The organism is Sphingomonas sp. A2-49 (genome assembly GCF_025548555.1).
Taxonomy (GTDB): domain Bacteria; phylum Pseudomonadota; class Alphaproteobacteria; order Sphingomonadales; family Sphingomonadaceae; genus Sphingomonas.
Genome location: NZ_JAJLPA010000011.1, coordinates 1 through 57,671, shown reverse-complemented (window position 1 = coordinate 57,671; position 57,671 = coordinate 1). Strand labels below are relative to the sequence as shown.

Here is a 57,671-nt window from a genome sequence, read left to right as displayed (position 1 = left end):
GGCGGTGCCCGGCGTGGTCGAAACGCTGATCCGGGACCGGGTCGGCTGATCCGCGACGGGCGCCCGCGCGACGGCTGACGCGATACTGTCGCCGTTCCGTCGCGCCGGTGTCACGCGGCTGGTGTCTACCCCGGCTGGTTAACGGGGAGATACCATCATGCGTCCAATCGCCATCATCGCCGGCCTGTTGCTCGCCACGCCCGCAGGGGCGGCCACGTTCGTTTCGCAATATGCCGTCGCGGGCGGCGCCGTCGACCTGTCGGGCCTGTCGGGTACGGGCAACAGCCGGCTGGGCGGCTTCGGTTCGGACCTGATCTACGACGCGGGAAGCGGGCTGTTCACCGGCATGAGCGATCGCGGACCCGGTGGCGGCGTCCTGCCCTACGCACCGCGGACGCAGACCTTCTCGCTCGGCATCGATCGCGCCACCGGCGCCATCGACGGCTTCCAGGTTCAGGCGACGACGCTGTTCCGCCAGTCGAACGGTGCGACGTTCAACGGGCTGAACCCGCTGCTGCTGACCGGCAACGCCGCGACGCTCGGCGGGTCGCTGGATCCCGAAGGGCTCGCGCGCCTGCCCAACGGCAACCTGCTCGTTTCCGACGAATACGGTCCCTCCGTGCTCGAATTCACCCCCGCCGGCGTGTTCGTGCGCAGCTTCGCCACGCCCGACAACCTCGTGCCGCGAACCGCCGCCGGGGGGACAAACTATGTCGATGGTCGCCCGACGATCACCACCGGCCGTCAGGACAATCGCGGGTTCGAAGGGCTTACGGTATCGCCCGACGGCAAGACCGCCTACGCCATCCTCCAGGATCCGCTGGTCAACGAAGGGCGCAACGGCGCCAACGCCGACGGACGGTACAGCCGGAACGTGCGGATCGTGTCGTTCGACGTGGCGAGCGGGCAATCGACGGGCCAGTATATCTACCAGCTCGAAAGCCTCGCCGACGTCAACGGCCGCATCGACGGCACCGCGAACGATTTCGCCGCGAGCGCGCAGGGGCGCTCGATCGGCGTGTCCGCGATCCAGGCGCTGTCGAACGGCACGCTGCTGGTGCTGGAACGCGACAATCGCGGGCTGGGCGTCGACGACCCCACCGCGGCAAGTCCCGTGGGATCGAAGCGGTTGTACCGGATCGACCTCACCGGCGCGACCAACGTCGCCGGCCTCAGCCTCGCCGGGACGAACGATCTGCCCGCCGGCGTGGTTCCGGTCGGGAAGAGCGCCACGCCCTATCTCGACATCGCCGCCGCGCTGCGTGCCGCCGGCCTGACCGTGCCCGAGAAGATCGAGGGGTTCGCGTTCGGCCCGCGGCTGGCCGACGGCAGCTACACGCTGATCCTGGCGACCGACAACGATTTCTCGGTGACGCAGAACGGCGCCGGAACGCAGTTCGACGTCTGCACGAGCGGCGGCGCCGGCATCACGGCGCAGGTCGCGCTCGGCGCGCCCTGCCCGACCGGCACGGCGCTTATCCAGAACTACCTCTACAGCTTCCGGATCTCGGAAGCCGAATATGCGCAACTCACCGGCAGCGTGCCCGAGCCGGCGAGCTGGGCGATGACGATCGCGGGCATCGCGCTGGTCGGCTTCGCCGCCCGCCGGCGGCGACGCGGCACGGCCGTGGGGGCCGCCGCCTGACCGCGCCGCGGCCGGCGCAGCGGCGCCGCCGGCCAGTCGGTCAGCTCGGGTGGGCGACGGTTTCCGCCTCGTCCTCCCCGACCCGGTCGTCGGCTGGCGGTGCCTCGTCGTCGTTCGCGAGCTGCATCTGTTCGTAGGCGATCTCGAGATCCGCGACCCCCGATCCGGTCGGCTGGATCGGCAGGTCGGCGAAGGTTTCCGGCGGCGTCGCATGGTCGGGGTGGTCGGTCATCGCGGCTCTCCTGTTAGCCGGGACAAACGCACGGGGCCGGCGATGGTCGCACGCCGATCGATCGCCGGCGGTCGTGGTCAGAGGCCGAGCCGGTCGAGCCGCGCCTCGATCTCCGCGGTCACCGGCGTGTTGCGCGTCATGCGCGCCAGCCGCGTGCGCAACCGGGATGCGGCGTTGCGATACGCCTGCCACCGGGTGCGCCGGGCGGTCCGCGTCGCATAGGGCGCGGGCTGGTCGAGCTTGGCCTCCTCCAGCGCGATCATCGCCTCGACGATGGCCAGTGCGTCCCTGACACCCTCCGCACGCCCCGCGCGAAAATCGCCGCTGTCCATGATCGGTATCCCCGCCGCTGCGCCGTCGCCTTGCCCGCTCGCCGCGGCTTAGTCCACCACCCGCGATGCGGCGGGCCGGGCGCGAAACGACATGAGCCACGGCGGCTATCCGCACGACCAGCCACCGCGGACACGCACGAAGAACCAGCATAGCGCCGGACAACACGAAAGGAACGTCCGTAATCGCCGCAGTGTCGCAATGGTTAATGCCTGAATTTGCTCGGCAATTTTCACGCAGTGCCGGAATGATACACGCTAACCTTAACGTCGTCCTAACGAACGTTCGCATGATGCGGCATTCCCGCTATGGGCTGGCGCACAACGGCCGTGCGTCGTCGGGGAACATGGGGACAATTGATGGCGAGCGCAGCACCGCTGATCGTTGACGGCAATCTCAACGACTGGACCCAGGCGGACCGCATCGATCGTGGGCTGGGCGCCGGCTACGCCATCTACGCCCGCGCCGACGGCGCCGACTTCGTGTTCGCGATGACGTCGCCGACCGCGATCGGCGCTAACACCACGGCCTGGCTCAACACGGATCGCAACGCGGCCACCGGATACCAGGTGTTCGGCTTCGCCGGCGGCGCCGAATACAACGTCAACTTCGCCGCCGACGGCACCGTGTCACTGTACAGCGGCGCGGCGGGCCAGACGCTGGTCGCGAGCGGGTTGCAGGTGGCGTGGAACGCCGACCGCACGACCGTGGAGTTCCGCGTGCCCAAGGCGGCGATCGGCAACCCCCAGGCGATCGACACGATCTACGACGTCAACGACAATGCGTTCCTGCCGGGCAATTACTCGTCGACCCCGTTCACCGTGTTCAACAACACCGGGATCGTCGCCGCCGCCGATCATCGCATCGCGATCGTCTGGTCGGACACGACCGCAAACAACTATTTCAGCAAGACCGCCTATTCGCAGCTGTTCATGGCGGCGCAGAGCCAGGCGATGCAGGCCGGCGTGCCGTTCGACATCCTGACCGAGGGCGATCTCACCAGCCTCGCGACGCTGGCCAAATACGACACGATCGTCTTCCCCTCGTTCCGCAACGTCGAAGCGACCAAGGCCGACGCGATCGCGCAGACGCTGGAACAGGCCACGAAGCAGTTCGGCATCGGGCTGGTCGCGGCGGGCGAGTTCATGACCAACGGCGCCGACAATACGGCGCTTGCGGGGGATTCCTACGCGCGCATGAAGCTGTTGTTCGACGCGACGCGCGTCACCGGCGGCTTCCCCGCCGACGTGACGATCAAGGCGGCCGATCCCGCGCATCTCGTCCTCGACGGCTATACGGACGGACAATTGGTGCGCCAGTACACCGGGGTCGGCTGGAACGCCTTCACCAGCGTCAGCGGCACCGGCACGACGATCGCGACCGAGACGGTCAACGGCCAGACCTACAACGCCGCGATCGCGACGCAGACCGGCGGCCGCAACGTTTTGTTCTCCAGCGAAGCGGTGATGGCGGACGACAACCTGCTGCAAAAGGCGATCGACTATTCGGTGCACGGCAGCGGCCTGTCGGTCGGCGTGCAGATGACGCGCGAGGCGGGCATGATGGCCGCCCGCATCGACATGGACCAGAGCCAGGAGCGCGAGGAGGTCAACCCCGCCAACAATGCGGCCGGCATCTACGACAAGCTGATCCCGATCCTGACCGAATGGAAGAGCACCTATAACTTCGTCGGCAGCTATTACGTCAACGTCGGCAACAGCCCGGCAACGGGGCAGTCGACCGACTGGGCGGTGTCGCTGCCCTATTACAAGGCGCTGCTCGACATGGGCAACGAGCTGGGCTCGCACAGCTATACGCACCCGGAAAACACCAACCTGCTCACCGACGCACAGATCGCGTTCGAATTCGGCACGTCGCGCGCAGAGCTTGAGAAGCAACTCAGCGCGTTCCTCGGCAAGAGCGTGACGGTCGGCGGCGCGGCCGTTCCCGGCGCGCCCGAGCAGATCGCGACCAGCCAGGAAATCCTGAAATACGTCACCTATCTCAGCGGCGGCTATTCGGGGGTCGGCGCGGGCTATCCCAACGCCTTCGGCTACATGACGCCGCAGAACGCCGCCGACGACAAGGTCTATATCGCGCCCAACACCTCGTTCGACTTCACGCTGATCGAATTCCAGAAGAAGACGGTGGCGGAGGCGAGCGCGGTCTGGGCCAAGGAGCTGGCCGCGCTGACCAAGAACGGCGACGCGCCGGTCGTCGTCTGGCCGTGGCACGATTACGGCCCCACGGCCTGGAACGCCGACGGCCTCGCCAGCCCCTACACCAAGCAGATGTTCACCGACTTCATCGCGCAGGCGGCGAAGGCCGACCTCGAATTCATCACGCTGGCCGATCTGGCGACGCGGATCAGCGCGTTCCAGAACACGACGATCACGTCGAGCGTCGTCGGCAACACGATCACCGCGACGGTCGGCGCGACGACGGGCACGTTCAGCCTCGACGTCGACGGCCAGGCGAGCGGACAGGTCATCAAGAGCGTCGCGGGCTGGTACGCCTATGATGCGGACAAGGTGTTCCTGCCCAAGACCGGCGGCACCTACACGATCACGATGGGCGCGCTGGCAGACGACGTGACGCACATCACCGCGCTGCCGATGCGGGCCGAGCTGACCGCGCTCAGCGGCGACGGCCGCGACCTGTCGTTCACGGTCGTCGGCGAAGGCAAGGTGACGGTCGACGTCAAGGCGCCGGGCACCGACTGGGTCACGGTGACGGGCGGCAAGATCGCCAGCCAGATCGGCGAGATCCTGACCATCGACATCGGCACGATCGGCACGCACGCGGTCGCCGTCGGGCACGAGGCGAATGTCGGCCCGGTGCTGACCTCGTTCGGCGGCGGCACGACGGGCGCGCTCTCGATCGCCGAGAACGGCACCGCGGTGACGACGATCACCGCGACCGACGCCAACATGGTGTGGGGCGATTCGATCAAATATTCGATCGCCGCGGGCGGTGACGGCGGCGCGTTCACGATCGACGCCACCACCGGCGTGCTGAAGTTCCTCGCGGCGCCCGATTTCGAGGCGCCGACCGACGCCAACCGCGACAATATCTACGCGGTGACCGTCGTCGCGACCGATGCGCGCGGCGCGATCGACACGCAGACGCTGTCGATCGGCGTGACCGACGTCGTCGGCATCACGAAGACGGGCACGATCTTCGCCGACACGATCAACGGCACCAACGAACAGGACGTGCTGGACGGCAGCTGGGGCAACGACGTGCTCAACGGCCTGGGCGGCAACGACCGGCTGATCGGCGGGCTCGGCAACGACACGCTCAACGGCGGTGCGGGCAACGACACGCTGATCGGCGGCAGCGGCACCGACACGCTGACCGGGGGTGCAGGCAACGACATCTTCCGCTTCGAAAGCAAGTCGGACAGCGCCGCCTCGTCGCTGCGCGACGTCATCACCGATTTCGTCAGCGGCCAGGACAAGATCGATCTGAGCGCGATCGACGCCAACGAATCGCTGCTGGCGCGCGGCGACCAGGCGTTCTCGTTCGTCGGCACCGGACGCTTCACCGGCGCCGCGCAGCTGCGCTACAGCTACCAGATGATCGGGGGCAAGGAATATACCGTCGTCGAGGGGAACACCGGTGCGCTGCTGACGGCGGACTTTTCGGTCGCGCTGCTCGGGCATCATAACCTCACCGCAAACGACTTCTTCATGTGACCTGACATAGGGCCCGCTGGGTCATGGCCGGAATCGGATTTCAATTGGCGAGGACCGCGCGGGACGGCGGCGTCGGCGGGATCGCCGGCGCCGCCGCCTTCGGTGCGGTCATCAGCGCGGGGCCGTGGATGATAACCGCGGTGGCGATGGGCCTGCTCAACCGATGGACGGCGCTGCACCTGCACGCCGGGGGCGGGGGCACGGTCCAGACGGTGCTGATCTATGCCTTCAGCCTGTCCGCGCTGGCCGCGGGCCCGATATCGATCCTTGCGACGCGCATGGCCGCGGACCGGATCTTCGCCCGCGATGCCGCCGGCGTGACGGGCATCGTGCTGGTGGCGCTCGCCGCCGGCGGCGCGCTCGCGCTCGCGCTAGGGGCCCTGGTGTTCGGCTGGCTGGCGGCGCTGCCCGCGGTCGAGGCGACGCTGGCGACGCTGACGCTCGCGTGGCTGACGCAGATCTGGATCGCCGCGCCGCTACTGACGGCGCTGCGCCGCTACCGGGCGGTACCGGTCGCCTATCTGGCGGGGGTCGCGGCGGCATCCGTCGTGCTGGCGTTGCTGCCCGCCCCCGGCGTCGCGGGCGTGCTCGCGGTGATCGCGGGCGGCGTTGGGTTGACGCTGGCGGCGATCCTGCGCGTGATCGTCCGGCAGTTCGCGGCCGCGCCCGTGCTGCCGGCGCGCGACGCCATCGCCGCGCGCATGGCGACGATCGTCGCCTGCGCCGGTATCGCCGCGGTCGCGGCGGTCTGGGTCGACAAATGGCTGCTGTGGTGGGGGCCCGAGAGCGTCCCCGCGATCGGCCTGCTGCGGCTCAACCCGATCAACGACCAGGGCAGCTTCCTCGGCCTGCTGACCATGGTCCCGGGGCTGACGCTGATCCTGATCGTCGCGGAAACGCGATTCGACCGCGCCTTCGGCGACCTGATCGCGCGGTGTACCGGAACGTCGACGCTCGACCGGATCGAGGAGGCACGGCGCGAGGTGTTGCGGACCGTGCTCGACGCGCTGCGTCTGCTCGTGCTCGTCCAGGCGCTGGTCGCCGCGCTCGCCTGGGTGCTGGCGGTGCCGATGTTCGACCTGATCGGCGCCGATGCGCGCGCGATCTTCGCATTCCGCCAGACCTCTCTCGGCGCGGTCTTCCACATCGTGGCGATCGCGACGACCGTGGTGCTTGCCTATTACGACCTGTTCGGGCGCATCCTGCTGACCTGGACCTTCTTCGCGATCGGCAGCGCGGTCGCGACAGTGTTGCAATGGGACGCCGGATTCGCCGCCTTCGGCTGGGGCTATATGGCGGGCGCGGTGGTCGGCGCGTCGGTCGGGCTCGCGCTTGCCGGCGAGGCGACGGTCAACCTGACCTATCTGCTGTTCGTCGGGAACAATCCGTCGGTCGTCGGGCACGGCGGGCGGCTGCTGTGACGGACCGGGCGAACCCCGAACGGCGACGGGTGCTGGCACTCGGCGCGCTCGGCCTCGCGCTCGGCGTCCGCGCGCCGCTGGCGGCGGAGACGCGGCCGAGCGACGCCGACTGGCGCTGGGCGGTCGACTACGGCCCCTCGACCGACCCGGCCCTGGCGCGTGCCTGTCGCCTGCTCGTGCTCGAACCACACCATCCGCGTCCGATCGCGCCGTTGCGCGGACCCGGCGCGACGTTGCTCGGCTATGTCAGCCTTGGCGAGGTGGAGCGCAGCCGCCCCTATGTCGCGACGCTCGACCAGGCGGGCGCGCTCGGCCCCGCCAATCCCGATTGGCCGGACGCGCGCATGCTCGACCTGCGCCATCCGGTCGCGCGCCGGCTGGTCGTCGAGCGGATCGTGCCCGACGTGCTCGCGCTCGGCTATGACGGGATCTTCATCGACACGATCGACAGCGTGGAGGCGATGGAGCGCCGCGATCCGGTCGCCAACCGCGGCATGATCGCCGCGGCCGCCACTTTGATCGCAGAGCTGCGGTCGCGCTTCCCGCGGATGCGCATCATGCTCAACCGCGGCTATGCGCTGCTGCCCGACGCCGCCCCCAACATCGACATCCTGCTTGGCGAGGCGATGGCGTCGCGCTGGAACTTCGTCGCGAAGCGCTACGACCTGCTCGGCGATGCCGACTGGCAGTGGCAGGCGGACCGGCTGCGCGCGGCACAGGCGCGCAACCCCGCGCTGGTGCTGACGACGCTCGACTATTGGGACCCTGCGGCGACCGCGCAGGTCATGCGCCTGTACGCGAAAGAGCGCGCCGCCGGCTTTCGTCCCTATGTCGCGACGCTCGCGCTCGACCGGCTGATCCCGGAGCCCGTGGCATGAGCGTCGGCCGTCGTCAGGGCTGGATGGCGCTCGGCATGCCGGTGCTCGCCGGGCTGGGGCTGCTCGGCGCGGGCCTGCTGCTGCTGCCCGGCCGCCGCGAGGTCCTGCATGCGGAGCGGCGCGCGTTCCCCGCTCCGGCGCAGTCCGTCCCGCCCGCCGCCGAACCGCCGGTGACCCAGCGGCCGATCGCGCTGCCGGCCGCGCCACCGTCGATCGCGGCGGAGATCGCGGACGCCGACGCCGCGCGTCTCGCCGCGCTGACCGCGGCATCGATCCGCGACGGCGGGCGGGTGACGACGGTGCAGGTGGCGTACGACCTGATCGCCGCGCGACGGCCGGCGGTCGCGCTCGCCTATCTGGCCGCCCGGCCCGACGGGGCGACGCCCGCGACCTGGCGGCTGCGCCTCGCCCTGCTGCGCGACACCGGCCGCAAGGCCGATTCGGTGACGCTGGTCGAAGCCGCCGCAAGCCGCCGCGGCACGGCCACCCCGGCCGATCTGGTCGCGGGGGCCTATGAGGCCGGACGGCCGGACCTGCTGATCGACGCCGCGGCGCATGGCGCGATCCCGCCCCCCGACGCCGCGCTGGCCCTCGACCTCGCGCGCCGCGCCGATGCGGGCGGACGCGGCGACCGGATCGTGGCGCTCGACCGCGTGACGCATGCCGACTGGCGCAGCGCCGATCCGTGGCTCGCGATGCGCATCGCCACCCGCGCCGGCGACAGCGCCGCCGCGCTGCGCGCCGCCGACCGCCTGCCCGCCGACCAGCGCGATGCGGGGCGCGAGGCGATCCTGCGGGCCGCCGGCGATCGCGCGGGGCTGCGCCGGCTGTGGCTCGCACAGGCGGCCGTCCCCGGCGCGGCGCTGGCGCCGATCGCCGAGCGGCTGCTCGCGGCGGGCTTTCGCGACGATGCGACCGCGCTGCTCCGCCAGGCCGCGACCGGGCGACCGGTCGCCGATCCCGCGGCGCAGCGGCTGCTGTACCTCATCGGCCCGCGCCCCGGCGCCGCCGACATCGCCTGGCTGCGGCGGCAATCGAGCCTCGGCGATCCGGGCGCGCAGGGGGACTGGATCGCGGCCTATGCGCAGCGCGACCGGCCGGCTGCGGCGCTCGCCGTCCTGTCGCAGCATCCGCTGGCGACGCGCAGCGACGTCATGCTCGTCCGGCTCGGCCTCGCCCGCGCTGCGCACGACGACGGAGCGGCCCGCGTCCTCGCCGCCGCGCTGCTCGACGGTCGCCCGCTCGACACGGCGCAATTGCGCCTGCTCGGCGCCACGGCGCCCCCGGACGCCGCGCTGGCCCGGACGCTGGGCCGTCGCCGCGTCGCGGCAGGAATAGCCGAGCCGCGCGACACGCTCGACCTTGCCTGGGCGGCGTGGAACGGCGGGGACGCCGCGACCACCGTCCGCTGGCTCCGCACGCGGCTCGCGACCGATCCCGACGACCTCCCGGCGCTGCGCCTGATGGCGGATGCGCAGGCAAAGGCCGGCGGCGCCGCAGCGGCCCGGCCTTGGCTGGAGCGCGCGCTCGCGCTGGCCCCCGCGAACGGGCGCGATCGCGTGGAACTGCTCGACCGGCTCGGCCGACGCGGCGATGCGATCGCCGCGGTCCGCGCGTTGCGCGCGGCGGCACCCGACGACCGCGCGCTGGCGGCGCTGCACGCGCGGCTGCTCATCGCGGGCGGCCAGCCCGGCCGCGCCATGGCGGTGCTGGCGCCATGATCGCGCTGCTGATCGCCCTTCTGTCCCCCGGCGCCTGCCCGCCCCCGTCGGCCGCCGGGCAGGCCGTGCCGACCGCCATCCGCGCCGATGCGTCCGTCACCGCCCAGCTCGACTGGCCGCAGGGGACCGACATCCGTGCCGAGGCGAACGAGGGCGAGATCGTCGTACGCTTCGACCGGCCGCTGCGCGATGCGGCGATCGACGCCTTCCGGGTCGCCGCCGGCGCGGCGATCGGCGACCTGCGGTGGAACGACGACAGCCTCGTCCTGCGCGCGGCGCCGGGATGGACGATGACGTGGCAGCGATCCGGATCGCGGCTCGCCGTCGCCTTCGCGCCGCTGCCGGCGACGGCGGTGCCCGTGGCCGACGACGCCGCAATCGTGGCGGTCGAGGCGGATGCGGCGGCGGGCTATCCGGGCCGCGCGCGCCGCGCCGCGACCCGGCTCGCCGCCGGGGCGCCGACGGACCCGCGAATCATGCGCCTACTCGCCGATGCGCAGGCGGCCGACGGCGACGGCCGCGCCGCCGCGGATGGCTATCGCGCGCTCGCCGCGGACGACCGCGCCGCGCGCCGCATCCGTGCCGCGGCGCCCGGCACCGCAAGCGCCGGCGTCACCCTGCGCGACGGCAGCGACCTGTCGCAGGCCGAGGCGTCCGCCCGCGTCGATGTCGCGATCGACGACCGGCTGGCGGTCGGCGGCGGGGTGCGCCGGCTGCAAACCCGCGTCGACGGACGCGGACGCCATGGCGCGACCGTCGCCGACGCGAGCGTGGCGGCGCGACTCGACGCCGGCGTGCGGCTGCAGCTGATCGCCTCCGCCGCGCTCGACACGGCGGTGACGGGCGGCGGCGCGCGGCTCGTCGCAGGCCCCGCCGAGGCGCAACTCCGCGTCACGCTGCTGCGCCATATGCCGGATTATTCCACCGCGGCGCAGGTGCTGGCGGGCGGCTATCTGTCGCGGGCGCTCGTCGGCGTCACCTATCGCCTGACCCCCGGCGTCGTCGTGCAGGCGGACGCCGGCGGCCAGCGCTACGGCATCGCCGGCCAGCCCGGCGCGACCGACACGATCGTCGCGAGCGCAGGGGTCGACTATCTGATCCGGCGGCAGTTTCCCGCGCTGGGCCTGACCTATCGGTACGAGGCGGAATATGTTCAGCGGATGCGCAGCGGCGGCGACGCGCTGCCGATCGTGCCGCTGGCCACGCGCGAAAATCACACGTTGCAGGGTCTCGTCAGCGGCGCGGCGGGCGAGGTGCAGCTGACCGCGCTCGCCGGCTGGACGGTCGATCGCTTCGGCGGCGACGGCCCGACCGCGAGCGTCGGGATCGCCGCGCCGATCGGCATCGGCTGGCGGGTGGAGGGCAGCGGCGGCGTCACCTCGATCGCCCGTGCCGGTTTTTCCGGGCGCCAGCTGTTCGCGCGCGCGCAGCTGACGCGCAACCTGGGCGACGGGCGATGAGTCCGATCGGCCCGCCACGCTGGCGGCGCCCGATCCGGATCGCGCTGGAACTCGCGATCGGCTTCGCGCTGCTCGCCGGGGCGGATCGCTGGCTGACCGGCGGCAGCGGCTTCGCCGGCGTGCAGCCCAACCCCTATTGGATCCCGGTGCTGGTCATGGCGCTGGCCTATGGCACCGGGCCGGGCGTCATCGCCGCGGGGATCGCCGCTGCGCTGTGGCTGGCGCATGTCCACGACGGCAGCGGCGAGCGCGATTATCTGGATCATCTGTTCCACCTGTCGCTGCCGCCGCTGCTGTGGTTCGTCGCCGCCGTCGCGGTGGGCGAGGTGACGACGATCCGCCTCGCGCGCCACGCCCGTCTCGACCGCCGCGGGCGCATCGCCATGCGCAACGTCGCGCGGATGACGGAGGCGTTCGACAGCCTGTCCCGGACTAATCGCCGGCTCCAGGTCCGCATCGCCACCGACGGCGCCACCATCGGCCATGTCGTCGACGTCGCCGCGCGCCTCGCCGCCCCCGACGCGGCGGTCCGGCGCACGGCGATGATCGCGCTCGTCGCCATAGCGGCGCGCACCGACGATTTCACCTGCTACCGGATCGCCGGGAGCGAGGCGCGGGCGTGGCTGCGCAGCGATCAGGCGACCGCCCGGCGCGACGCGCTGCCGGTGGCGCTGATCGACCGGCTGGTCCGCCGACGCGGGCTCGTCCATGTCGCGCGGCGCGCCGACCGCCCGGCGCTGGAGGGGATCGGCGTCGTCGCCGTACCGCTCGCCGACGCGGCGACGGGCGCCCTCGCCGGCTGCCTCGTCCTTCATTCGATGCCGTTCGCGGCGCTCGACGCCGGTCGCGTCGCCGATCTGGGCGAGATCGCCGGGTGGCTGACGCCCCTGCTCGCCGACCCCGGCATCGCCGCGCCGCGTGCGGTCGGCCCGGCGGGGATGGTCGCATGACCGCGTGGCTGGTCGTGCTGGCGATGCTCGACGTCCTGCTGTTCGGGGTGTGCGGCATCGCGGCATCGCCGGCCGGCTGGCCCCTGGCCGGGCATGCGCTGCTGACCGCGGTGGCGCTGGCGATCCGGCTGCGCGCGCGGCCGACGCCGGGCCTCGCCGTCCCGATGCTCGGCATGCTCGGCCCCGTCGCCGTCCTCGCGAGCCTGTTCCCCTGGCTGCGGCAGCCACAGGCCGCCCGCCCGTCCGATGACGCGCGCATCTTCGGCCCGCGCCGCGTCCGGACCGCGCGGGCCGGCCATGGCGTGGCCGCCGCGCGCCTGCTCGACGGACGGGTGCACCATGCCGCGCCGGAAACGCTGGGATCGCTCGTCGCGATCCTGCGCCACGGCGACGTCGCGGCGCGCCGCCGCGCGCTCGAAACCGTGGTTCGCTCGTTCGAGCCCGGCCTGTCGCCGCTGATCGCGCAGGCACTGACCGACCGGGACCAGACGATCCGCGCGCTGGCCGCCGCGGCATCGGCGCGCGTCGCCCAGAACCTGCTGATCGCGCGATCGGCGCCCGGCGACGACGACGCGGCGCCGCCGGGGACGCTCGCCGCGCTGCTCGCCGATCACGCGCGAGCCGACGTATTGCTATCCGATTCGCAGCGGCGCAAGCTGCGCGACGACGCGGTCGCGATGCTGCCCGCAAACGATCCGGCGCGTCCCGGGCTGGTGCTGGAGGCGCTGTGGGCGGCGGGCGACTATGCCGCGATCGATGCCCTTGCCGACACGGTCGCCGCGGCGCCGGATGCCGCCGGCGGCGATGCCGCCCGCATGGCGCGCTGGTGGCAGGACGCGTCCGCGGCATGAGGACCGGCGGCCCGGAAGCCGACGTCTGCCTGATCGTCGAGGGTGCCTATCCCTATGTCATCGGCGGCGTATCGGGCTGGTTGCAGGACCTGATCGCGCACCTCCCCGACGTCACCTTCGCGATCGCCGCGATCAAGCCGGGTGCCGAGGACGCCCCCTTCCGCCTGACGCCGCCGCCCAACGTGATCGCCGTGACCGAGATCGGGCTGGCGCCCGAACCGTGCATGCCGCGGCCGATCGCCGATGCCGTAGCGATCCCGATCGCCGATGCGCTGGTCGCCTTCGTCGCGACTGGCGACGCCGACCGGCTGGGGCGGCTGATCGACCTGATCGGCGGGATGACGCATCCGCCGGCGACGGGCGATATCCTGTCGCACCCCGCCGTCTTCGCGCGGTTGCGGCGGCATTATCAGGCGATGCTGCCCAAGGCGTCGTTCCACCATTATTTCTGGGCGATGCGCGTCCTGCTCGGCGGGCTGCTCGCGGTGCTCACCGCACCGCTGCCGCGGGCGCGGGCCTATCATACGATCTCGACCGGGTTCGCCGGGCTGCTCGCCGCGCGCGCCGCGCGCCAGACCGGGCGGCCCGCCTTCGTCACCGAACACGGCATCTACCTGCTCGAACGCCAGATCGAGGTGATGATGGCCGACTGGATCGGCGACCAGGTCGACACCGGCCTGGAACTGGAGCGCAGCGTCCGCGACCTGCGCGACCTGTGGGTGCGCGCCTTCTCCAGCTACGCCACCGCCTGTTACGAGGCATGCGATCCGATCATCGCGCTCTATGGCGAGAACACGCAGGTGCAACGCCGGCTCGGCGCCGCGCCGGGGCGCGTGCGGGTGATCCCGAACGGCATCGATTCGTCGCGCTTCGCGGCGATGGCGGACGCGCGCGACCCGGCGCATCCGCTCGTCGTGCTGCTCGGCCGCGTGGTGCCGATCAAGGACATCAAGACCTTCATTCGCGCCGCGGCGATCGTCCATGCCGACCGTCCCGACATCCGCTTCGCCGTGCTGGGCCCGGCGGACGAGGACCCGGAATATGCCGGCGAATGCATCCGGCTGGTCGACGACCTGGGGCTGGGCGCGGTGTTCGACTTCGCCGGCCGCGTCCGGATCGAGGACTGGATGGCGCGGATCGACCTGCTGGTGCTGACCAGCCTGTCCGAGGCGCAGCCGCTCGTCATCCTCGAAGGCGGCGCCTGCGGCATCCCGGTGGTCGCGCCCGACGTCGGCAGCTGCCGCGAGATGATCGAGGGGCGCGGCGGCGACGACACCGGCCATGGCGGCATCGTCACGCCGCTGGTCAACCCGGCGGCCACCGCCGCGGGGATCCTCGCCATCGCCGCGGATCCCGAACGCCGCGCCGCGATGGGCGAAACGATGCGCGAGCGCGTGCGCCGCGACTATGACCACGGCACCATCATCGGCGCCTATCGCGACCTCTACCGATCGCTGGTCGCGCGATAGGCAGGCGCGACGCGGGCGCGGTCAGCCGCCGCCGGTGACCCGTTCGTCGCTGAGGTCGCCGACGCCCGGATCGGGCAGGCGCGGGCCGATCGGCACGGCGCGTCCGGTCGGTCCGGGCACTGCGGCGAGCGCGGCTGGCCGGATCCGCGCATCGCCCGCGACCGGCAGGACGGGGGCCGCCGGCGCGGCCGCGGACGGCACCTGCGCGCGGTCGATCGGCGCGAGCAGCGGGTCGAAAGGGCCGAAGGTCTGGGCACGCACCTGTCGCGTGTTGCGCGCGGGATCGTAGGCGGGGACGGCCCGGTCGATCGCCGCCGCCTGCAACCGCCCCAGCGTCGCGAGCAGCCGCGCCTCCGCCGCATAGGCGGCATAGGTCGCGTTGGTTTCGACCAGCTGCGCGGTCAGCAGCCGCTGTTCCGAATCGAGCACCTCGAAATTCGACCGCAGCCCTTCCGAAAACCCGCGCTGGACGCCGGTCAGCGCGTCCTGCGCGGCGCCGGTGGCGATCCGCCCGGCGTCCATCTGCTCGCCGGAGGCGACGGCCTGATTCCACGCACTCTGGGCGGTGACGAGCGCCGCGCGGCGTGCGCTCTCGACCTCGAAGCCGAGCTGCTGCCGTTCGGCGATCGCCGCACGGACGCGCGATCCGATCACGCCGCCGGTCAGCAGCGGCATGGTCAGCGTGACCGCCCCCGTCGCCGCGGGCCCGGCGTCGCGCAGCTGATAGGAATAGGGGCTGGAATAACCGTAGCTGCCGGTCAGCGCGACGACCGGCGCGCGTTCCGCGCGTTGCGCCGCGATGCGGGCATCACCCGCCCTGGTCGCCATGATCGCCTGCCACAGGCTGGGGCTTTCCTGCTCGACGATGGCATAGGCGCCGTCGAGCGTCGTCGGCAGTCCGGGGAGCGTCGGCGGGATCATCAGCGGCCCCGGATTGTGCCCGACCACCGCCGCGAACCGGCCGCGGCTCGATTGCAGGTTCGCGACCGCCTGCGACAGCTGCGCGCGGACGATTTCGCGCTGCGCGCGCGCCTGCGCGATCTCGATCCGGGTCAGGTCGCCGCCGCGCTCGCGCGCGATCGCCTGTTCGAGCTGGCGGCCATAGGATTCGAGCGATCGCTGCTGGATCGCGACGAGTGCCTGGTCGCGGCGCACCGAGACATAGGCATCGACCACCTCGAACAGGATCGCATTCTCGACCTCGCGCAGCCGTTCGCGTCCGGCGAGCACGCTCGCCTCCGCCGCGGAGACCTGCGCCGCGGTGCGTCCGCCGTTCAGCAGGATCTGCGACACGGTCAGCGTCGCGCCCATGTTGCGCGCGCGCTGCGTGTCGAAGCGGTCGAGCAGATTGCGCTGTTCCTGCGAGCGATATTGCAGGGCCATGTTGATGCCCGCGTTCAGCCGATAGGGGGAGCCGGCCTGCACGATCTGTTCGTCGAGTGCCCGCAGCTGCGCGCGCTGCCCCTCCAGCGCCGGGTTGCTGCGATAGGCGTCGGCGATCGCCTGGCCCAGCGTCTCCGGAGCGAGGCGCCCCTCGACGTAGGACGTGCCGGCATCCTGCCCGGCGGCGGGCGCGCACCACATCAGTGCGGCGAGCAACAGCAGACGACGCGGATCAACGTTCATGGAGCGACCTCGCAAAAGCCTCGGTCAAGGGATCGAGCAGATATCCGAGCGCGGTGCGCGAGCGCAGCTTGACCAGCACCGACACCGGAACGCCGGCGCGGATGCCGGTATCGCCGCCGCGCGCCGCCTCGATCCGCGCGATCTGGTCGCGCGGCACCGCGATCTCGGCGCTGAAATAGCTGTGCCCCGATTGTTCGTCGCGCAGCGCGTCCGCCGATACGGTGCGTACCGTGCCGGTCAGGATCGGCAGGTCGCGTTCGTGCAGCGACAGGAACCTCACCTCCGCTTCGCGCCCCGCGAACACGCCGTCGATGTCGCCCGGCGCGAAATTGGCGCGCACGACGAGCGGCGCGGCGTCGGGGACGATATCGAGGATCGGCTGACCCGGCTGGATCACCCCGCCCACCGAGAAGACGCGCAGGCCGACGACGCGGCCGGTCACCGGCGCCCGGATGACGGTGCGGGCGAGCTGGTCGCGGGCCGCCAGCCATTTGGGCAGCATCTCGTTGAGCTGGAACTGCGTGTCGCGCAGCAGCGATGCGCTGTCCTCGACGTATTTGCGACGGTTCTGCACCATTTCGGCATGGGTCTGACCGATCTGTTCGCGCGCCGCGGCGGAGCGCGAGACATAGTCGGCGTCGGTCCCGTCGAGCTGCTGGATCGACCGCTCGATCGCCCGCACGGTGTTGCGCGACACATATCCCTGGTCCGCCAGCGCGCGGGTGCTGTCGAGCTGCTGCCGCAGCGAGGCACGCTGCTGCGCCGTCGCCTGCGCCTGCGCATTGAAACCGCCGGTCTGCTGCGACACCGTCGCCGCCTGTTGCCGCAGCACCGCGCCGTTCGCGGCGAGCGCAGAGGCCCGTGCCGCCCGCTGTGCCACCTGAAGCGCCTCGGCGCGCTCGACCAGCCGCCGGTCGTCGCCCGTCGCGTTCGCGAACTCCGCCGGCCAGACGATCGCCCCGCCGCGCACGTCCGCCTCCAGACGGGCGCGCTGCGCCTTGAGGTCGATGACGCTCGCCGCCAGCGCGCGTTCGCTCGCGACGACGTCCGCCCCCTCGAGGCGGAACAGGACGGTCCCGGCGCGGACATGATCGCCGTCGTGCACCGACAGCGCGGACACGATCCCGCCCTCGCGATGCTGGACGGTCTGGCGATTGCCGGCGACGACGACCTGCCCCTCGCCCGCCGCCGCCGCATCGAGCCGTGCGAACGCCGCCCAGCCGAGCGCGACGACGAAGAACAGGATGGCGACGATGCCGCCGGCGACGATCGCGGGGCGCGGCGAATCGTCCAGCGTCAGCCGCCGCGCGATGCCGTCGCGCACGGACTGGCCGGACGGCACCGCGGGCACGGCCTCCGCGCCAGGACGATCGGCATGGATCATCGCGCACCTCCCGCCGCCGCGACCGCAGGACCCGGCGGCGGCCCGGCGGGCCGCAGCACCTTCGCGCGATCGTCGAACAGCTGGATCGTTCCGCCGCGCAATACCATGATCCTGTCCACCGCCTGGAGCAGCCCGGTCCGGTGCGTCGATACGATGATCGTCGCGCCGCGGCGGCGCATCGCCTCCATGGTCGCGACCAGCCGCGCCTCGCCCTCGCTGTCGAGATGCGCATTGGGTTCGTCGAGCAGCAGGATCGTCGGTTGCCCGAACATCGCGCGCGCGAGCGCGATCGCCTGGTTCTGCCCCGCCGACAGGCCCGACCCCTCCGCCATCGTCAGCATCGTCGCATAACCCTGCGGCAGGCCGAGGATGACGTCGTGCGCGCCGGCGACCTGCGCCGCCTGCACCACCGCGGCGTCGAGCGCTTCGCTGTCCCCGTCGAGCACCGCCTGGAAGCGCGAGATGTTGGTGTGCACCGTCGTCGGAAACAGCGACGGCATCTGCGGCATATAGCCCAGGTGCCGGCCGAGGTGTTCGCGATTCCAGTCGGCGAGGCTCGCGCCATCGATCCGGACCTCGCCCGAATCGGGGGTCAGCGCGCCGGCGAGGACGCGCAGCAGCGTGGACTTGCCCGCCCCGCTCGGCCCGACGAGCGCGACGATCTGGCCCGGCTCGACCGTGAAGCTGATATCCGACAGCAGCGCCCGCTCGCCGTTCTCCGCCAGCACGCCGACGCCGCGGACGTCGATCCGCCCGATCGGCGGCGGCAGCGCCGTGACATGCGCCGCTGGACCCGGCCGGCGACAGAAGGCGTCGAGATCGCGCCACGCGTTGCGCGCGCTGGCGAGCGGCTTCATCGCACCCAGGATCTGTTCGACCGGCTGGAGCGCGCGCCCGAGCAGCAGCGACGCGGCGAAGATCGCGCCGCCCGAAATGTCCTGCCGGATCGCCAGCCACGCGCCCAGCGCCAGCGCCAGCGACTGCAGCAGCAGCCGGAGGAACTTGGTCAGCGCCAGGAAATGCCCCGCCGTCGCCGCGAGCGACGATTGCCGCCGCACCAGCTCGGCGCGTTCGAGCAGGTGGCGGGTCACGAAGGCGTTGCGCATGCCCAGCACACGGACGACCTCCGACCCGTGGATCGACACGTCCTGTTCGCGCGTCGCGAGCATCGCGCGCACCTGCGTGTCCCGCGCCGCGCGCGCGGTGACGCGGTCGCTCAGGATCGCGATACCGCCGAGCAGCAGGGCGCTCGCCAGCGCCAGCACGCCGATCCAGGGGTGGAGGAGGAAGGAAATGAGGATGTAGATCGGCGCCCAGGGCGCGTCGAACAGCGCGAGGATCGTCGGCCCGGTCAGCGTCGCACGGATCGTGTCGAAGTCGCGCATCGCCTGGCTGCGCTGCGCTCCGGTCGCCTCGTCCGTGCCGAGGATACGCAGCAGGATGCCCGGCGCCGCCCGCCGTTCCAGCCTCAGGCTGGCGCGCAGCAACAGCCGCATCCGCATCATGTCGAGCACCGCGAACACGATCAGCGACACCGCGAGGATCAGCGTCAGGAGGAACAGCGTCGCACCGCCGCGGGTCGGCACGACGCGGTCGTAGACCTGAAGCATGAAGATCGACGGGACGAGGTACAGGACGTTGACCAGTCCCGAAAACAGCGCGGCGAACAACAGGTGCCGGCGACAGCCACGCACGGCGTCGGCGAGCACGTTTCCGGGGGTCCTGGCGAACGACAGCATGGACCGGGCTATAGAATCGAAAGGTTAATCAGAGGGTATCCGGATCCCCTGCGGAAAAAACAGCGCGGCGCTCCCCTCCCTGGATCAGCATGGTCGTCGCATGCGACCCTGCGTCCGCCGAACTCGATGCCACCCAGATATCGACCACACCGGGCTCGACCTGCCGGCCGCCCCGTTCGTCGACGATCGCCAGATCGTCGGGGCCGAGCGGCAGCGATACGGTCGCGCTCGCACCCGCATCGAGCGTCACGCGCGCGAACCCCTTCAGCTGCCGCACCGGCCGCGCGCGGCTCGCCACCCGCTGTCGCACGTAGAGCTGGACGACGTGGGTGCCGCGTCGCCGGCCGACGTTGCGGACGGTCGCGGTGACCGTCGCGCCGGGCGTCAGCGGCGACGGCACGGCGGCCTCCCCGATCGCAAAACGCGTATAGCCCAGCCCGTGACCGAAAGCGTAGAGCGCGGCGTCGGGGGCATCGCGCCATCGCCCGGTGCCGCCCTGCGGCGCGGGCTCGGGCGGCGGCGGGCGCCCGGTCGGCAGGCGGTCGTACGACCAGGGCTGCTGCCCTTCGACCATCGGAAAGCTGACTGGCAGCCGCCCGGTCGGCTCGGCCTCGCCGAACAGCAGCGCCGCCAGCGCCGGCCCCGTCTCGCATCCCAGGAACCAGGTCGCCAGGATCGCCGGCGCCGCCCGCACCGCGCCCTCCAGCACCAGCGCACGGCCGTGGCGCAGCAGCACGACGACGGGCGTGCCCGTCGCGGCGACCGCCTCCGCCAGCGCCTGCTGCGCGGGCGGCACGGCGATCGAGGCGCGGCTGTTCGCCTCGCCCGACATGTCCGCGCCCTCGCCGATCGCGAGCAGCACGACGTCGGCCGCGCGTGCGGCGGCGACGGCGCGATCGATCCCGCCCGCGATCGGCGCCTCGATCGCGCTGCCCGGCTCGACCGTCAGCCTCGTGTCGGGCAGCCGGCCGCGCAGCGCGGTGGCGAGGTCGACGCCCTCGCGCCGATAGCCCGCGAAACTCCACGGCCCGTCCAGCTGCGTCCGGTCCGCGCCGCACGGGCCGATCAGCGCGATGCGCCCGATCGTCCGGGACAGCGGCAACAGCCCGCCCTCGTTCCGCAACAGCACGACCGCGCGTGTCGCCGCCTCGTTGGCCAGCGCGCGGGTCGCCGCCGTGCCGATCCGCGTGCGCTCGACGACCGGGTCGAGCGACCGGAACGGCCGTTCGAACAGTCCCAGCCGCGCCTTGAGCGCCAGCACCCGGCGTACCGCCTCGTCGACGCGCGCGATCGGCACCCGCCCCGCCGCGACCAGCACGGGCAGGTGCGCATTGTACAGCCCGCTCTGCATGCTGACGTCGGTGCCGGCGAGGATCGCGCGGGCCGCCGCGTCGGCTTCGTCCGCCGCAGCGCCATGCGCGATCAGTTCGCGATCGGCGGCATAGTCCGAGACGCACGGGCCCCGGAAGCCGAGCTGGCCGCGCAATATCCCGGTCAGCAGGGGCCGGTTGGCGGTGGCGGGCACGCCGTCGACGTCGGTGAAGCTCGCCATGACCGCCCCCGCGCCCGCGGCGAACGCCGCGGCGAAGGGGGGCAGGTGGACGCGCTGCATCGTGCCCGGCGACATGTCGACCGCGCCATATTCCATGCCGCCGACGACCGCGCCATAGCCCGCGAAATGCTTGGGCGTCGCGCACAGCGCGTCTTCCGCGGACAGGTCGTCGCCCTGGAAGCCGCGGACGCGCGCGGCGGCGATCCGGCTGCCGAGGTGGACGTCCTCGCCCGCGCCCTCCGCGACGCGCCCCCATCGCGCATCGCGGGCGACGTCGACCATCGGCGCGAACGTCCAGTGCAGGCCGCCGGCGGTCGCCTCGCGCGCGACCGCGCGGGCGATCCGTTCCGACAGCGCCGGATCGAACGCCGCCGCCTCGCCGAGCGGGATGGGAAAGATGGTTTCGTAGCCGTGGATGACGTCCGCGGCGAACACCAGCGGGATGCCCAGCCGGCTCTTCAACGCCGCGCGCTGCGCCCGGCGCGCGCCGGCCACGCCGTACCCGTTGAACAGCATCCCCACCTGTCCCGCGCGGATCGCGGCGAGCATCGCATCGGCGTCGCGCGCCGCCTCGCCGGGGTTGGTCGTCCGGCCGAGCGGCCTGACGGTATCGGAGAAGCAGGACAATTGCCCCGCCTTCTCGGCGATCGTCATCCGCGCGAGCAGATCGTCGATACGATCGCGGGCGCCTTGCGCGAGGTCAGCCCAGGCGAGGCCAGACCAGGCGGGGGCCGCCAGCAGATACGACAGCACCGATCGGCGATGGATCATCGCACACTCCGCCCGGACCACGAGGGGTCCCTGCCTAGCCGATGCCCGTGCGTCGCGACACAGGAAAGGCTTGCGCTCGATGCCCGATCGATCACAGTGCCGCATCGTGAAGCGCGTCAGACGTCTTGTGATCCTGGGGGGCGGCACCGCCGGATGGATGGCCGCCGCCGCGATCGCCGCGACGTTCGGCGACCGGATCGCGATTGTCCTGCTCGAATCCGATGCGATCGGCACCGTCGGCGTCGGCGAGGCGACGATCCCCACCATCCACTGGTTCAACCGGCTGATCGGCCTCGACGAGGCGGCGTTCGTCGCGACCACGCAGGCCAGCTTCAAGCTCGGCATCGAGTTCGTCGACTGGGCGAGGCCGGGATCGCGCTATTTCCATCCCTTCGGCCGCTATGGCGTCGATCTGGGTCCGGTGCCGTTCCACCAGCACTGGCTGCGCGCGCGGGCCGAAGGCGATACACCGCCGCTGTCCGCCTATTCGCTCGCGACGCAGCTCGCCGCCGCCGGCCGCTTCGCGCGGCCGGCCGACGATCCCGGCTCGATCCTGTCGACGCTCGGCTATGCCTATCAGTTCGACGCCGGGCTGTACGCGCGCCACCTGCGCGCGAAGGCGGAGGCGCGCGGGGTCCGGCGTCACGAGGGCAAACTGGCGGGGGTGGAGCGCGATCCCGCGACCGGTTTCGTCACCGCGCTGACGACCGAACGCGGGGAGCGTCTGGAGGGCGACCTGTTCGTCGACTGTTCGGGGTTCCGGGCCTTGCTGATCGGCGAGGCGATGGCATCGCCGTTCGAGGACTGGTCGCACTGGCTGCCCTGCGACCGCGCGGTGGCGGTGCCGTGCGCGCGCGGCGGCCCGACGGCGCCGTTCACCCGTTCGACGCTGCGCCCGGCGGGGTGGCAATGGCGCATCCCGCTCCAGCACCGCACCGGCAACGGCTATGTCTATGCCAGCCGCTTCGTGTCGGACGACGAGGCGACGGCGACGCTGCTCGCGAACCTCGACGGCGCACCCCTCGCCGAACCCCGGCTGCTGCGCTTCACGGCGGGGTTCCGGCGCGAGGCGTGGCGCGGCAACGTCGTCGGCATCGGCCTCGCCTCCGGCTTCCTCGAACCGCTCGAATCGACCAGCATCCACCTGATCCAGAGCGGCATCGCCAAGCTCATCGCGCTGTTCCCCGACGCCGACTGCGACCCCGGCCTCAGCGCCCGCTTCAACACGCTGTTCGCGCAGGACATGGACGGCATCCGCGATTTCCTGATCCTGCATTACCACGCGACGCAGGGGCACGACGCGCCGCTGTGGCGCCACGTCGCGGCGATGCCCCTGCCCGCGTCGCTGATCGATCGCCTTCGCCTGTACCGCAGCAGCGGTCGCCTGATGCTGCAATCGGACGAACTGTTCCGCGAGGCGAGCTGGCTGGCCGTGCTGGAGGGTCAGGGCGTGACCGCACGGCATCCCGCGCCGCTCGCCGATACGCTGGACGCCGCGCGCAGCCGGCAGCAGCTCGACCGGATCGCGGCGATCGTCGCGCGCGCGACGCCGACGCTGCCGCTGCACGACGACGCGATCGCCGCGACGGTCGGGGCGCGATGACCCGACCCGACGTGCGCGCCCGGCGGATCGGGCAGGAGCGCGAACCGGTCGTCGTCATCGACCATTTCGCCCTCGATCCCGACGCGCTGCGTGCCTTTGCGGCCACCCGGCCCTTCGGGCCGGCAGGGCAGCATTATCCCGGCATCAAGGCGCCGCTTCCCCCCGATTATCTGCGCGCGCAGGGGCGGTTGATCGCGGCGGTCGCGCGCGACGCGTTCGGGATCACCGGACCCATCTCCGTGCTGGAGGCGCGATTTTCGATCGTGACGCTGACGCCCGACGCGCTGTCGCTCGAACAGCGGTTGCCGCACGTCGACGCGCTCGAGCCGGGGCAACTTGCGCTGATCCATTATCTGGTCCCGGCCGGCACCGGCGGCACCGCCTTCTACCGCCATCGCTCGACCGGCTACGAAACCGTCGACGGGCCACGCAGCGCGCCCTATTTCGACGCGCTCAAGCGGGATCTTGCACGGCAGGGGGCGCCCGAGGGCTATATCGACGGCGACACGCCGCTGTTCGAACGGATCGCCGCGCTCGACGGCGTCTACAACCGGGCGCTGCTCTATCGCGGCCACATGCTCCATTCGGGCGTGATCGCCGCCGATGCCGCCCCGTCGCCCGATCCGGTCGCCGGCCGGCTGACCGTCACGGGGTTCTTCGCGACCTGACCCGGCGCCGGGGCGAGGCGTTCGCCCTATTCCTCGCCGGGCGGGCGGACGGCGAGGTAGACGGTGCTCCACAATTGCGCCGCGTTCGATTCGTCGACGTCGGTCTTGCCCGCGCCGAACGCCTGGATCCGGTAGCGACCGCCGCCGTAGGTCCAGGACCACAGCTCGGAACTGCGCACCGCGCGGCTTGCCGCGATCGCCTTCCACAGCGCCGCCTGCGCCGCGACGAGGCGCGCGCGCGTCGCCGCGGGCAGGTCGCCGCGCCCGAGCTGGCGCCGCAGCCCCGCCGCGAGCAGCGCCTGCTGCCACGACCACACCACCGCGCCGTGATAGGCCGACGGCGTGAAGCGCGCCTGCGCATCCGTCGACGCGAACGCCGGATTGGCGACGAGCAGCCCGATGTCGGTCATCAGCCCCGCCGGAAACGGCCGCATGATCGCACCGACATAGGTGTCGAGGTCGGTCGGCGAGGGCTGGCCGAACAACAACATGAAGCCTTCGTCCGAATTGACGATGCGCACCGGCGACCCGTCGGCATCGAGCGACAGCGCGTGGAAGACCATCGGCTGCGTGCCCAGCGCGGCGAGCGCCGGGGCGGCGGGCACGCCCAGCGTCGCCGCGTAGCGCCGCACCTCCGTCGCCGCCGTCGCCGCCGGCACCGCGACGCGGAACAGCGCGGGCGCCCGCTCCCGCCAGACCCGGGCGATGCCGCCGGCCTTGCCGAACAAAGCGCGGTCGTCCGCCGACAGATAGGCGTCGAGCAGCCCGGCGCGCAGCAGCCGGTCCGCCGATTCGACTGCGGCGGGGACAAGCGCGCCATTGACGTCATAGGCATAGATGCCGCGGCCCAGCCCTTCCTCGCTGTCGCGCCACTCGCCCGTCTTGCGCCCGGGCTTGATCGCCACCAGCGTCCGGGTCGACGGCGCGGCGGCGAACCCGCGCGCCTGTTCCAGCACGAAGCGCAGGTTGCGGACGAGCGAGGCACCGACCGCCTCGCGATGGCCGGGATCCGCCTCGCTGGTCAGCGGCTGCGCCAGATACGCCGCCGCCCGCGACCGGCCGCTGCCGAGCAGATAGTCCGCCACGACCGGACCGAGCATGTAATCGTCGTCGACCATGCCATAATCGAGTTCGGCGGCATCGCCGCCGCGCCCGGACTTGCGATTGGCGAGGATCGCGAATTCGCCGATCCCCTCCTCGTGCGCCACCTCGCCGCCGGGTGAAAGCCGCGCGATCACGGCGTTGAGCCCCGATTCGATCGCGACCGGCTGCAACGCGGGCATCAGCAACCGCACCGACATCAGCGTGTCGCGTCCGAAATAGGTGTCGAACCGCCAAGACCCGGCGAGAAACTTCTCGCGGTAGCTGAGAAAGGCGAGCGCGTTGCGCGCGGCGGGATCGGCGGCGGCATGGCCGTTGAGCAATTGCGCCATGGGGATCGGCGTCAGCGGCGTGTCCCCGGTCAGCGCCGTGATCCGCACGCGGATGCGACCAGCCTTACCCGCGACGATCGCACCGTTCTCGATCCGCCCGTCGAGCACCTGCACTGCCAGCGCATAACCGGGCGCACCGTCCAGCCGCCGGCGGCGCCAGGTGATCGTATCGCCCGCGACGACCGCCTTCGTCGCCAGTTCGGCGGGAAAGGTGCCGACCGCCTGATAGTCGCGCAGGAAGCGGATGTTCGACAGCACCGCCTGACGCGGGACCAGCCGCGGCACGGCCGCGCTCGCCTCCGCGACGATGCCGTGCAGGCCGTCCTGCGTCAGCGGTCGCGGCGCGACGTCGAGCCGCCAGTCCGGCGAGCGCGCCGTGCGTTCGAACCACAGCCCGACGCCGCTGTTGCCCGCGGGAAAACCGACCAGGATGCGCGGATCGTTGCCGTTGCGCAGCAGCAGGTGCGCCGCCACCGCGCCGTCGCGGACGAAGGCGTTGAGATTCTGTCCCTCGGTCAGCCGGTAGGCGAGTTCCGGGGGGCCGGACGCGGGCGCCGCGGCGCCGACCGCCAGCGCCAGTCCCATCGTCGCCGAAAGGCGCAGCACCGTCTTCATCGCATCACTCCTTATCGACGAAGGGGCGGCCGGGCGCTCGCACACCCGCCGCCCCCCGGCCGTCATCCACGCGTCGCCACGGCTCAGAACTTCAGCGTCACCGATCCGCCATAGGTCGTGCCGACGATGCCGCGGGCGTAGAAATAGCCATCGGTCACCGCCTGCGTCTGCCCCTGCCGCGGATTGCCCTCGGTCAGGCCGACGACGTTGAAGATGTTGTCCGCGTTGAAGTTCGCCTGGATGCGATCGTTGATGTCGATCGTCACGCCGGCACTGGTGACGCCATAGCTGGGCAGCGCGACGCCGTTGCCCGCGTCCGCGAAGATCCGGCCGATGAACTTGTAGCGGCCGTACACCTCGCCCAGCCCGCCCGGCAGCTTGATCGCGGGCGTGATCGTGAACAGCTTGGCGGGGGTCCGCTCCGGCCGGTTGCCCTCGTAACCCGACTGCGCCGCGCCGTCGATCTGGAGGTTGAGCAGCTTGGGCTCCTGGAACACGCCCTGGAAGTCGACCGAGAACCAGGGGATCGGACGGACGTTGACGTCCACCTCGACACCGCGGGTGCGCAGGTCGGCGTTGATGTTCTGTTGCTGCGACGGATTGGTCGGATTGGCGAAATTGTAGTTCTGGTTGCGGAAGTTCGTCTGGAACACCGTCACCGAGCCGCTGATGAACCGCCGGTACTGATAGCGCACGCCGGCTTCGTACAGTTCGATCGTCGTGATCGGATCGGTATTGTTGGTCTGGAAGCCGTCGGCATAGCGGGCGTAGATCGCGAGGTTCGGCGTGAACTGATAGTTCGCACCCACCGTATAGGCGAGCTTGCTCTGCGTCCGCTGCGTCGTGACATAGGTTCCGTTGAAGGTCGACCCCACCGTCCGGATCACGCCCGTTACGCCGGGCTGCACCGCCTGGTTGACCGCGGCGGCCTGTCCATCGAGGAACTTGGCGTCGTCGCTCTCCCAGCGCAGGCCGCCGTCGATATGCAGGTCGCCGATCGACAATTCGTCGTTGGCGTAAAGCGACACGGTCGAATCCTTGCGCGTCCGGATGCCCGCACCCCAGTCGCCGTAGGACACGAGGCCGTTGTCCGACAGCGTGCCGATGACGCCGTTCGCCGCGTTGAGCGCGACGATGTCATAGATGTCGCTGTTGGTGCGCACGTCGTTGACGACGCTGGCGGTCGCCGACTGATCCTGCGCGCGGATGACGTTGTAATACATCACGCCCGCGGTCAGCGAATTCTTGAAGCCGCCGCTCTCATATTCCCATGTGCCACCAGCGTTGATGCCGAAGTCCTTGCCGTCGACATAATCGTGGTTGAGCGTCGTACGTTGCAGGAAGCCGTTGCCGTTCAGCGCGTTGAGCTCCGCGGTCTGGTTCGAGCCGAGCACCGCGCCGGTGCGCAGGTTGCGAATGCCGAAGCGCGTCGTCGCCGGATAGGCGGCGAACCCCGCGCGCAGCAGGTCGATGATCGGCGACACGGCGGGGTTCGGCGTCAGATAGTTGACCGCACTCGTCAGGCCGGCGTTGCCGGTCCCGGAGCCGGGGAACAGACCGTTGAAGTCATAGGAATATTTCAGATAGCGGCTGTGCAGGAACAGGTTGAAGCTGTCGCTGACCGGGGTTTCCATGTCGACGCGGAATTGCGCGGTCTTGGCCTTGATCCCGTCCTGATAGCGGAATTCGCGGAAGCCGCTGGGATGCGCGAAGGTCGATACCGGCACCTGGATGCTGCGGAACGCATCGCCGCCGACGTTGCCGAACTGGGTGTCGAGGCTCGGAATGCCGCCGGGCTTGCCGTTGGTGAAGCGATAGGGCTGGTCGGCGTAATAGGCGTTCTCGATATCGCCGCCCTTGGCAGAAATGCGGATATAGCCGCCCGCCTCGGGACGATATTCCAGCATGCCCTTCACGCGCCAGCCGCGATAGTCGAACGGATTGTCGCGGACGCCGGGGCTCGACTGGTAGTAGCCGCCGACGTTGAACGCCAGCTTGTCGGTGATCGGCGCGGAGAGGTAGACGTCGCCGCGCTTCATGCCGTAATTATAGTAGGTCGCGCGCGCCATCGCCTCGGGCCGCTCGAAATTGGGCAGCTTGGAGACGAAGTTGATCGTCGCGCCCGCGCCGTTGACGGTCAGCACGCCCGACGAGCCGCCCTTCACCGCCTCCAGCCGATCGATGGTCAGGTCCTGGTCGAAGAAAAAGTCGGCACCGCCGCCGCCGTACAGGATCGGCATGCCGTCCTCCTGCAACTGGACGAAGCGCTGGCCGCCGCCCTGCAGGCCGCGCACCGAATAATTGTTCGAGACCGCGCCCGCGGTCGCCTCGACGAAGATGCCGGGGACCAGTTCGAGCATGTCGGCGGTCGACCGCGGCGCCTTGCGATCGATGTCGTCGCGCGATGCCAGCGTGATGTCCGCCGATGCGGTGATGAGGGGGCGGTTGCGCGTCGTCTGCCCGGTGACGATGATGTCGGCGCCGCCGTCGTCGGTCGCCTGCGCGGGATCCTGTGGGTTGGTGTCAGGCGTTACCGGCGCGGCGGGAGCCGCCGTAGGATCGGCGGTCTGTGCATAGGCCGGCATCGCGACCATGGCGCAGCCGACCAGCAGAAAGGCGCGAAGTGCGCGACGATCGGTCATCGATAATCTCCCCTAAAACACGGGGCTCTTCTTCAAAGGCCCATAATGGGACAATAGTTCTGTCACCCTCGATCCACAATGGTCGTATTTTCCTGCACCGGCAGGCGACCCGAATTTTGCCGGAAGGTGTGGCGATTTGGCCGCACCTTGCCCCCGCGGACCAAGCCGGAACCCATTGACAGAACATAGGCCGCGAAGCCGCGCGCGATCCCGCGGCAGCGGAAGGCGTGGAAGAAGCGGATCTGTTCGAAGACGACCGCGCGCGTCCGGCGCTCCGCGACCAAGTTGCCGATATCGGTCCGCACCGCCCGCACGATCCGCGCATCGCGCAGGATGTGCTTGGCATAGACCGCCCCGTCGCCAAAGGCGTAGCCGGCGAGCAGGCGCCGCAACGCGTTGGCCGTCCGCCGTCCGTGATGATGCGTCACGACGATATACGGATCGTAGCGCACCGGGATGCCGCATCCGGTCGCGCGGAACAGGAAATCGGTATCTTCCGCTGCCCTGAACCGGGCGCCCGCGCCGAAGCGTTCGTCGAATCCACCGATCCGGTCGACGACGTCGCGGGTAAAGGCCAGGTTTGCGCCCATGACGAATCCGCCCGGATACCCCCCGGGATCTGCGACCATCGCATGATCCTCCAGCTTGATCGTCACGGGCAGGTCGGCGGGATCGCCGAGCAGGATGCGGCCGCCGATCACCACCGGTGCCGAAGCCAAGGCGAAGCGCGCCGCCACTTGTTCGAAAAAGCCGGCATCGAGCACGCAGTCGTCGTCGGTCATCGCGACGATGCGGCCCCGCGCCCGCGCCAGCCCCGCGTTGCGCGCCCGCGCGAGCCCGGCGCGCGGTTCGCGGACGAGCGTCACCGCAAAGGCCTGCGCGTCGCGCCATGCGGACAGCCGTTCGGGCGTGTCGTCCGACGATCCGTTGTCGACGACGACCGCCTCCACCGCCGGACCGCGCGCCGCCGCCCGCGTGATCGAGGCGAGCGTGCGATCGAGCGACTCCCCCCGGTCGCGCGTACAGAGCAGAAGCGTGACGGCGATCATGCCCCGTCCGCGCGCGCCGCCAACAACGGCGACGCCGCCGTCCAGCACGCGATGTAGGCGGACAGCTTGCCGTAGTCATTGTCGAGCGCGACATGGGGAATGTCGAGCAACGTCGCGAGGATATGCGCGTGCAGCCGGTCGGTGACGATCCGCCGGCCGCGCGACAGCAAGGCCAGTCCCCGATCGACGCGCGCGCGGGCCAGACGGTGGCAATAAGCGGCCGCCGGCTCCCCCGCCGTCCGCCCCGGCAGCGGGCCGTCGTCCAGCCAGTCGCAGACGAGGGCATCGGGGCGTTCGCCGACGATCGCCGGATCGTGCGCCACCCGCTCGTCGTCGCTGCGCAGCAAAAGCAGCGTGCCGACATCCGCCACGCCCCGATGCTGCCGGCCGATCGCGAACGCGCTGTCGGGGGCGAGCGTGACCGGGCAGTCCCAGTGCCGCTGCGCAAGCGCAAGGCTCGCGCGGTCGCGGACGGCCAGGTGGAAATCGGGGTGGGCCGCGACCAGCGTTCCGAACGCCGCGATACCGCCGGGGGCGCGAAAGTGGATGGATTGCGGCAATTGCACGACGCGCCGGTCGCGGACGGTCGCCAGCACCGTCTCGCGGAACGTCTGGTGATGCCGCCAGATGTCGCCGAGATTGCCGCCGCCGTGGAGGAACACCACGCCCTTCGGGCTCGCCGCCCGGAACGCCGCGGAATCGAACCCGTCCCAGGTCGCGACATAGTCGGGATCGCGGCCGGTCACGGCGCGCAGGATCGCGACCTCGCCCAGCCAGATCGCGCTGTCGCCGACGTTCGCGTGATCGGGAAAGTCCACCAGCGCATAGCGGTCGCCGGGGCCGACGTGGCGCCGATAGAGGTCGAACAGCGCCGCCTGCTGCTGCGCCACGACATCGGGCGCGCTCATGCCGCCGCGGTCATCCGCGCGTGGCGGACCTCGTCGTACAGCCGCTCGCACCCGTCGAGCCAGCGGTCGCGGCCGAAGGACGCCTCGACCCGCGCGCGCACCACGGTGCGGGGGATCGCCGCCACGTCGCGGATGGCGCGGGCGAGCCCCGCGACGTCGTCCGCCTCCGCGAACCGGCCGGCCTCGCCGACGACCTCGCGCGCCGCGCCGCGATCGAACGCCGCGACCGGCAGGCCGCAGGCCATCGCCTCGATCGCGACCAGCCCGAACGGTTCGTCCCAGCAGGGCGTGAACACGAACACCGCCGCACGTCCCATCGCGACGGCGAGTGCCTCCCCCTCCAGATGGCCGCCGTAGCGGATCGTCGGTCCGAGCAGCGGTTCGACCGCCGCGGCCCAATAGTCGCGATCCTCGATCGAACCGAACAAAGTCAGCGGCACGCCCGCGAGCAGCGCCGCGCGGATCGCCAGATGCGTGCCCTTGTTCGGCGTGATCCGGCCGCACCAGACGGCGCCGTCGCCCCCTGTCGCGAACGGCCAGGCGGCGGGGTCGATGCCGTTGTGCAGCACCGATGCCTCTGCCGGCGCGCCGTCGGGGAACCACGCGCGCAGCTGGCTCCGGGACGTCACGGTCAGCCGGTGGGCGGGCGCGGGACTGGCCTTCACGAACCAGTGCAGCGCGTCATAGGGCGGCACATGCAGGGACGTGACCGTCGGCACGCGCGCGGTCTGTGCGGGCGCGATCGGAAAGCGGTGCAGGCTGTTGTTGTGGACGACGTCGAAGCCGCCTGTCGCGATCCGCTCGCACGCGGCGCGATAGCCGGCATCGACGTGCGCGATCAGCGGCGGCGACCCGCGATGCTCCGCCCAGGGAAAGGTGCGCTCGTAATGTTCGGGCAGCACCGGGTCGATATCGAACCGCGGATCGCTGTCCCCCGCCGCGAACAGCACGACGTCGTGCCCGCGCGCGACCAGCCCGTCGGCGAGGTACCAGCTGTGCGATTCCATCCCGCCCATGAACGGCTGCGCGATCCGCTGGCGGACGTGCGCGAGCAGCGCGATCCTCACGCGGCGACGCGGCCCGATGCCGGCACCCGTGCCTCCAGCGTGCGGATGACGGTGGCGGTGTTGGCATAGGGCTGGTGGCTCTGCTGCCCGGTGAGCGCCAGGTCGTCGGCATCGGGGCGGCGCAGGATGCGGATCGGCGCGCCCTCCGCATCGTCGATCAGCCCCATCAGGCGGAAGGCGTAGAGCCAGTGCCCCATCGTGCGATAGCCCCAGCGTGCCTCGAACAGCTCGGCATTGCGCACCACGCTGTCCAGGTGGTGGACCGGCGGCATGTGGTGCGGGTGATATTGGTGGTGCGCCAGCCCGCCCCGGATCCAGGCGATCGGCACGCCCGCGGTGTCGAGCACCTTGCCGAAATCGGTGTCCTCGCCGCCATAGCCGCGATAGCCTTCGTGAAAGCCGCCGACGCGCAGGAAGGTCGCGCGCCGCATCGCGAAGTTGAGCGACCAGAAACAGCGATAGTCGTTGCAGAGCTCGATCCCCTCGGCGGGCGGTCCGCGCCGGTCGGAATGGCGCACGGCGACGGCGGCGAAATCCTCGCTGCGCCAGTCGCCCGCGGTTGCGCCGCCGGGCAGGTACAGCACCTCGCCCATCAGCAGCCCGTCGAGCTCGCCCAGACGCCGCGCGTAGTCGGCGACCAGCGTCGGCGTCGGAATGCAATCCATGTCGAGGAAGACCAGCGCGTCGCCCGTCGCGGCACGGCCCGCGGCATTGCGCGCGACCGCCAGTGGCAGGTCGCCGCCCGCGATCATCAGCTGGCGGATCGGGAACGGCGCATCGGGCAGGTCGTAGGGCGCGTCCTGCATCACCGCGACGATCAGCTCGCACGGCGGCTGCGTCTGGCGGGTCAGCCCGACGACGAGGTTGCAAAGGTGATCGGGCCGGCCGCCGGCCAGCGTCACGACGGATACGAACATGGACGGGCTCCGGTCAGATCGAGGGAATGGGCAGAATGGCATCGGCGTCGGCAGGCGCGGCGGCTTGCGGCCACAGGCGCCCGACGAGCCCTTCCAGCCAGCGGGCCGCATCGCCGGCGGGCGCCTCGGCGATCATCGCGCGCTGGCGGACCGGCGCATGGGTCGCAAGGGCCGCGTCGATCGCCTGCGACCAGGCGTCGGCGGACGAGGGCAGGTGCGGCCGCACGCATGCGACACCCGCCGCCACCAGTGCCGCCGCCTTGCGGTGCTGCTCGTCGAAATAGCGCCACTCGGGAATCGCCAGCCACGGCCGCGCCGCCGCCAGCACCTGCTGGCAGGTGGTGTTGCCGGTCGACGATACGACAAGGTCCGCCGCGGCGACATAATCGGCGGGATTGTCCACCCAGCCGCGATGCTCGATATTGGCGGGCTCCGTCGCGTGCCAGTCGCGCTCGACCGGGCCGATCGTGATCCAGCGCGCCGCCGGCCGGCTGCGCGCGCCGACGCCCATCGGCGCCTGCCCGAAGCCGCTGCCGCCGCCGCCGGCCATGACCAGCACGACCTCCTCGCCCGCGCCGACCCCGATCCGCTGCCGCGCCAGCTCGCGTTCCGGCACCCGCGTGTCGACGCCGAGGCCGCCGGCGAAACAGGTGCGGGCAAGCATCGCGGCGTCCCATTCCGGTTGCGCCAGATCCATGTGGAAGGGCGCGAGCAGCCCCGCCGCGCCGGCATAGGCCGCGCGATGGCCCGCGTCGCCACGGTCGCCGTGCTGCAGCACCTTGACGTGCGGCACGCTGCAGATGCGCGCGAGCTGCGCGACCTCTGCCGATACGTCGCAGATCATCAGCGCCGGGTCCGCCGTCGCGAACCAGTGCGTCATCGTCGCCATCGCCTCGCGGATCCCCGGCCAGCCGAGCGGTGCGCAATGCAGCGTCTCGGGCGTCGGCACCCAGTCCGCAGTCGCGGCCTCCGCACCGGTCGGCTCGAACAGCGACGGAATGCGGACGACCTCGACCTGTTCCGGCAGCGGGGGAAAGATGTCATCGCGCGCGCAGAAGATCGTTAGCGGACGCGTCGCGGGCAGCGCGTGCGCGATCGCGGCACACCGCTCCGCGTGGCCGCGCCCCTGGTGATGGACGAAATAGCCGATCGGCCGGGTCACGCGCTGCCCCTCGCCATGCCGGCGAGGCCCAGCCGGCCCAGTCCCTCCATCACGCCCGCGGCATGATGGCGCTCCGCCCGGTACAGCCCGGGCCGCGGCGTCAGCGATGCCAGTTCCTCGCCGGCATTGCCGACCACGATCGCACCCCCGCAGCGTTCGAGCATGTCCGCGTCGTTGCCGCTGTCGCCCGCCGCGACGCAATCGGCCAGCGTCAGGCCCAGCCGCCCCGCATAGGCGGCGATCGCCGCGGCCTTGCCGCCGCCGGGCGCCAGCACGTCGATCAGCCGTCCGTGCGAAAAGATGACGTGCGCCGACAGGCCGGCGGTGGTCAGCGCGGTCCGGATCGCCGCGGCCGCCGCGGCGGTACCGAAGAAGCTCAGCTTGTGGGGGCCGTCCGTCGCCACCGGCTGCGGCGTGAGCGCGAGCGGCGCCAGCGCGGCGCGCACCGCCGCCAGGTCCCAGTCCGCGTCGAGCCCGGCGGCATAGGCGTCGCAGGCCTGCCAGCCGCCATCCTCGCCCGCCAGCATGATCCGAGTGCCGACATCGGTGATGAACGCATCGGGCTCGGGCAGGCGCCATTGCGCCAGCACCGCCCGCGCATCGGCGAACGACCGGCCGGTCGCGACGACGACGTGCATCGCGCCGGAGCGGCGCCAATGTGCGAACGCCTCCGCACCGACGCGGCATCCGGTCAGCGTGTGATCGATGTCGCAGGCGAGCAGCATCGGCCGGCGATGCAGCCCGGCGTAGACCGCGACCGCCTGCTCCGCATAGCGGGTCCAGTCGTAGCGGTCGTGGTTCGCCAGCGCCGCCGCACGATAGCGCGCGTGCGCCGCCGCATCGCCGATCACGCGGCGACAGGCCGCGGCGATCGCCGCCGGATCGCGCGGATCGACCAGCACGCCGTGGCCGACCGTCGCGACGATCTCCGCCGGGCCGCCGTGCCGCGTCGCCACCACCGGCACGCCCGCCTCCGCGGCCTCGATCAGCGTCAGCCCGAACGGTTCGTGCAGCGCCGGATTGACGAACACGCCCCCTCGCGCCGCACGACGGTACAGCGCGGTCACGTCCGCCGCATCGTGACGTCGCGGCAGCGCGACCCGGCCACGCAGCGCCGGATCCGCGCACAAGCGCTGCAATTCGTCACGGACCGAGCGCTCCTCCACCGACGACCGCCCGTCGTCCTGCCCCGCCAGCACGACCAGGTTCGCCATGTCGCGGAGCGCCGGGTCGGAGGCATAGGCACGCACAAGGCCCGCGAGATTCTTCTTCGCCACCGGCCGCGCGATCGCGAGGATGATCGGCAGCACGGGGCGATCGAACGCCTGCTCGACATCATCGACGAGCGTGCGGCCGCCCTCGCCTGCGATGTCCGCGCGCTGTGGCACGCCGGGCGCGATGCAATGGATGCGACCGTCGACCTTCACGCCATAGGCCTGCACCTGGCGGTCCGCCTCGTCGCGCGAGGACACGATCATGGCATTGGCGGCGACGATCGCCTGTCGCTCGTCCGCGATGCGGGCGTCGAGGTCGCCGTCGTCCAGCCCCTGCGCGCGCTTGTCGATCGCCAGCGCATGCGGCGTGTAGACGAACGGGATACCGAACCGCCGGCGCGCGGCCACCGCCACCGTCACCGCGTCCGCGAAATGGGCATGGATGACGTCGGGCAATCCGGGCAGGTCGCCCAGATAGGTCAGGAACGCGTCGACGAACGACGGCAGTTCCGCCGTCAGCGCTTCCTTTTCCAGATAGCGCGGGCTGTGGCTCGCCACCCGATCGATCGTCACGCGCTCGGCGACGACCTCATGGGCGACATCGTGGCTGGGGTGCAGGTCCGCCTCGGCGAAGCGACGCGTCACGATCGTCACGCGATGCCCCGCCGGCAGCTTCGCCTGGGCAAGCGCGGCGTCCATTACATAGGCGAGATGTCCCCCGGAATCGGCCGTGATGCCGAAATCGATCGGAGGTGCCTTCAGACAGCCCCCCAAAGCCACATGCAATATGAACAAGGCCACCCCGTTTCGTTAGATACGAGGAACGATCCCAGAACCCGTTGTTTCCCAATCGATAACGCAGGTTAATGCGTTTGCCGAACGAGGCCGGGCGCCCCGCGCCCGCGCCATGCCGCCCGCAGGGTGCGGCAGATGTCGGGCGGCGGACCGGACGCCCGTCGCAGCGACGACCCGGCGGCGCTCGCACGCACCGCTCCGGTACGGTCCGGCGCGCTCGCGCAACGACGCGCCGGACCGGGGCGGGCATGGATCATCGCACCCCGCAATACAGTCCGATCCGTTTCGGATACTTCACCGCCCGGGGACAATATTGTAGCTGGTCCTATGCCGCGGCGCTGGCCCGAGCGAGCGGCTGACACCGGCATCGACCCCGGCCGGCGCAAGTCGTCAACGCTTTCAGTGGCCCGGCACGATGCAGGTGACCTTCTCCCGCGCGGCGTCCCGGCCGGCGATCGGCTTCGATCCGGGGGTCGCGGCCATGCGGGCGTGGCTTTCCAAGTATCGTCGCGGATCGCGCCTCGAGGTTTCGCCATTGCGAACGAATGTGGTAGCCACGGTTATGCAATCGCGAACCCCGTCCCCGATCGTCGGACATACCATGGCCGACGCGGCGGGACGGCTGCTCGCCGTCGATCCGCAGGTGTGCGAGATCATGCACCGCGAAGAACGGGAGCTGATCGGCATGTCGTTCGAGACGCTGACTCATGTCGACGACCGTGCGCGCAACATATCCGCGCTGGCCAGCCTCGCCATCGCGGACGGGCCGATGACGATCCGCAAACGCTATGTCCGGCCCGACGGCTCGTCGGTCTGGTCGCACGTTCAGGTTTCGCGCCTCAAGGCCACAGACGGCAACAGGCTGATCGGGACGATCGAACTGGTCGGGCCGGACATCGCGAGGCGGGGGCCGGAGAGCCTGTGGCGGTCCGCCAAGTGCATCAATGCCCTGATCCAGCGGCGCCGGCAGGAACTGGGCGACGACCTGTTTTCCGATTACGCGTGGCTGATCCTGCTGCAGATCTATCTCGCCGAGGCGGAGGGGCGCACGATCACGGTGCGCGAGGCCGCCGCACGCGCGGACATCCGCGACGGCGTCGCCGAACGATGGATCGCGGTGTTCCGGCAGCGTCGGCTGATCGACTGTTCCGAATGGACCGACCATGCACCGCAGCTGACCGCGCACGGGATGCGCCAGGTCGAGCGATTGCTCGACTGGAACGTCGATTACTGATCGGTCGGCGGGCGATCCAGCGCCTGCAACGCCTGATCGAGATGGATGGCGACCAGCGTCACGCCCGCCCGGTCCGCCAAGGCCAGCGCTTCGCGGATGAGGTCGGCGATACGGGCCGCAGCCTCCGTCGTGCTATCGTCTGGCATGGATCGTCTTCTGTCACGCGGATGGAGCCGGCCCCAACGCCGTCGGGGGCGAACATATCCATCGTTTCCGCCCCGGACACAAGCGGGGCGACGGTCGGCGACCCCGTCGCGCGCGCCGTTCCCGCGCCGGTCAGGCCCTCCTGTCCCGATCATGCCGAGCCTCCGCAGGTCCGGTCCGACACGACCATGCGCCATCCGCCCGCAGGTCGGTCCGCCCCGCACGACGTCGCGACGGACGATCCGTGCGCCCGGCACTCAGCCGAGCAGCCGGACGTAATCCTCTTCGGGCCGGCCATAGGTGTCGCCCGCCAGCGCGATCAGCTTGGCGCGATCGTTGACGACGACGCGGGCGCGCAAGGCGCGGATCGCCCGCTCTTCCTCCAGCCGGTGCAGCGCGTCGGTCACACTGCTGCGGCGTACCCCCAGCATCAGCCGGAATTCCTCGTGCGTCATGCAGATCTCGTCCGCCTGCACGCGATCGTGGTAGAGCAGGATCCAGCGCGCCATCCGCCGCTCGATCGAATGCGCCAGCGACGACACGATCGTCCGCCCCATCTGGAGCATGAAGATCTGCACGAAGCGCAGGAGCGCGAGGCGCAGCGTCGCGCTGGCGTCGGCGGCGGCCAGCACCGCCTCCGCCGGGATGCGCAGCGCCCGGCCATGCTCGGCGCGCATCGTCACGTCATAGGGCGAGCGCGCGTCGCCCAGCAGCAGCGGCCAGCCGACGAACCCCTCGGCACCGAGCAGTCCCACGGCATAGCTGCGATCCCCGTCGAGCGTATCGAGCACGCCGGCGATCCCCTGTTCGAAGAAGCAGAGGCTGTCGATCGGATCGCCCGCCCGCGTGATGACGTCGCCCACCGCGAACGACACCGGGACGAGGTGCGGGGCGAGCAGCGCGAAATCGTCCGGCGAGAGTCGCGCGAGCAGGCGGTTGCCGGGTCGGGGCGCGGCGGCGGACGGCGGGACCTGGGGTGCGGTGCCGGGGAAATGCAGGATCGACGACATGGGCTCTCGGGTTTTTGCCCCCGACGGGGGTTTGCACGGTTCCGTACCGCAACGTTGGATCATGCCCGATTGTTCATGCGCCAGAAACAGGAGAAAACCATGTCCAGCATTGCAACGCGTGCGTCGTCACGCGCGATCATGACCGCGGCGCTGTTCGCCGCCGCGACCGGCGCGTCGGCCCAGTCGTCGCGCTCGGCCGCCGCGCCGCCGCCGCCGCCGGCTGCCGCCCCCGCGGTGCGACCGCCCGCGGCCGCGCCCGACATGCAGGCGGTGCTGGACGCCCTCGCCGGACTGGGCGGCAAGCCGATCGAGACGCTGACGCCCGCCGAAGCGCGCACGCAGCCGTCCGCCGCCGACGGCGCCAGGGCGGTGATGGCCGGCAAGGGCATGCCGACGACCCCCGACGCGTCGGTGACGACGCAGGACGTCCCCTATGGCAGCGATCCGCAGCAGTTCGCCCGCATCTACAAACCCGCCGCCGCGCCGGCCGGCGGCGCCGCGATGCCGGTCGTCGTCTATTACCATGGCGGCGGCTGGGTGATCGCGGATGTCGCCACCTATGACGCCGCACCGCGGGCGATGGCGAAGGCGCTCGGTGCGATCGTGGTGTCGGTCGAATATCGCCATGCGCCCGAATTCAAGTTCCCCGCGCAGCATGACGACGCCGCCGCGGCCTATCGCTGGACGCTGAAGAATGCGGCTGGCTGGGGCGGCGACGCCGCGAGGATCGCGGTGGCGGGCGAAAGCGCCGGCGGCAACCTCGCCGTCGCGACCGCGATCTACGCCCGCGACAACCGCCTGACGCTGCCGCGCCACATCGTGTCGGTATATCCGATCGCCAGCAGCAGCAGCACACTGCCCTCGCGGCGGGATTCGGCGAACGCGAAGCCCCTGAACGGCGCGATGCTCAAGTGGTTCGGCTATTATTATCAGGCGCGTGCCGCGGACGCGCAGGATCCGCGCCTCAACCTGGTCGCCGCGAACCTGCGCGGCCTGCCGCCGACGACGATCATCAATGCGCAGATCGATCCGCTGCGCTCCGACGGCGAGACGCTGGCGACGGCGATGCGCGCGGCGGGTGTCCCGGTCGAGCAGAAGACGTTTCCGGGCGTCACGCACGAATTCTTCGGCATGGCCGCGGTCGTGCGCGGGGCGAAGGACGCCAACGACCTCGCGGTCGCGCGGCTGAAGGCGGCGTTCGCGGCCACGCCGCGCCGTTGACCGACCGACCCGGCCGGGCGGCCCGTCGCCGCCCCGCCGTTTCCCGATGACAGGAGAGTTCCGATGACCCAGGCCCCGCTGCGCTATCGCGCCGACCTCGAAGACGTGCAGCCCGACGAGCAGGAGACGATCCGCGATCTGTGCTCCGCCTTCGACGTGATCCTCGAGCGGACCGCGGAGGATTATGGCCATGCCGTGCGGTCGGTTCACGCCAAGGCGCACGGCGTTCTTGTCGGAGAGCTGACCGTCGACGCCGGCCTGCCGCCCGAACTGGCGCAGGGGCTGTTCGCGACACCGGGACGGCATGCGGTGCTGATGCGGCTGTCGACCAATGCCGGCGACGTGCTGCCCGACGCGATCAGCCTGCCGCGCGGGCTGGCGATCAAGGTGTTCGATGTCGACGGCGCCCGCCTGCCCGGGTCGGAAGGCGATGCGCAGGACTTCGTGATGGTCAACGGCACCGTGTTCCAGGCGAAGACGGCGGACAAGTTCCTCGGCAACCTCAAGCTGCTGGCGAGAACGACCGACCGGATGGAGGGGACGAAGACGGTGATGTCGTCGGTGCTGCGCGGCGTCCGCGGCGCGCTGGAAGCGGTCGGCATCGAAAGCGCGGCGGTCAATTCGCTCGGCGGCGCGCCCAACGTCGAACCGCTCGGCGAAACCTATTACAGCGTCACGCCATTCCGCTACGGCGATCATGTCGCCAAGTTCAGCCTGAAGCCCGTCGCCCCGGCGATGACCGCGCTGACCGGCGGGATCATCGACGTCGACGGACGCGAGAATGCGATCCGCGAGGACGTGCGCAGCGAGATGCACGGGATCGACGCGGAATGGGAATTTCGTGTCCAGCTGTGCCGCGACCCCGAGCGCCAGCCGATCGAGGACCCGACGGTCGAATGGGACGAAGCGGAAGCGCCGTTCCAGCGGGTCGGCATCGTCCGCGTCGCCGCGCAGGACAGCTGGGCCCCCGATCAGGTGCGCCGGATCGACGAGGAAACGCGGTTCAGCGTGTGGACGGGGATCGATGCGCATCGGCCGCTCGGCAACATCAACCGCGCGCGCAATGCGCCCTATCGCCACTCCGCCGACTTCCGCGCGCGCGTCAACGGTTGCCCCTATCACGAGCCGGGAGCGTGAACGCTCCCCGCGCCTCCCCCCCCCTTCCCCTCCTCGGACAATCGACCATGATCCTCCCGCGCGACACGGAGGAACCGGAACTGGATGGTGGCCCGTCCGCCTCGAACGGACAGCCGCCGCTGTCCTGATCCGGCGGCGCAGCAGCGCGGCGAGAGTGAATCGTTGCGATGCGGGCGACCGAAGCGCGTCTCGACCGTTGTGCGGTGCAGAGGAGAGCGTTTCCATGTCCCGCCGTATCCTGATTACCGGCGCCAGCGTCGCGGGCAACACCGCCGCGTGGTGGCTGGGCCATGCCGGCTGCGACGTGACCGTGGTCGAACGCGCACCCACCTTTCGCGACGGCGGCCAGAACGTCGACGTGCGCGGGCCGGGCCGCGAGGTGCTGCGCCGCATGGGACTGGAACGGGCGGCACTCGATCGCGGCACCGGCGAGGAAGGCACTGCCTGGGTCGATGGGGACGGCCGGATCGCGGCGCGTTTCCTGACGCGCGAGGGGGACGCGGATGGGCCGACGGCGGAGATGGAGATCCTGCGCGGCGATCTCGCCCGCCTGCTCTACGATCCCGCATCCGACCATGCGACCTATCGCTTCGGCGACGCCGTGGCGGGGATCGCGCAGGACGACGCGGCGGCGACCGTGACGTTCGCGAGCGGCCGGACCGACCGCTACGATGCGGTCATCGTTGCGGAGGGGGTGGGCTCCGCCACGCGCAGCCGCGTCTTCGCCGGCGAGAACGACGCGCGCTGGATGGACCTGACGATCGCCTATTTCACGATTCCCCGGACGCCCGACGACGACCGGCTGTGGCGATGGTACAATGCCACCGGCGGCCGCAGCGTATCGCTGCGCCCCGACCGGCACGGCACGACGCGCGCGATGCTGTCCGTGCAGCACTCGCCCGGCGGCGAGCAGGACTGGCCGGTCGAACGGCAGCAGGCGTGGCTGCGCGAGCGATTCGCCGACGCCGGCTGGCAGTCCGCGCGCGTGCTCGACGGCATGGCGGAAACCGACGACTTCTACTTCGACGTCCTGCGCCAGGTGCGGATGCCGCGCTGGTCGCGTGGACGCGTCGTGCTGACCGGGGACGCCGCATGGTGCGCGACGCCGATCGCGGGCGTCGGCACGACGCTGGCGATCACCGGCGCCTATGTGCTTGCGGCGGAACTGGCGCGGTCGCCCGATGTCGCCTCGGCATTCGCAGCCTATGAAACCGCGATGCGACCGATGGTGACCGACGCGCAGGGCATCCCGAAATTCGTGCCGCGCATGATGAACCCCCACAGCCGGGTCGGCATCGGCCTGTTGCATCGTGCGCTGGACGTGGCGAGCAAGCCGGCGGTGCGCGGCATGACCGGCAAGCTGTTCGGCGGCGGCACGACCACGCCGGACCTGTCGGGCTATCCCGGTGCCGCGGAACCCGCCGCATCCGCCGCCGACGCGACGCCGGCACCGGCACCGGCGGGGCTATCACCATTGCTCGCGCTCGGCGCGGTCGGGATCGTGCTCGGCGCCAGCGCGCTGGTCGGACGGCGCAACGCGCCCGACCCGTCGCATCCGCGCATCCGCCGCTGGTATCGCCGGCTCGACAAGCCGGGCTTCACCCCTCCCGATGCCGCATTCGGTGCCGTCTGGCCGGTGCTGGAGGGCGGGCTGGCGGTCGGCGGCTACCGTCTGCTGCGGCAGCCGGCCGGCGGTGCGCGCAACGCCGCGGTCGGGCTGTGGCTGGTCAATACCGCGATGGTCGGCGGCTGGACGCAATTGTTCTTCCGCGAACGACGCCTCGGCGCCAGCGCGATCGCATCGGGTGCGATGGTCGCGTCCGGGGCGGCCTATGTCGCGACCGCGGCGAAGGCCGACCGGCCGGCCGCGGCGCTGGGCGTGCCGTTCGTCGCCTGGCTCGGCTTCGCGACGCTGCTGGCCGGGCGCATCTGGCGCGACAATCCGGCGCCGGAGCGATGACCCGCCTCACCGTCTGGCACGACGGCGACTGTCCGCTGTGCCGCAGGGAGATCGCGGTGATGCGGCGGCTCGACCGGCGCGGGCGCATCACCTTCGTCGATGCGACCGGGCCGGCGGACTGCCCGCTCGACCGGGCCGAACTGCTGGCGCGCTTCCATGCGATGGAGGACGGACGGATGGTATCCGGAGCGGCGGCGTTCGCGGCGATGTGGCGCGCGATACCGCTCCTGCGCCCGTTGGGACTGCTGGCGCGCCATCCCTTCGTCCTCGACCGGCTGGAGCGCGCCTATCGCCGCTTCCTCGTCGTGCGCCCTCGGCTGCAACGCTGGCTCGGCGGACGGAAGGTCGGCGCATGAGTCCGCGGCCCGATCCGGTCGGACCCGGTCAGGAGAGCGTCTGGCGCTACCCCCGGCCGGCCGTCGCCGAACCGAGCGACCGGCACGTCCGCATCATGCATGCCGGCATCGTCGTCGCCGACACGCACGCCGCCGTGCGCACGGTCGAGACGAGCCATCCGCCAAGCTGGTACATCCCGCCCGCGGCGATCGCGCGCGGCCTGCTGCACCCGTCCCCGCGCCGGTCGTTCTGCGAATGGAAGGGCGAGGCGCGCTACTGGCACGTCGAGGTCGGCGGATCCCGGTTCGAGGACGTCGCGTGGAGCTATCCCGACCCCACGCCCGGCTTCGCGATGCTGCGCGACCACGTCGCCTTCTACGCCGGCCCGTTCGACCTGTGCACCATCGACGGCGAACGGGTGACGCCGCAGCCGGGCGGCTTCTACGGCGGCTGGATCACGGCCGATCTTGCCGGCCCGTTCAAGGGCATCCCGGGCAGCCGGGGCTGGTAGACGCCCCGCGGCGGCACCGGTCGCACGACCGGCGCATCCGCGCCACCCCTGCGGCGCCGGCCCTTACGCGTCGCTGCCCGGGATCGCAGGTCTATCCGCCGCCCGCAGCCGGTGCACGCCGACGGTCGGACGACAGGCCTCGCGCGTATCCGACGCGGCGCGCAGGTCCGGCTGGCCCGCGGCGCCGGCCAGATCCCGCCCCCCGTTTGCCGGCGCCCCGGCGTGCCCGGCGCGAGCCATGACGGGAACGCCGGTGGCGCGGCGCCTCACGCCGCCGCAGGCAGGCAGCCGGGGCCGGCGGGCGCGGACGCCTTGTAGGTCAGCACGAACTCCTGATGGCCCAGCGCTTCCGACTTGGTGGAGGCGCCCGCCGCGGCCGCATCGATCAGCGCGACGATCTCCGCGCCGACCTGATCGAGCGTCGCACGGCCATCGAGGATGCGGCCGGCGTCGACATCCATGTCGCCCGCCATCCGGCGATAGGTTTCGGGGTTCGCGCAGATCTTGATGACGGGCGAGATCGCGGAGCCGACCACCGAACCGCGTCCCGTGACGAACAGGTTCACATGCGCGCCACAGGCGATCAGCTCGCCGATCTCGGCATTGTCGACGATGTTGGGGAAGCCGAACTTGGGATCGCCCGGCGGCACCACGTCGAGCAGGTAGAGGCCCGGCCCCGGCGCGCGTTCCGCCGGCAGGATGACGCCGTCGATCGCGCGGCTGCCCGACTTGGCATAGGCGCCGGCGGACTTTTCCTCCTGGCTCGACAGGCCGCCCTCGGCATTGCCGGGCGCGAAGCTGCCATAGCCCATGGCGCGGTAATATCGCTCCGCCTGATGGACGGAGGCGACGAGCGCGTCGGCAACGGCGGGGCTGGCGGCGCGTTCGGCCATATGGCCCTCGCACCCGATCATTTCGCCCGTCTCCTCGAAGATGCAGGTCGCCCCGGCATCGACCAGGGTGTCGAAGGCACGGCCGACGGCCGGGTTGCCGGTGATGCCGCTCGTTCCGTCCGACCCGCCGCAGATCGTGCCGACGACCAGCTCGGACCGGTGCATCGGCACCTGCACCGCCTGCGCATCGGCCGCTGCCGCCACGCGCCCGACCGCGGCGAGGCCGGCGTCGATCGCGCCGCGGGTGCCGCCCGATTGCTGGATCACCACCGTCTCGACCGGACGGCCGTGTTCGCGCGCATTGGCGGCGAGTGCCTCGCGGTTGAAGCTTTCGCAGCCGAGCGACAGCAGCACGACGCCGCCGACGTTGGGATGGACGGTCAGCGCCTTCATCATCGCCAGCGCGTAGTCGTTGGGATAGCAGCCGGGAAAACCGATCAGCTGGACGCGCGGGTCGTCGATCCGGTCGACGATGCGGCGCGCGACATGATGCGCGCATTCGACCAGATAGACGACGACGATCGCGTCGCGGATGCCCTTGCGCCCGTCGGAGCGCAGCCAGGCGCGGATGGCGCCGCCGGTGGTGTCGTCGGTCATGCGTGATCCCCCGCCGTGTCGCGCAGGTGCGCGGGCATATAGTCGCTCTTCATATTGTGCATGTGGACCCACCCACCGGGCTGCGCCGCGGCGGTCATCGATCCGATCGGCATGCCGTATTTCAGCACCTTGTCGCCGGCGGCGAGCGGCAGCAGCGCGAGCTTGTGACCGATCGGCACGGGTTCGACGACGGTGAGCGCATGCCCGTCGATCGCGAAGCTCTCGCCCGCGGACAGGGTTCGGCAACACACGACGACGTTGTCGGAGGGCGACAGGCGGATCGCGGCGGGGGCGGTCATCAGGATACCTCTTCGGCGGGTATGGGGGCATCGTCGCGCAGCAGGCCGGCGTGGCGCAGCTCGAGCCAGAAATCGCGGGGGATGGTTTCGCCGTACAGCGAGACGGTGTCGGCGACCCGCGCGGCGCTGCCCAGCCCCGGGATGACGCTGGCGACGACGGGATGCGCGAGCACGAATTGCAGCGCGGCGGCGGCGAGGCGCACGCCATGGCGGTCGGCGATGCCTTCGATGGCGCGCACCCGCGCCACCACGTCCTCCGGCGCGGGAGCATAATCGTAATGGAGCGTGCCGCCCGAACGCGTGCCGGTCGCCAGGATGCCGCTGTTGTACGGCCCGCCGATCACGACCGCGGTACCCGCCGCCGCACAGGCCGGCAGCAGCGCGTCGAGCGCGCCCTGTTCCAGCAGCGTATAGCGGCCGGCGAGCAGGATGACGTCGATCGCCATCTCGCGCATCACGTCGCGGCAGACCGCGATCTCGTTGACGCCGACGCCGAACCCCGCGATCGCCCCCTCGCCGCGCAGCCGGTCGAGCGCGCGCAGCCCCCCGCCCGCCGTCAGCTGGTCCCAATAGCGCGCCGCGGCCTCGCCATGCGTGTAGCTGCCGATGTCGTGGACGTAGAGCAGGTCGACGCGGGCGAGGCCGAGCCGTTGCAGGCTGTGATCGTGGCTGCGCAGGATGCCATCGTGGGTATAGTCGAAGCGTCGGCGGAACGGCATCGGCGAGCGGAAGCCGTCGCGCATCGCATCGTCGGTCACGGTCGGATCGGGGTCCATCAGCCGGCCGACCTTGGTCGATACGACGACATCGTCGCGCAGGCGCAGCGCGTCGCCGCAGCGCCGCTCGGACAGGCCGCGTCCGTAATGCGGCGCGGTGTCGACATAGCGCAGACCGGCGTCGAGCGCGGCGTCGATCGCCGCGCGCACCGCGTCGTCCGGGATCGGCTGATAGAGGTTGCCGAGCGCGGCGGCGCCGAAGCCGACCTCGGACACGGCAAGACCGGTGCGCCCCACCGGGCGGCTGGGGATCGCGGTCATACGTCCAGTCCCAATCGGTAGATCCGGTCGGCATTGCGGCCCCACAGGTCGCGTCGCTCGTCGTCCGAACAGCCGGCGAGCAGCGCCTCATAGGCGCCGAGCGTCGCATCCATCGATGCGGACAGGCGGTCGGTCGGAAAGTTGGTGGCGACCATGACGCGGCCGGTGCCGAACCGGTCGATCACCTCGCGCACCAGCGGGCCGAATGCCGCCGGATCGAACGGCGCGGCGACAAAGCCCGCGCCCGATAGCTTGATCGCGACATGCGGCAACGCCGCCAGCGCGATAAGCCCCGTGCGCCATTCCTCGAGCCAGTCCCCACGCCTTGGCAGGCCCAGATGATCGACGATCAGCGGCACATCGGGGTGCCGCGCCGCGACTTCGGCGATACCGGACAGTTGCGGCGGGAACCCGTGGAAATCGAAGCTGAGGCCATGCCCGGCGAGCAGCGCATAGCCGCGCCGCCACGCGGCGTCGCGGGTCAGGTCGCGGGGATAGGCGCACCGGGCCGGATCGCGATCCCAATTGACCAGATGGCGGATACCGCGGACGCGCCGATGCCCCGCATGGAACGCCAGCTTGGCCGCCACGTCGGGATCGTCGAGCGCGACGCGGGCGACGATCGCGATCGGCAGGCCGTCGGCGTCGGCCACCTCCTCCAGCCATTCCGTCTCGCGCTCGCCGTCGTCGGGATGCGCGCCGGCATCGACATGGACCGCGCCGACGACGTTCCACGCCGCCGCCTCGCGCCGATAGTCCGCGACCCCGTAGCTCGCGGCGATCGGCGCCTGCCCGGCGGCGGCGAGCCAGGGATAGCGCAGCCGCCCGCGATCCCACAGGTGCAGGTGCGCATCGACGAAGGGCGGCCGCGTCGTCATCCGATCAGCCCGGCCGCGACCAGGCGACGAAGTCCTGGCCCTGGCGCCCCAGCTTCTCGATGCCGAGCTCCACCCGGTCGCCGGGCTTCAGATACCAGGGCTCGGGCTTCTGGCCGAGGCCGACGCCCGGCGGCGTGCCGGTGGTGATGACGTCGCCCGGTTCCAGCGTCATGAACTGCGAGCAATAGGCGACGATCCGCGCGACGGTGAAGATCATCGTGCGCGTGTTGCCGTCCTGGAGACGTTGACCGTTGACCTCCAGCCACATCGACAGCGCCTGCGGATCGCCGACCTCGTCCGCGGTCACCAGCCAGGGGCCGATCGGACCGAAGGTCGGAAAGCCCTTGCCCTTGTCCCACGTCATGCCGCGCTCGGTCTGCCAATGGCGTTCGGAGACGTCGTTGACGACGCAATAGCCCGCGACGTGGTCCAGCGCGTCGGCTTCCTCGACATAGCTTGCGCGGCGGCCGATGACGACGCCCAGCTCGACCTCCCAGTCGGTCTTCGTCGAATCGCGCGGGATGGTGACGGGGTCGTTCGGCCCCTGGATGCAACCGACCCATTTGTTGAACACCACCGGTTCCGCAGGGATCGGCAGGTTCGATTCGGCGGCGTGATCGGCGTAGTTCAGCCCGATCGCGACGAAATGTCGCGTACCGGCGACGCAGGGGCCGAAACGCGGCTCGCCCTCGACCAGCGGCAGCGTCGCGGGATCGATCGCCGCCAGCCGGGCGAGCCCGTCCGGGCCGATCGCGTCGGGGCCGATGTCGGCGACATGCGGGGACAGGTCGCGGATGCGTCCGTCCGCATCGATCAGTCCGGGCCGTTCGCCGCCTGCGGGTCCGAAACGACAGAGTTTCATGCTGGGATGCCTTTGCTGTTCGCGGGATCAGGCCATCGACCAGCCGCCGTCGATGACGTGCAGCTGTCCGGTGGTATAGGCGCTTTCGTCGGAGGCGAGGTAGAGCGCGAGCGCGGCGACCTCCTCGGCCTTGCCGAGCCGGCCGAGCGGCTGGCGGGCGACGAAGGCGGCGCGTGCCGCCGCCTCGTCGCCGGTCGCGGCGAGCCGCTCGTCGAGCGAGGGCGACTGGACGGTGCCCGGGCAGATCGCGTTGCAGCGGATCCTGTCGGCAACGTAATCGACCGCGACCGATCGCGTGATTCCCGCGACCGCCGCCTTCGACACGCAATAGGCATAGCGGTTGGCGACGCCGATGACGGGGCCTGCGACCGACGCCATGTTGACGATCGATCCGCCGCCGTTGGCGATCATCGCCGGCAGGACCGCGGTGAGCATGTGCGTGATCGCATGGACGTTGAGGTCGAACGACAGCCGATAGCCGGCATCGTCGGTATCGAGCAGCGTCCCCGCATCGACATAGCCCGCGCAGTTGAACAGCACGTCTACTGCCCCCGCTTGCGCCCCGAACGTCGCGATGGCGGCGGGATCGGTCAGGTCGAGGACCTGCGTCTCGCACCCCGTCAGCGACGCCAGCGTGTCGGCGTTGCGATCGACCGCGATGACGTGCGCGCCTTCGCGCGCGAAGGCCTCCGCCGCGGCACGTCCGATCCCCTGCCCCGCGCCGGTCACGATCGCGCGCTTGCCCTGCAACCTGTCCACTCGTCCTGCTCCCTCGGCCTCAGCCGTTCCTGGCGAGGCTGCGCCCCGATATGATCGCGAAGCCCAGCACCACCGCGAAGCTCATTGCCGGCACCAGCATCGCATGGGTGATCCCGGCGCGGTCGGACACCAGCCCCATCAGCGCGGTCAGCCCGGCGCCGCCGATGATCGCCATGACGATCAGCGACGCACCCGCGCGGCGCAGCGGCCCCAGGCCCTCGATCCCGATCGCGAAGATCGTCGGGAACTGGATCGACATGAAGAAGCTCGCAGCGACCAGCGCGTACAGGCCGATGGGCCCGCCGATCGTCCCCGCGACCCCCGCGAGCACCAGCGATACGGTCGCGAACAGCGCAAGCAGCCGGACCGGCGCGAGCCGCGCCATCAGACCCGCACCGACGAAGCGCCCGGTCGCGAACAGCACCAGCGACACGAACAGCGCATCGGCGCCGGCGCGTTCGCCGAGCCCCGCATTCGCCTGCGCATAGCGGATCGTGTAGCTCCACAGACCGACCTGCGCGCCGACGTAGAAAAATTGCGCGACGACCGCGCCGAGCAGCCGCGGCCGGCGGAACACGTCGACGAAGCGGCCGCCGGAGCGGACCTCGGCAACCTCAGAGCCTCTGGGAAACGCCACGAACGCCGCGGCGACCGCGAACGCCAGCACCAGCGCCGCCAGCCAGACATAGGGGCCGGCCACCGCCTGCACCTCGGTCCGGTAGAAGGCGGCGCGCGCAGACGCGTCCATCGTCGCCAGCGTCCGCTCGTCATATTCGATGCCGGACAGGATGAAGAAACGCCCGATCAGGATCCCGGTGATCGCGCCGAGCGGGTTTGCGGCCTGCGCCCAGTTGAGCCGCCGCGCCGCGGTCGCGGGATCGCCCAGTTCGGTCATCAGGGGATTGGCCGACGTTTCCAGAAAGGCCAGCCCCGCCGCGATCACGAACAGCGCGAGCAGGAACAACTGGTACATGCTCGCCTGCGCCGCCGGATAGAAGAGCAGCGCGCCGACGCCGTACAGGGTCAGCCCGGTGACGATCGCCGCCTTGTAGCCGAAGCGGCGCATGACCATCGATGCCGGCACGGCGAGCAGGAAATAGCCGAAGTAGAAGACCTGCTGGACGAAGCTGGTGCCGAAATCGGACAGCGTGAACGCCTTGCGAAACTGCGCGATCAGGATGTCGTTGAGGTTGTTCGCCACCCCCCAGAGGAAGAACAGGCAGACCGTGATGACGAGCGCGGGACCGTACCGGCGCGCATCGCCCCGCGAAACGGACGCGGCCGATGGATCGCGCATGATCTGGGCAGGGATCGCCATCGGCCTCGTCTCCGTGAGATTTCGTTTTTATGGGCGAAAGCTACCGGCAAGCCGGGCATCATGCAAGGCGCGGTGTTCGGCGTCAGCCGCCGAGCAGCTGGGAAATGCGCCGCGTCGTGTCCCCGAGCATCGTGCGCGCCGTGTCGAACCCCACCGGTTGCGACCCGTCGATCGTCTCGAGGAAGGGAACGGTCAGCGCCGCGAGCAGCTCGCCGCCGAAGCCGAAGACCGGATAGCTGACGTCCGTCACGCCACGCGTGTTCGGGCTTTCGCGGGTGTCGTAGCCCTGCCCGCGCACCGCGGCGAGGCGCACACCGAGGCCAGCGCGATCGATCGGTGCGCCGGGTGGCGTCGCGATCCGGTCGAGTATCCGCTCGACGGTCGCGGCCGGCGAAAAGGCGAGGATCACCTGGCCCGAACAGCTGCGCAGCAAATCGATCGACGCGCCCAGACGCAGCGCGAACCCGCGCACGCCGGGGTTTTCCTCGCGCGCGATCACCAGCCCCTCGGCGTTCTTTGGCACGACGAGATGGCACGACTGTCCGATCGCGCCGGCCAGCGCCTGCATCTCGGGGATCGCCGTACTCGTCAGCTGCCGCGCCGGTGTCGCGCGATAGGCGACGTCGAGGAACTTGTACGTCACCGTATAGCGATCGGTCGCCGGCGATTTCTGCAAATATCCGGCATCCTCCATCACCACGACGATGCGGAACAATTCGCCGAGCGTACGGCCGAGCGCGCTCGCCATCTCGCTCGCCAGCAGCCCCTGCGGGTTGTTGGCGAGCAGCTCGATCACCAGGAACGCCTTGTCCAGCGCCGGCGCCGTATAATGTCCCTTGCGCTCCGCCATCGCCACCTCTCCTGCCCGCGTACCCGGCCTATCGCATATCGCGCGACGGGCGGCGAACCACCGTTTCGCGTCGCCCGCGCCGCCGCGCGACCGTTGACCTGCCCGCGCTGCCGTTTGTACGGAATGGCGGATCAGACCGTCAGCACGAGGATCGGCCGCGATGGGACGCAGGATATGTTTCGCGCTCGACCTAGTCGACGATCACGACCTGATCGCCGCCTACGAACGCGCGCATGCGCCCGGCGCGGTGTGGGCGGAGGTGATCGAGGGCATCCGTGCCTCTGGCATCGAGACGATGGAGATCTGGCGCGTCGCCACCCGTCTGTTCATGATCGCCGAAGTCGCGGACGATTGGCCCCGCCCCATCCCCGATCGCCTGCGCGTCGTCGACGATCGCTGGCAGGCGACGATGGACCGCTTCCAGCAGCGCATCGCGAACGCGGCGGACGGCGGGAAATGGGCGCCGATGACGCGCATCTTCGCGCTCGACGCGCAATAGACCGGCGCGGGCGCCGTGCGCTTCGCGGATCGCCCGACGCAGCGCCGCTCGGCGGCGGCGCGATCCGCATGATCGGGAGGGGTACTTCCGACACCGCGCCCTGCCCCCGTGGCGCGCACCGGCGGCGTGGCCTTTGGGGACGTGGCGGGCAGGTCGGCGGGCTGGTCGGAGGGTCTGGCCGCCCGAAGCTCATGGCGCACGCCGCCGACGGCCAGCGCGATCGCGCCCGCATCGCAAAGGGGCAACGGCGAGCGCCGTAGCGAAATATGGCCGGGCACCGCAGCGACGGGCTGCCCGTTCGTGATCGCCAAGGCCACCCGATCGGAGGAAGGCCGCGCGGCACGCGCCACATCGATGGATTGCGATACGCTCCCGCCGATGGAATGATGCGACGATGCGGATATCAACACCAGCCGTCCTTGCCCTCGTCATCTCGGTGCCGGCGAGCGCCCAGATCGTCGCCCAGCCCTCGGCCGGCACCTATTCCCGCGCGGTGGCGGCCGGGTACAAGGCGGCCCTCTATTGTTCGGGCATCTTCAACGCTGGCCGGACCCCGGCGCAGATCGATGCCGACGAACTGGCCGGCATCTATCCCGATTATGAAGAAATCGTGCCGACGCTGGCCGCGCAGGTCGACCGCCCCCGCCGGTCCGTCACCGTCCCCTTCGATCCCGCACTGCCGCCGCGATATGCGGTGTGGCGCGACGGCCGCGGCTGCGTAACGCTGCCGATCGGCAGCATGGTGCCGGCGGGCGGCGAGGCCGGCGGGCCCCCACCGATTGCGGGCGCGGACCCTCGCCCCTGGCCGCAAGGCGATGCCGGCATCGCGCCGCACCCTTCCGTGCCGCTGACCGGAGCCGTCGGCAAGGCCTTTGCGGACGGCTATGGCGCGGGCACCAAGACCGTCGGCGTCATCGTCGTGAAGGAAGGCACAATCGTTGCCGAACGCTATCGCGGCGGCTTCGGGCCGTACGTGTCGAACCGGACCTGGTCGGTCGGCAAGTCGATCGCCGGGACGCTGATCGGCATCGCCGACGCCGGGGCGCTCCAGGCGCCCGCCGCCGTGCCGCAGTGGATCACCGGCGACCCGCGGCGATCGATCACGCTCGACAACCTCCTTCGCATGGCGTCGGGCCTTCACAGCGACACGGCGGGCAACCGCACCGACGCGGTCTATTTCGGCGGTACGGCAGTCGACGAGCAGACGGTTGCCTGGCCTCTGGAAGCCCGGCCCGGCACCCGCTTCCGCTATGCCAACAACGACATCCTGCTTGCGGTCTACGCCACGCGGCAGCGGCTCGGCGAGGACCGCTATCGCACGTGGCCCCGCGAACTGTTCGGCAGGCTCGGCATGGCGCACACGGTCGCGGAAACCGACTGGCACGGCAATTACGTCCTCTCGAGTCAGGTGTGGTCCACCGCCCGTGATCTCGCGCGGCTCGGCCTGTTCTGGTCCCGGGACGGGCTCTGGGATGGCCAGCGCCTGCTGCCGCCAGGCTGGATGCGCACCATGACGCGCGCGAGCGGACCGCAGCCCGCCAGCGGACCGGGCTATGGCGCGACGCTGTGGCTGTTCGGCCCGGAACAGGGCCTGCCCGAGGGCAGTTTCGCCGCGCAGGGCAACCGCGGCCAATATGTCATGGTCATCCCGTCCCGCCATCTGGTCGTCGTGCGGCGCGGCGAGGATCCGGGGGCCGCCAGGTTCGACATCGCCCGCTTCGCCGCCGACGTGGACGCCGCCTTGCCCTAGACGATCGCCCCCTTCGTGCCTGCTACCGCTTCGTGAAGACCGCCTTCGGCAGGACGACATGGACGCCCTTGTTGCGGTCGACCAGTTCGGTGATCTCGACATCACCCGCGACGCTGATGAGCATATAGGCGTCGTCCCGCGTCATCCCCTTCTCGGCGACCAGGAAGTCGATCATGTTGCGCAGCGCCTTTCGCGTCGCATGGCTGAGGTCGTCATCGAAGCCCATCGCGATATAGGCCTTTGGCGTCTCGGCACGCGGATACGGGATGGCCGCCTTGTGCAGCACGAATTCGAAGGTGCCGGTCAGCGAGGTTTCGAGCGCGGTGATGTCGACCTCGCCATTGCCCTGCGCGGCATGGCCGTCGCCCACCTGGAACAGCGCACCGGGGGCATGCACCGGCAGGAACAGCGTCGTGCCGGCATTGGGGCCAACTTGTCGCTTCCCGGAAACAGCCGTTGGTTCAGTTTTGGATTCGTTTCCACAAGCCATCAGGTCTCACGTGAACTGTGAAGGCGAGCAGCGCGGCCGCCCGCCTCTGCCTTACCCTTAAGGTCATCCATAACCCGCGACAGGTTCACGCGGATTGCCAGCCGAGCAAGCGGCTCCCAGTAGGGCACCGGTTCGACGCGCAGGACGCTATGCGCTTCAACATCGAGCCGGGTGCGACCACCCGGCAGCGGGACGAGGGTGAAGCTGGTCGCGCCAGTCTCGAAATAGCCTTGGACGTGCGGGGCGCGAACGCGGCGATAGGGACTCATCTCCTCCATGGCCGGTGGTTGCGTCAGAACCTGAAAGGCAAGGCGGTGACCGGGCACCCATTCGGTCACACGCTCGCGCGCGACACCTGTTGAGAACTCGCCCAGCCGGATCGCGCCGACACCGTGGCCGAGCAGGCGGCCCCGTAGGGGATAGGCCAGGCCCGCCGCGCCCACCAGGCCGGGCTCGCTCTTGATCGGCTTACCGCCGGTGAGCGCCGACCACACCTCACCTGGCGATGCAGTGACCTCAATGGATGCCCGCGCTGTGATCGGCAGAGCGGGCGGCGTGGCGGCTTCCAGAGCGAACAGAGCGGGCAGCAACGCCACACTCGCCAACGGCTTGCCGCCGCCGTGGCCCACTTTGGCCACCGCGCGGCCCGCCGCCCCGCCGATCAGCGCCGCCAAGGCGCCCAATGGCGCGGCGAGCAGGATACAGACGAACCCTTCCAGCGCCAGCGCCACCAGCGCGGCCGTGCCCAGCGCCGCGGCGATCAGCACCAGTCGGGCAGTCGCGCGCCCGCTGAGCCGCAGCCGGCGGTTGGCAAGGTAGCCGGTGGAGATGCCCACCAGGAACGGCGTGGCGACGAACAGGCTCCAGCCGTAGCTGCCAAACGTCAGCGCCGAGACCAGCACCGCCGCGACGATGATGGCGACACCGGCGAGCACCCCCTGAACCACGTGGGCGGTATCGCTGCCCGGAGCAGGCGCAGAACCCGGACCGTCGCGCCGCTCGAACCGCGGAAGCAATGCGAGCATCGCCGCGGCCGCGATCTGCGCCGCCGGCACGACCACCACCGCAGCAACCGCATAGCCTGCGCCGGACCAGTTGGCGCGCCGGAACGACAGGAGTGCGAGCGCACCCGCCGCTATCAGCGCAACGGAGAACGCGATTGCGGCGTCACCGGCGGGCAGGTCCGGGCTCATCGCCAGTCGCCTCAGCGGCAGCAGCCAGAACCCCGCATCGGCAAGTAGCGGCGTGCCGCGTGCGCGGAGCAGCAGCGCTACAGCCGCGTGCGGCACCAGCAGAAGCACCGGCGCGAGGAGTGCATAGCGGCTCGGCCGCGTCACGCCGGCGAAGGAGGGCAGCCGCATCGCTCAGGCCTCCTCTACAAGTGTCGCAAAGGGCAAGGCTTCGTGCGCATACTCCGGGGCAATTCTGGTCAACGCGCCCTCGCGCGCCAAATGCTCGGGTAGCGCGATGTTCCAGACGAGCCCTGCCCGCTCCAGCCGCAGCAAGAAGCCAAAGCCCCAGTCGCTTTGGCCGGGGTAGAGTCCGATGCGCGCCGATCCCGGAAACGCGTGGTGATTGTTGTGCCACGCCTCGCCCATGGTGGGGATCGCCGCCCAAGGCACGTCGTGCGCCTGCACGCCCGCGTCATTTACAAGCCAGCTCTGCGGCCCCGTGCGATGTGCCAGATGGCCGACGAACCAATGACCCGTGACCGACAGGCAAACACGCAGAAAAAGATCGTTCCCGGCACTTACCGTCTATTGTCAGGCGTCAGCTCGCATAGACAATACATGACGCGGGATTTCGGCGGTGCGACGGCCGTATTCGCCCACCCCGTAACAGTCGTGATCTTGAAGCGCGTGATGCAAGAAGCGTCCAGCTCTCGGACGCTGGATGGAAAAAGCCCACGAGGTTTGCCCGTTTCGGCCATAATTCGGCGCCGTCCCAGTTGATCTGCGCCTTGGGCGCCTCGATCGACTGTCACGTCTAGTCCAGTAGCGGCTTGAGCTCCTCCCAGCGCCAGCGACGCTTGAGCCGATTCATCGTGTCCCGGCCGATCATCTCACGATGCTGCATCTGGCCGACAGTAAGAACTGGCGCAACGTCGGACGCCACGCTGAATCGAAAAATGCCCCCCTGTTCGGCTGAAGGCTGCGAAAGCAGACGATCCTATTTGCCGAGATGATGACGTCGGATGCAAAGTCGCTGTCTTCGCGCTCCTTCTCGCCGCCGCCTCCATGTCGGCATCGACGAACGGTCTTGCGCCATGCAAAATCAGGTGAACGAACGTCCGCTTGCCGTGATCGCTGCCTGAAAACGGGCAGGCGAATTACCCCTATCGGCGGGCGTTCAAAGTCATTATCCCATGCGCTGAACGAACGCCCGCTTCTTCGCTATCGCGGCCTGAAAGCTGCCGGGCCGCTCGCCACCATGAACGCGCGTCCGCTTTCCGGCACGAAAATCGGAAAAGCGGAAGCTCTGCTAGGATCATGTCTCCGTTCCACAGCCGCTCGGACCTCGAAGACCCGATCGATCGACGCCGATAGCCGTGTCGAGCAGGATCGATACTCCCAAATGGCAACCACGCGGGACCCAAACGCCGGTTTCGAGGTTTCGGGAGGTGCCACGACGTCGCATGCTGGTGTCAAAGCGACCCATGAAGTCCTGAGGTGGCCCCTCAAATGACCTTACAGGGCCTCACTCTTAGATAAGAGTGAGGCATATGACTGATGACTGACGGTACGACCAGGCGTTACAACGACGGCGAGGTCTTTTCCGGTGTTCAGCGCCGGAGGCGGGGACACTGGAGGAGAAGGTCCGGATCGTCGAGGAGACGTATTTGCCGGGGAGGGGCGTGTCGCTGGTCGCCCGCCAACACGGCATCAGCGGCAGCCAGGCCTTCACCCGGCGCCGGCTGATGAGCCAGGGTGCACTGACCGGCGAGGAGGTGGTGCCGGCTTCCGAATACCGGGCGCTGGAGGCGCAGGTACGCGAATTGCAGCGGTTGCTTGGCAAGAAGGCCTTGGAGAATGATCTGCTGCGCGAGGCCGTGTCCCGGGCCGCAGGCCCAAAAACTGCTCTTGCGCTCGACCTCGTTGTCGGGAGACATTCTGTGGCCGCGGTAGCCGACGCACTCGGCATTTCTCGCCCGCATCTGTCGGCGATGCGCAACCGGCCACCGCCACGACCGCGCGGGCGACCACCGCTGCCGGATGCGACATCCGGCTGCTCGTCGCCGATTTGCCGACCTATGGCTATCGTCGTGTCCATACCCTGCTGCGCCGCCAGGCCGAGAAGACCGGACGCGCAGCGCCCAATCTCAAACGGGTGTACCGCGTCATGAAGATGCATGGGCTGCTGCTCCAGCGGGGCGGCGAACCGCGCAAGGAACGCCGTCACGACGGCCGCGTCGCCGTCGACCAGCGCAACACCCGCTGGTGTTCCGACGGATTGAAGACCGCGTGCGACAACGGCGAGAAGGTGTGCGTCGCATTCGCGCTCGATTGCTGCGACCGGGAGGCGATGGGGCACGTGGCCACGACGGGCGGCATCACCGCTGAGGACGTGCAGGACCCGATAGTCGCCACCGTTGAGCACCACTACGGTCGCGTGAACCGTGTGCCCGAGCCGATCGAGTGACTGACAGACAACGGCAGCTGCTACACCGCTCGCGACACCCGTACCTTTGCCCGAGGGATCGGGCTGATCCCGCGCACCACCCCACAATCCAACGGCATGGCCGCGGCGTTCGTCCGCACCCTCAAGCGCGACTACGTCCGCGTGAACCCCAGGCCCGATGCGCAGACTGTCATCGCTCAACTGCCGGCATGGATTGACCACTATAACGAAGTGAATCCACACCGCGCCCTCGGCTACAGGTCACCCCGCGAATTCATCGCGACAACCCGCGAGGCCCCGTCAGCGAATTAGGGGGCAACAACAAGTCCCGACGGTTTGGTATCGTGTCGATACGAAACTGTCGGCTAAGTCATTGATTTTGAATTTACAGGATGAGCGCCACAATCGCCTCAAAGTCGATTCGGCGCAGCCAACTAGCTGATACAATTCAACAATTGTGCGAGATTT

The 57,671-nt window shown here is 70.7% G+C and carries 46 protein-coding genes and 3 pseudogenes (1 of these 49 running past the window's edge); 22 read left to right on the top strand and 27 right to left on the bottom strand.

Annotated features, from left to right (window positions below; all coding sequences use genetic code 11):
- From acs to LPN01_RS19150, 3 genes and pseudogenes are all read left to right on the top strand, one after another.
- On the top strand, window positions 1–49 hold the end of the coding sequence (acs, locus tag LPN01_RS10795; protein WP_262828418.1) for an acetate--CoA ligase. 1,877 nt of this gene lie to the left of the window's left edge; the window shows 49 of its 1,926 coding nt (coding positions 1,878–1,926); the start codon falls outside the window, past its left edge; the stop codon is at window positions 47–49.
- Window positions 50–157: 108 nt separating this feature from the next.
- A pseudogene (locus tag LPN01_RS10790) lies at window positions 158–1,354 on the top strand (esterase-like activity of phytase family protein); the annotation flags it as partial.
- Between the two features lie 180 nt (window positions 1,355–1,534).
- A pseudogene (locus LPN01_RS19150) lies at window positions 1,535–1,645 on the top strand (PEPxxWA-CTERM sorting domain-containing protein); the annotation flags it as partial.
- Window positions 1,646–1,685: 40 nt separating this feature from the next.
- Here the strand turns inward: LPN01_RS19150 and LPN01_RS10785 are convergent.
- Both LPN01_RS10785 and LPN01_RS10780 read right to left on the bottom strand, forming a co-directional pair.
- Window positions 1,686–1,877: a hypothetical protein gene (locus LPN01_RS10785; protein WP_262828415.1), complete on the bottom strand. Its 192-nt coding sequence runs from the start codon at window positions 1,875–1,877 to the stop codon at window positions 1,686–1,688.
- Between the two features lie 77 nt (window positions 1,878–1,954).
- Window positions 1,955–2,209 carry a hypothetical protein gene (locus LPN01_RS10780; RefSeq protein ID WP_262828414.1) on the bottom strand — a complete coding sequence of 85 codons (255 nt, stop codon included), beginning with the start codon at window positions 2,207–2,209 and terminating at the stop codon, window positions 1,955–1,957.
- Between the two features lie 357 nt (window positions 2,210–2,566).
- On the opposite strand from LPN01_RS10780, the gene LPN01_RS10775 reads away from it, so the two are divergent.
- Genes LPN01_RS10775 through pelF form a run of 8 tightly spaced genes read left to right on the top strand, consistent with a single transcriptional unit; the run spans window position 2,567 to window position 14,655 of the window.
- Entirely contained in the window at window positions 2,567–5,905 is a 3,339-nt protein-coding gene (locus tag LPN01_RS10775) for a M10 family metallopeptidase C-terminal domain-containing protein (RefSeq protein WP_262828413.1), read from the top strand.
- 23 nt (window positions 5,906–5,928) lie between these two features.
- A complete protein-coding gene (gene pelG, locus LPN01_RS10770; protein ID WP_262828412.1) occupies window positions 5,929–7,326 on the top strand; it encodes an exopolysaccharide Pel transporter PelG in 1,398 nt (465 codons plus the stop codon).
- Window positions 7,323–8,204: an endo alpha-1,4 polygalactosaminidase gene (locus LPN01_RS10765; RefSeq protein ID WP_262828411.1), complete on the top strand. Its 882-nt coding sequence runs from the start codon at window positions 7,323–7,325 to the stop codon at window positions 8,202–8,204. The genes pelG and LPN01_RS10765 overlap by 4 nt, the downstream gene beginning before the upstream one ends.
- A complete protein-coding gene (locus LPN01_RS10760; RefSeq protein ID WP_262828410.1) occupies window positions 8,201–9,925 on the top strand; it encodes a hypothetical protein in 1,725 nt (574 codons plus the stop codon). Before LPN01_RS10765 ends, LPN01_RS10760 begins: the two co-directional genes overlap by 4 nt.
- Window positions 9,922–11,385, top strand: a complete 1,464-nt coding sequence (locus tag LPN01_RS10755; RefSeq protein WP_262828409.1) for a hypothetical protein — start codon at window positions 9,922–9,924, stop codon at window positions 11,383–11,385. Before LPN01_RS10760 ends, LPN01_RS10755 begins: the two co-directional genes overlap by 4 nt.
- Window positions 11,382–12,335, top strand: a complete 954-nt coding sequence (locus LPN01_RS10750; protein WP_262828408.1) for a hypothetical protein — start codon at window positions 11,382–11,384, stop codon at window positions 12,333–12,335. The genes LPN01_RS10755 and LPN01_RS10750 overlap by 4 nt, the downstream gene beginning before the upstream one ends.
- On the top strand, window positions 12,332–13,186 hold the full coding sequence (locus tag LPN01_RS10745) for a hypothetical protein (RefSeq protein ID WP_262828406.1): 855 nt from the start codon (window positions 12,332–12,334) through the stop codon (window positions 13,184–13,186). The genes LPN01_RS10750 and LPN01_RS10745 overlap by 4 nt, the downstream gene beginning before the upstream one ends.
- Complete coding sequence (gene pelF / locus LPN01_RS10740; protein WP_262828405.1) at window positions 13,183–14,655, top strand: GT4 family glycosyltransferase PelF; 1,473 nt, start codon at window positions 13,183–13,185, stop codon at window positions 14,653–14,655. Before LPN01_RS10745 ends, pelF begins: the two co-directional genes overlap by 4 nt.
- Window positions 14,656–14,676: 21 nt before the next feature.
- On the opposite strand, the gene LPN01_RS10735 is transcribed toward pelF, so the two are convergent.
- Genes LPN01_RS10735 through LPN01_RS10720 form a run of 4 tightly spaced genes read right to left on the bottom strand, consistent with a single transcriptional unit; the run spans window position 14,677 to window position 21,727 of the window.
- Window positions 14,677–16,281 carry a TolC family protein gene (locus tag LPN01_RS10735; protein WP_262828403.1) on the bottom strand — a complete coding sequence of 535 codons (1,605 nt, stop codon included), beginning with the start codon at window positions 16,279–16,281 and terminating at the stop codon, window positions 14,677–14,679.
- Window positions 16,271–17,665, bottom strand: coding sequence for an HlyD family type I secretion periplasmic adaptor subunit (locus LPN01_RS10730; RefSeq protein ID WP_262828402.1), 1,395 nt, complete (start codon window positions 17,663–17,665; stop codon window positions 16,271–16,273). The genes LPN01_RS10735 and LPN01_RS10730 overlap by 11 nt, the downstream gene beginning before the upstream one ends.
- Entirely contained in the window at window positions 17,662–19,374 is a 1,713-nt protein-coding gene (locus LPN01_RS10725) for a type I secretion system permease/ATPase (RefSeq protein ID WP_262828401.1), read from the bottom strand. Before LPN01_RS10725 ends, LPN01_RS10730 begins: the two co-directional genes overlap by 4 nt.
- Window positions 19,375–19,432: 58 nt before the next feature.
- Entirely contained in the window at window positions 19,433–21,727 is a 2,295-nt protein-coding gene (locus LPN01_RS10720; protein ID WP_262828400.1) for a glycoside hydrolase family 3 N-terminal domain-containing protein, read from the bottom strand.
- 79 nt (window positions 21,728–21,806) lie between these two features.
- Here LPN01_RS10720 and LPN01_RS10715 point away from each other — a divergent pair, with 79 nt between their 5' ends.
- Both LPN01_RS10715 and LPN01_RS10710 read left to right on the top strand, forming a co-directional pair.
- Window positions 21,807–23,330, top strand: a complete 1,524-nt coding sequence (locus LPN01_RS10715; protein ID WP_262828399.1) for a tryptophan halogenase family protein — start codon at window positions 21,807–21,809, stop codon at window positions 23,328–23,330.
- A complete protein-coding gene (locus LPN01_RS10710; RefSeq protein WP_262828398.1) occupies window positions 23,327–23,998 on the top strand; it encodes a DUF6445 family protein in 672 nt (223 codons plus the stop codon). The genes LPN01_RS10715 and LPN01_RS10710 overlap by 4 nt, the downstream gene beginning before the upstream one ends.
- Before the next feature lie 26 nt (window positions 23,999–24,024).
- Here LPN01_RS10710 and LPN01_RS10705 read toward each other — a convergent pair whose 3' ends face one another.
- The 8 genes from LPN01_RS10705 to LPN01_RS10670 all read right to left on the bottom strand — a co-directional run bounded on the left by LPN01_RS10705 (window position 24,025) and on the right by LPN01_RS10670 (window position 35,800).
- Window positions 24,025–26,046, bottom strand: a complete 2,022-nt coding sequence (locus tag LPN01_RS10705) for a hypothetical protein (protein WP_262828397.1) — start codon at window positions 26,044–26,046, stop codon at window positions 24,025–24,027.
- An 83-nt stretch (window positions 26,047–26,129) separates the two neighbouring features.
- Window positions 26,130–28,688 carry a TonB-dependent receptor domain-containing protein gene (locus LPN01_RS10700; RefSeq protein WP_262828396.1) on the bottom strand — a complete coding sequence of 853 codons (2,559 nt, stop codon included), beginning with the start codon at window positions 28,686–28,688 and terminating at the stop codon, window positions 26,130–26,132.
- A 62-nt stretch (window positions 28,689–28,750) separates the two neighbouring features.
- Window positions 28,751–29,737, bottom strand: a complete 987-nt coding sequence (locus tag LPN01_RS10695; protein ID WP_262828395.1) for a glycosyltransferase family 2 protein — start codon at window positions 29,735–29,737, stop codon at window positions 28,751–28,753.
- Entirely contained in the window at window positions 29,734–30,645 is a 912-nt protein-coding gene (locus tag LPN01_RS10690; RefSeq protein ID WP_262828394.1) for a polysaccharide pyruvyl transferase family protein, read from the bottom strand. The genes LPN01_RS10695 and LPN01_RS10690 overlap by 4 nt, the downstream gene beginning before the upstream one ends.
- Window positions 30,642–31,712 carry a glycosyltransferase gene (locus LPN01_RS10685; RefSeq protein ID WP_262828393.1) on the bottom strand — a complete coding sequence of 357 codons (1,071 nt, stop codon included), beginning with the start codon at window positions 31,710–31,712 and terminating at the stop codon, window positions 30,642–30,644. Before LPN01_RS10685 ends, LPN01_RS10690 begins: the two co-directional genes overlap by 4 nt.
- Window positions 31,709–32,629, bottom strand: a complete 921-nt coding sequence (locus tag LPN01_RS10680; protein WP_262828392.1) for a galactosyltransferase-related protein — start codon at window positions 32,627–32,629, stop codon at window positions 31,709–31,711. The genes LPN01_RS10685 and LPN01_RS10680 overlap by 4 nt, the downstream gene beginning before the upstream one ends.
- Before the next feature lie 13 nt (window positions 32,630–32,642).
- Entirely contained in the window at window positions 32,643–33,791 is a 1,149-nt protein-coding gene (locus LPN01_RS10675) for a glycosyltransferase (protein WP_262828391.1), read from the bottom strand.
- Window positions 33,788–35,800 carry an HAD family hydrolase gene (locus tag LPN01_RS10670; RefSeq protein ID WP_262828389.1) on the bottom strand — a complete coding sequence of 671 codons (2,013 nt, stop codon included), beginning with the start codon at window positions 35,798–35,800 and terminating at the stop codon, window positions 33,788–33,790. The genes LPN01_RS10675 and LPN01_RS10670 overlap by 4 nt, the downstream gene beginning before the upstream one ends.
- Window positions 35,801–36,401: 601 nt before the next feature.
- On the opposite strand from LPN01_RS10670, the gene LPN01_RS10665 reads away from it, so the two are divergent.
- Window positions 36,402–37,034 (top strand): PAS domain-containing protein, encoded by a 633-nt coding sequence (locus LPN01_RS10665; protein WP_262828388.1) that lies wholly within the window; start codon window positions 36,402–36,404, stop codon window positions 37,032–37,034.
- On the opposite strand, the gene LPN01_RS10660 is transcribed toward LPN01_RS10665, so the two are convergent.
- On the bottom strand, window positions 37,028–37,180 hold the full coding sequence (locus LPN01_RS10660) for a hypothetical protein (protein WP_262828387.1): 153 nt from the start codon (window positions 37,178–37,180) through the stop codon (window positions 37,028–37,030). The genes LPN01_RS10665 and LPN01_RS10660 overlap by 7 nt on opposite strands.
- Before the next feature lie 255 nt (window positions 37,181–37,435).
- The gene (locus LPN01_RS10655) at window positions 37,436–38,188 is read right to left on the bottom strand and encodes a Crp/Fnr family transcriptional regulator (protein WP_262828386.1); all 753 of its coding nucleotides are present in this window, start codon (window positions 38,186–38,188) and stop codon (window positions 37,436–37,438) included.
- Window positions 38,189–38,287: 99 nt separating this feature from the next.
- Between LPN01_RS10655 and LPN01_RS10650 the strand changes: the two genes are divergently transcribed.
- From LPN01_RS10650 to LPN01_RS10630, 5 genes are all read left to right on the top strand, one after another.
- Complete coding sequence (locus LPN01_RS10650; RefSeq protein ID WP_262828385.1) at window positions 38,288–39,409, top strand: alpha/beta hydrolase; 1,122 nt, start codon at window positions 38,288–38,290, stop codon at window positions 39,407–39,409.
- 63 nt (window positions 39,410–39,472) lie between these two features.
- Entirely contained in the window at window positions 39,473–40,546 is a 1,074-nt protein-coding gene (locus LPN01_RS10645; RefSeq protein ID WP_262828384.1) for a catalase family protein, read from the top strand.
- 223 nt (window positions 40,547–40,769) lie between these two features.
- Window positions 40,770–42,506 (top strand): tryptophan-rich sensory protein, encoded by a 1,737-nt coding sequence (locus LPN01_RS10640; protein ID WP_262828383.1) that lies wholly within the window; start codon window positions 40,770–40,772, stop codon window positions 42,504–42,506.
- Window positions 42,503–42,862, top strand: coding sequence for a thiol-disulfide oxidoreductase DCC family protein (locus LPN01_RS10635; RefSeq protein ID WP_262828382.1), 360 nt, complete (start codon window positions 42,503–42,505; stop codon window positions 42,860–42,862). Before LPN01_RS10640 ends, LPN01_RS10635 begins: the two co-directional genes overlap by 4 nt.
- Window positions 42,859–43,353: a DUF427 domain-containing protein gene (locus LPN01_RS10630; RefSeq protein WP_262828381.1), complete on the top strand. Its 495-nt coding sequence runs from the start codon at window positions 42,859–42,861 to the stop codon at window positions 43,351–43,353. The genes LPN01_RS10635 and LPN01_RS10630 overlap by 4 nt, the downstream gene beginning before the upstream one ends.
- Before the next feature lie 266 nt (window positions 43,354–43,619).
- On the opposite strand, the gene LPN01_RS10625 is transcribed toward LPN01_RS10630, so the two are convergent.
- The 8 genes from LPN01_RS10625 to LPN01_RS10590 form a co-directional block, all read right to left on the bottom strand.
- Window positions 43,620–44,843 carry a UxaA family hydrolase gene (locus LPN01_RS10625; protein ID WP_262828380.1) on the bottom strand — a complete coding sequence of 408 codons (1,224 nt, stop codon included), beginning with the start codon at window positions 44,841–44,843 and terminating at the stop codon, window positions 43,620–43,622.
- Window positions 44,840–45,142, bottom strand: a complete 303-nt coding sequence (locus LPN01_RS10620; protein ID WP_262828379.1) for a UxaA family hydrolase — start codon at window positions 45,140–45,142, stop codon at window positions 44,840–44,842. Before LPN01_RS10620 ends, LPN01_RS10625 begins: the two co-directional genes overlap by 4 nt.
- A complete protein-coding gene (locus tag LPN01_RS10615) occupies window positions 45,142–46,179 on the bottom strand; it encodes an aldo/keto reductase (RefSeq protein WP_262828378.1) in 1,038 nt (345 codons plus the stop codon). Before LPN01_RS10615 ends, LPN01_RS10620 begins: the two co-directional genes overlap by 1 nt.
- Window positions 46,176–47,057 carry an amidohydrolase family protein gene (locus LPN01_RS10610; RefSeq protein ID WP_262828377.1) on the bottom strand — a complete coding sequence of 294 codons (882 nt, stop codon included), beginning with the start codon at window positions 47,055–47,057 and terminating at the stop codon, window positions 46,176–46,178. Before LPN01_RS10610 ends, LPN01_RS10615 begins: the two co-directional genes overlap by 4 nt.
- A 4-nt stretch (window positions 47,058–47,061) precedes the next feature.
- Window positions 47,062–47,919: a fumarylacetoacetate hydrolase family protein gene (locus LPN01_RS10605; protein WP_262828376.1), complete on the bottom strand. Its 858-nt coding sequence runs from the start codon at window positions 47,917–47,919 to the stop codon at window positions 47,062–47,064.
- A 27-nt stretch (window positions 47,920–47,946) separates the two neighbouring features.
- Window positions 47,947–48,678 (bottom strand): SDR family oxidoreductase, encoded by a 732-nt coding sequence (locus LPN01_RS10600; RefSeq protein WP_262828375.1) that lies wholly within the window; start codon window positions 48,676–48,678, stop codon window positions 47,947–47,949.
- A gap of 19 nt (window positions 48,679–48,697) precedes the next feature.
- Window positions 48,698–49,996 carry an L-fucose:H+ symporter permease gene (fucP, locus tag LPN01_RS10595; protein ID WP_262828374.1) on the bottom strand — a complete coding sequence of 433 codons (1,299 nt, stop codon included), beginning with the start codon at window positions 49,994–49,996 and terminating at the stop codon, window positions 48,698–48,700.
- An 82-nt stretch (window positions 49,997–50,078) separates the two neighbouring features.
- A complete protein-coding gene (locus LPN01_RS10590) occupies window positions 50,079–50,846 on the bottom strand; it encodes an IclR family transcriptional regulator (protein ID WP_262828373.1) in 768 nt (255 codons plus the stop codon).
- Window positions 50,847–51,006: 160 nt separating this feature from the next.
- On the opposite strand from LPN01_RS10590, the gene LPN01_RS10585 reads away from it, so the two are divergent.
- Together LPN01_RS10585 and LPN01_RS10580 are read left to right on the top strand one after the other, a co-directional pair.
- Complete coding sequence (locus tag LPN01_RS10585) at window positions 51,007–51,345, top strand: L-rhamnose mutarotase (RefSeq protein WP_262828372.1); 339 nt, start codon at window positions 51,007–51,009, stop codon at window positions 51,343–51,345.
- Between the two features lie 394 nt (window positions 51,346–51,739).
- Window positions 51,740–53,095: a serine hydrolase domain-containing protein gene (locus LPN01_RS10580; RefSeq protein WP_262828371.1), complete on the top strand. Its 1,356-nt coding sequence runs from the start codon at window positions 51,740–51,742 to the stop codon at window positions 53,093–53,095.
- Window positions 53,096–53,117: 22 nt separating this feature from the next.
- Here LPN01_RS10580 and LPN01_RS10575 read toward each other — a convergent pair whose 3' ends face one another.
- From LPN01_RS10575 to LPN01_RS10565, 3 genes are read right to left on the bottom strand one after another with little or no spacing between them, the layout of a single operon-like run.
- Window positions 53,118–53,585 (bottom strand): acetamidase/formamidase family protein, encoded by a 468-nt coding sequence (locus LPN01_RS10575; RefSeq protein ID WP_262828370.1) that lies wholly within the window; start codon window positions 53,583–53,585, stop codon window positions 53,118–53,120.
- Window positions 53,585–54,946, bottom strand: a complete 1,362-nt coding sequence (locus tag LPN01_RS10570; protein WP_262828369.1) for an SRPBCC family protein — start codon at window positions 54,944–54,946, stop codon at window positions 53,585–53,587. The genes LPN01_RS10575 and LPN01_RS10570 overlap by 1 nt, the downstream gene beginning before the upstream one ends.
- Before the next feature lie 3 nt (window positions 54,947–54,949).
- Window positions 54,950–55,222, bottom strand: coding sequence for a hypothetical protein (locus LPN01_RS10565; RefSeq protein ID WP_262828368.1), 273 nt, complete (start codon window positions 55,220–55,222; stop codon window positions 54,950–54,952).
- A 1,092-nt stretch (window positions 55,223–56,314) separates the two neighbouring features.
- Here LPN01_RS10565 and LPN01_RS10560 point away from each other — a divergent pair.
- Window positions 56,315–57,515: pseudogene (locus LPN01_RS10560) on the top strand (IS3 family transposase).
- Window positions 57,516–57,671: the final 156 nt, after the last annotated feature.

What these genes read in the sequence shown, in the direction of transcription:
- LPN01_RS10785 (WP_262828415.1), bottom strand. Translation starts at nt 1,877, where the DNA reads ATGACCGACCACCCCGACCATGCGACGCCGCCGGAAACCTTCGCCGAC.
- LPN01_RS10780 (WP_262828414.1), bottom strand. Translation starts at nt 2,209, where the DNA reads ATGGACAGCGGCGATTTTCGCGCGGGGCGTGCGGAGGGTGTCAGGGAC.
- LPN01_RS10775 (WP_262828413.1), top strand. Translation starts at nt 2,567, where the DNA reads ATGGCGAGCGCAGCACCGCTGATCGTTGACGGCAATCTCAACGACTGG.
- pelG (WP_262828412.1), top strand. Translation starts at nt 5,929, where the DNA reads ATGGCCGGAATCGGATTTCAATTGGCGAGGACCGCGCGGGACGGCGGC.
- LPN01_RS10760 (WP_262828410.1), top strand. Translation starts at nt 8,201, where the DNA reads ATGAGCGTCGGCCGTCGTCAGGGCTGGATGGCGCTCGGCATGCCGGTG.
- LPN01_RS10755 (WP_262828409.1), top strand. Translation starts at nt 9,922, where the DNA reads ATGATCGCGCTGCTGATCGCCCTTCTGTCCCCCGGCGCCTGCCCGCCC.
- LPN01_RS10750 (WP_262828408.1), top strand. Translation starts at nt 11,382, where the DNA reads ATGAGTCCGATCGGCCCGCCACGCTGGCGGCGCCCGATCCGGATCGCG.
- LPN01_RS10745 (WP_262828406.1), top strand. Translation starts at nt 12,332, where the DNA reads ATGACCGCGTGGCTGGTCGTGCTGGCGATGCTCGACGTCCTGCTGTTC.
- pelF (WP_262828405.1), top strand. Translation starts at nt 13,183, where the DNA reads ATGAGGACCGGCGGCCCGGAAGCCGACGTCTGCCTGATCGTCGAGGGT.
- LPN01_RS10735 (WP_262828403.1), bottom strand. Translation starts at nt 16,281, where the DNA reads ATGAACGTTGATCCGCGTCGTCTGCTGTTGCTCGCCGCACTGATGTGG.
- LPN01_RS10730 (WP_262828402.1), bottom strand. Translation starts at nt 17,665, where the DNA reads ATGATCCATGCCGATCGTCCTGGCGCGGAGGCCGTGCCCGCGGTGCCG.
- LPN01_RS10720 (WP_262828400.1), bottom strand. Translation starts at nt 21,727, where the DNA reads ATGATCCATCGCCGATCGGTGCTGTCGTATCTGCTGGCGGCCCCCGCC.
- LPN01_RS10715 (WP_262828399.1), top strand. Translation starts at nt 21,807, where the DNA reads ATGCCCGATCGATCACAGTGCCGCATCGTGAAGCGCGTCAGACGTCTT.
- LPN01_RS10710 (WP_262828398.1), top strand. Translation starts at nt 23,327, where the DNA reads ATGACCCGACCCGACGTGCGCGCCCGGCGGATCGGGCAGGAGCGCGAA.
- LPN01_RS10705 (WP_262828397.1), bottom strand. Translation starts at nt 26,046, where the DNA reads ATGAAGACGGTGCTGCGCCTTTCGGCGACGATGGGACTGGCGCTGGCG.
- LPN01_RS10700 (WP_262828396.1), bottom strand. Translation starts at nt 28,688, where the DNA reads ATGACCGATCGTCGCGCACTTCGCGCCTTTCTGCTGGTCGGCTGCGCC.
- LPN01_RS10695 (WP_262828395.1), bottom strand. Translation starts at nt 29,737, where the DNA reads ATGATCGCCGTCACGCTTCTGCTCTGTACGCGCGACCGGGGGGAGTCG.
- LPN01_RS10690 (WP_262828394.1), bottom strand. Translation starts at nt 30,645, where the DNA reads ATGAGCGCGCCCGATGTCGTGGCGCAGCAGCAGGCGGCGCTGTTCGAC.
- LPN01_RS10680 (WP_262828392.1), bottom strand. Translation starts at nt 32,629, where the DNA reads ATGTTCGTATCCGTCGTGACGCTGGCCGGCGGCCGGCCCGATCACCTT.
- LPN01_RS10665 (WP_262828388.1), top strand. Translation starts at nt 36,402, where the DNA reads ATGGCCGACGCGGCGGGACGGCTGCTCGCCGTCGATCCGCAGGTGTGC.
- LPN01_RS10660 (WP_262828387.1), bottom strand. Translation starts at nt 37,180, where the DNA reads ATGCCAGACGATAGCACGACGGAGGCTGCGGCCCGTATCGCCGACCTC.
- LPN01_RS10655 (WP_262828386.1), bottom strand. Translation starts at nt 38,188, where the DNA reads ATGTCGTCGATCCTGCATTTCCCCGGCACCGCACCCCAGGTCCCGCCG.
- LPN01_RS10650 (WP_262828385.1), top strand. Translation starts at nt 38,288, where the DNA reads ATGTCCAGCATTGCAACGCGTGCGTCGTCACGCGCGATCATGACCGCG.
- LPN01_RS10645 (WP_262828384.1), top strand. Translation starts at nt 39,473, where the DNA reads ATGACCCAGGCCCCGCTGCGCTATCGCGCCGACCTCGAAGACGTGCAG.
- LPN01_RS10640 (WP_262828383.1), top strand. Translation starts at nt 40,770, where the DNA reads ATGTCCCGCCGTATCCTGATTACCGGCGCCAGCGTCGCGGGCAACACC.
- LPN01_RS10635 (WP_262828382.1), top strand. Translation starts at nt 42,503, where the DNA reads ATGACCCGCCTCACCGTCTGGCACGACGGCGACTGTCCGCTGTGCCGC.
- LPN01_RS10630 (WP_262828381.1), top strand. Translation starts at nt 42,859, where the DNA reads ATGAGTCCGCGGCCCGATCCGGTCGGACCCGGTCAGGAGAGCGTCTGG.
- LPN01_RS10625 (WP_262828380.1), bottom strand. Translation starts at nt 44,843, where the DNA reads ATGACCGACGACACCACCGGCGGCGCCATCCGCGCCTGGCTGCGCTCC.
- LPN01_RS10620 (WP_262828379.1), bottom strand. Translation starts at nt 45,142, where the DNA reads ATGACCGCCCCCGCCGCGATCCGCCTGTCGCCCTCCGACAACGTCGTC.
- LPN01_RS10615 (WP_262828378.1), bottom strand. Translation starts at nt 46,179, where the DNA reads ATGACCGCGATCCCCAGCCGCCCGGTGGGGCGCACCGGTCTTGCCGTG.
- LPN01_RS10610 (WP_262828377.1), bottom strand. Translation starts at nt 47,057, where the DNA reads ATGACGACGCGGCCGCCCTTCGTCGATGCGCACCTGCACCTGTGGGAT.
- LPN01_RS10605 (WP_262828376.1), bottom strand. Translation starts at nt 47,919, where the DNA reads ATGAAACTCTGTCGTTTCGGACCCGCAGGCGGCGAACGGCCCGGACTG.
- fucP (WP_262828374.1), bottom strand. Translation starts at nt 49,996, where the DNA reads ATGGCGATCCCTGCCCAGATCATGCGCGATCCATCGGCCGCGTCCGTT.
- LPN01_RS10590 (WP_262828373.1), bottom strand. Translation starts at nt 50,846, where the DNA reads ATGGCGGAGCGCAAGGGACATTATACGGCGCCGGCGCTGGACAAGGCG.
- LPN01_RS10585 (WP_262828372.1), top strand. Translation starts at nt 51,007, where the DNA reads ATGGGACGCAGGATATGTTTCGCGCTCGACCTAGTCGACGATCACGAC.
- LPN01_RS10580 (WP_262828371.1), top strand. Translation starts at nt 51,740, where the DNA reads ATGCGGATATCAACACCAGCCGTCCTTGCCCTCGTCATCTCGGTGCCG.
- LPN01_RS10575 (WP_262828370.1), bottom strand. Translation starts at nt 53,585, where the DNA reads ATGGCTTGTGGAAACGAATCCAAAACTGAACCAACGGCTGTTTCCGGG.
- LPN01_RS10570 (WP_262828369.1), bottom strand. Translation starts at nt 54,946, where the DNA reads ATGCGGCTGCCCTCCTTCGCCGGCGTGACGCGGCCGAGCCGCTATGCA.